This window comes from Tepidamorphus sp. 3E244 (genome assembly GCF_046159835.1).
Taxonomy (GTDB): domain Bacteria; phylum Pseudomonadota; class Alphaproteobacteria; order Rhizobiales; family Tepidamorphaceae; genus JACKJK01.
On sequence record NZ_JBJXCY010000001.1, the window covers coordinates 1,369,607 to 1,425,955 of the forward strand.

The window sequence follows — 56,349 nt, forward strand, 5'->3', positions numbered from 1 at the left end:
GGCGGAATGGCCGCGTTGCGCGGACCGTGGCTGGAGCGCGCACGCGGTGTCGGGCAGGCAATTCGTGTCCGGCTCGACCAAGAAACTCTGGATGGAGAGTTCCGCGACCTCGACAGCGACGGGCGGCTGGTTCTAGCGTTGCCCAACGGGGAAACGCGTGCCATCGCGGCGGGCGACGTCTTTTTTGCCAACATGGAGCACGCAACCGCACATGAGTGATGAACTGGTTTTCGTGCCTCTCGGGGGGCTTGGCGAGATCGGCATGAACCTCGCGCTCTACGGCTATGGCCCGGCGCGCAAGCGCCGCTGGATCATGGTCGATTGCGGTATGGGCTTTGCCGATCCGGTCCGCATGCCGGGTATCGACCTGATGGTCGCCGATACGTCCTTCATCGAGGAGGAGCGCGGATCGCTCGAGGCCATCGTGCTGACTCACGCGCATGAAGACCATTTCGGCGCGCTGCCGGACCTGTGGCCGCGCTTCAAGGTGCCGGTTTACGCGACACCATTCACCGCAGCCCTGCTGGAAGCCAAGACCGCTGGCGACAGGGGCCTGCGCGATGTTCCGGTTGAGACCATCCCGCTCGGCGGTTCGTTCGAGGCCGGGCCGTTCAAGGTCGAGTTCGTCACGGTTGCGCACTCGATTCCCGAACCCAATGCGCTCGCCATCACCACGCCGCTCGGCACCATCGTCCATTCCGGCGACTGGAAGATCGACCCCGATCCCGTCATCGGTGGGCCGATGGACGAATCCCGCTTCCGTGCACTTGGCGAAAACGGTTGTCGTGCACTGATCTGCGATTCCACCAATGCCATGCGCGACGGCGTTTCCCCGTCAGAAGCAGAAGTCGCCGTCACGCTGAAGGAGCTGATTGGCAAGGCCAGGAACCGTGTCGCCGTCACCTGCTTTGCCTCCAACCTTGCGCGCATCCGCTCCGTGGCACAGGCAGCCAAGGCAGCGGACCGCAACGTGGTCCTGGTCGGGCGCGCCATGCAGCGCGTCGTCTCCGTTGGCCGCGAGCTTGGCATGCTGGACGGCTTGCCGCCGTTTCTCGATGACAGCCAGTTCGGATACCTGCCACGCGACAAGGTCGTGCTGCTGTGCACCGGCAGCCAGGGGGAGCCGCGCGCCGCCATGACGCGCATTGCCTTCGGCAATCACCCGACCATCGATCTCGACAAGAACGACACCGTCATCTACTCGGCGCGCCAGATCCCCGGCAACGAGAAGGCCGTCGGCACGGTGCTCAACGCGCTGGTGCGCGAAGGCATCGAGGTGCTGGACGACAGGGCGGGGCTTGTCCACGTGTCCGGCCACCCGCGCCGTGGCGAACTGGTGCAGCTGTTCGACTGGCTCAAGCCCGAAGTGATGGTACCCGCCCACGGCGAGGCCATGCACATGGCCGCGAATGCCGAACTGGCGCGTGCTTCCGGCATCAAGAAGGTCGTCTCCGGCTTCAACGGCGACATGATCCGCCTCGCGCCGGGGCCGGCGGAAAAGATCGACGAGGTTCGTGCCGGCCGCCGGCTGAAGGACGGCATGGTGATGGTCGAGGACGAGAACGAGGCCCTGCGCGAGCGGCGAAAGCTCGCCTTTGCCGGTCTGGTTTCGATTGCCTTCGGTCTCGATTCATCCGGCTCCATCGGTGACGACATCGAGGTCGAACTGGCCGGCGTGCCGGAATCCGGCGTCGACAATGTCGATATCGCGGAGCTCGTGCTCGACACGGTGGAGGAGACCGTCGGCAACCTGCCGCGTGCGCGCCGCAAGCGCATCTCGGAGGTGCGCGAAAGCGTGCGCCGCGCCGTGCGCCGCCAGGTCGAGATTCACTGGGGCAAGAAGCCGCGTGTACAGGTCTTCGTCATCGAACTATAGGCTGGAGCGCGCGGCCGGCTTGCGCCGCAGGACAAGGATTTCGCCATGATCGGACGTCTCAACCACGTCGCCATCGCCGTGCCGGATATCGACAAGGCCGCCGCCGTCTACCGCGACACGCTTGGCGCAGACATTTCCGACAAGGTCCCGCAGCCCGACCACGGCGTGAACACGGTTTTCATCAACCTGCCAAACACCAAGATCGAGCTGCTGGAACCGCTGGGCGAGGGCTCGCCCATCAACAAGTTCCTGGAGCGCAACGCCGACGGCGGCATCCACCACATTTGCTACGAGGTGGACGACATCATCGCCGCGCGTGACAAGCTGGTGGAAAACGGGGCGCGCATCCTCGGGTCCGGCGAGCCGAAGATCGGCGCGCACGGCAAGCCGGTGCTGTTCCTGCATCCGAAGGACTTCAACGGCGCGCTGGTGGAACTGGAACAGGCCTGACGGCGATGACCCTCACAGCGGCAATCGCGATCTACTTCATCGTCTGGTGGCTGACGCTGTTCGCCGTGCTGCCGTTTGGCGTGCGTACCCAGGCCGAGGACGGCGAGGTGACGCCGGGCAGCGTGGAGAGCGCACCGGCCAGGTTCCGCATGCTGCGGACATTTGCCATCACCACGGTGGTGGCGAGCGTCTTTTTCGGATTCGTCTATTTCCTGCTGACGTCGGGCTGGATCGGCCTCGACGACATCCCGTTCCTGCCGGACCCGAAGCAGTTCTAGGCGGGGGAAAGGGAATCGCAGGCAATAAAAAAGCAAGACCGTGAGGTCTTGCCTGAAAGGGTTTTTTTGTTATGCGTGGCGCATCCGGTCACCGGTCACCCGGGTACCGCGCGCGCGTGGTGCCTAAAGGCGATGAGATGACGTCTCCTCCCGAGACTTGGACCGTTCTCATTCGCGCGACTAGCGTGTTGTTCCGCTGCGCCGTCTTGTTATTGGGCGCCATGATACCCGGAAAGAACCCGGTTTCAAGGAGAACATTCACGCAAGGGTCAGAACTATTGTATTTTTTCGCCGGTTCGGATTGTGTGCCGGCATCCAGCCCAACCTGAACCGGATTACCGATGCGACTTTCCCGTTATTTTCTTCCCACCCTGCGTGAAACACCTGCCGAAGCCGAAATCGTCTCGCACCGGCTGATGCTGCGCGCCGGCATGATCCGGCAGGAAAGCGCCGGCATCTATGCCTGGATGCCGCTGGGCCTGAAGGTTCTGCGCAAGATCGAGCAGGTTGTGCGCGAGGAGCAGAATCGCTCCGGCGCCGTGGAACTGCTGATGCCGACCATCCAGTCCGCCGACCTTTGGCGCGAGAGCGGGCGCTACAACGACTACGGCAAGGAGATGCTGCGCATCCAGGACCGGCACGAACGCGACATGCTGTTCGGGCCGACCAACGAGGAAATGATCACCGAGATCTTCCGCGCGAGCGTTCGCTCCTACCGCGACCTGCCGATGAACCTCTACCATATCCAGTGGAAGTTCCGCGACGAGGTGCGCCCGCGCTTCGGCGTCATGCGCAGCCGCGAATTCCTGATGAAGGATGCCTATTCCTTCGACCTCGACAAGGAAGGCGCGCGCGTCTCCTACAACAAGATGTTCGTCGCCTACCTGCGCACCTTCAAGCGACTGGGGCTGACCGCTATTCCGATGAAGGCCGAGAGCGGCCCCATCGGCGGCGACATGAGCCACGAATTCATCATCCTGGCGGAGACCGGCGAGAGCGAGGTCTTCTGCGACAACAAGCTGCTGGACCTGCCGACGCCTGAGCAGGACGTGGACTTCGATTCCGACCTGTCTCCCATCGTCGACGAGTGGCTCTCCTACTATGCCGCGACTGACGAGATGCACGAGGCCGGCCGCTTCGAAAGCGAAGTCGCCGAGGACCGTCGCGTCAGCGCGCGCGGCATCGAGGTCGGCCACATCTTCTATTTCGGCACCAAGTATTCCGAGCCGATGGGCGCGAAGGTGGCAGGACCTGACGGCAGCGAGAAGCCGGTCCACATGGGCTCCTACGGCATCGGCCCGACGCGGCTGGCAGCCGCGATCATCGAGGCGAGCCACGACGAGAACGGCATCATCTGGCCGGCTTCCGTCGCACCGTTCGATATCGGCCTCATCAACCTGCGCGTTGGCGACGACAAGACCGATTCCACCTGCAAGAGCCTGATGGCGGAGCTGGAAGCCGCCGGCATTGAAGTCCTGCTGGATGACACCGACGACCGGGCCGGGGCCAAGTTCGCCAACATGGACCTGATCGGCCTTCCCATTCAGGTTGTCGTGGGTCCCAAGGGCCTTGCCGAGAACACAATCGAGGTGAAAACCCGCGCTGGCGGCGACCGCCAGTCGATTCCGCTCGACGGTGCCGCATCGGCCATCGCCGACATGGTTCGCAAGGCCAAGGGCGCGCTCGCCGCCTGAGGCGGGCGCGGCGCGAAGGCGAGCAGGGGTTTAGACGGGGCGCATGACCGACCAGGCAATCGACAGACCGGAGCGACGGGCACACAAGGGCTCGGGCGACACGATGCCGTTCGGGCTGTTCGAGCGGATGCTCGCCATGCGCTACCTGCGCGCACGCCGCAAGGAAGGCTTCATCTCGGTCATTGCCGGCTTCTCATTCATCGGCATCGTGCTGGGCGTTGCGACGCTCATCATCGTCATGGCGGTGATGAACGGCTTCCGCTCCGAGCTACTTTCCAAGATCCTCGGCATGAACGGGCATCTCGTCATCCAGCCGATCGACCGGCCGCTGAACGACTACGCCGAGCTTGCCTCGCGACTTGGCGAGATCGAGGGAATCCAGATGGCGATGCCCTTCGTCGATGGGCAGGCGCTTGCCTCCACCGCGACCCAGAACACCGGCGTGGTCGTGCGCGGCTTGAGCGAAGCCAGCGTGAAGGGGCTTTCGGCGGTTGCGACCAACGTGCGCCACGGCACGCTGGACGGGTTCGGCGAGAGCGGCGGCCTTGCCATCGGTTCGCGGCTGGCGCAGTCCCTCGGGCTTTCGCTCGGAGACAAGATGACGCTCGTTTCGCCACGCGGCAACGTCACGCCATTTGGCACAACGCCGCGCGTCAAATCCTATCCGGTCACGGCGATCTTCGAGATCGGCATGTCGGAATACGACATGGCCTTCGTCTTCATGCCGATTGCCGAGGCGCAGCTCTATTTCAACCAGGAAGGGCTTGCGACCGGCATCGAACTCTTCGTCGATGATCCCGACGCCATCGACCGCTACCGGGTGGCGATCTCGGCGGCTGTCGACCGGCAGATCTACGTGTCCGACTGGCGCCAGCGAAACCAGTCGTTCTTCGCGGCGCTGGAAGTCGAGCGCAACGTGATGTTCCTGATCCTGACGCTGATCGTGCTGGTGGCGGCCCTCAACATCGTGTCCGGCCTTATCATGCTGGTGAAGGACAAGGGCCGCGACATCGCGGTGCTGCGCACGATGGGCGCGACGCGCGGCGCGATCATGCGCGTCTTCTTCATGACGGGCGCGTCCATCGGCACAATCGGCACCTTCGCGGGGCTGATCCTCGGCGTCATCGTGTGCCTGAATATCGAATCCATCCGCGGCTTCGTGAGCTGGATCACGGGAACGGAAATCTTCTCGCCCGAACTCTACTACCTCTCGCAGCTTCCTGCCGAGATGGCAGCGTCCGACGTCATCGCCGTGGTGCTCATGGCACTCGTCCTGTCTTTCATCGCCACGCTCTATCCGGCATGGCGCGCTGCCAAGCTCGACCCCGTCGAAGCGCTGAGATACGAGTGAGCGCGATGCAGCCAACCGCACAGGCACGCAAACCCGAGTCCGGCGCGGCGACCATGTCGCTGTCGCTCAAGGGTGTGCAGCACGGCTACCAGACCGGGGCAGGGCGCCTCGACGTCCTGAAGGGCCTCGACTTCGCAATCCCGCCCGGCGAGATCGTCGCGCTTGTCGGCCCCTCGGGTGCCGGCAAGTCGACGCTGCTGCACATTGCGGGCCTGTTGGAAAAGCCCGATGCCGGGTCGGTTCGCGTCGGGGGCGTGGAATGCGCCGCGCTCAACGATGACCAGCGCACGGCGGTCCGCCGCCGGCATCTCGGTTTCGTCTACCAGTTCCACAACCTGCTGCCGGAATTCTCCGCCGTGGAGAACGTGCTCATGCCGCAGCTCATCGCCGGGCACGCGCGCGCAGGTGCACGCAAGCGCGCGGTCGACGTGCTGTCCTATCTCGGGCTTGCCGAGCGCCTCGACCATCGCCCGTCCGAATTGTCCGGCGGCGAGCAGCAGCGCGTCGCCATTGCGCGCGCGGTTGCCAATGCGCCGCGCCTGTTGCTGGCCGATGAGCCGACCGGCAACCTCGATCCCAACACGGCGGAGAAGGTTTTCGAGATGCTGCTGCGGTTGGTCCGCGCGTCGGGCCTCTCGGCGCTGATCGCCACGCACAACCTGGAGCTCGCCGGCCGAATGGACCGGCGCGTCACGCTGGAAGACGGCAAGCTCGTCGAGTTCTGATTTCCGCGCTCGGCTGTGCGGGAAGCGATGGTGCCGGTATGGGAAAGCTACGGGACTGGGCTGCTCGTCTGCGGCGTGATGCGACCGCGCTCTATCTGGCCGCGCGTGATCCGCGCACACCCTGGTGCGCACGGGCACTCGGCATCGCGGTTGCCGCCTATGCGCTGTCGCCCATCGACCTGATCCCCGACTTCATACCCGTGATCGGGCTGCTCGACGACTTGATCATTGTGCCGCTCGGCATCTGGCTGGCGGTGCGCATGATCCCGCCACACGTTCTGGAAGAACATCGCCGCGCGGCGGACGCGGCCTTGAGCAGGCCGCTCGGCTACGTGGTGACGGCCGTCATCGTGCTGCTCTGGATCGCGGCGGTTATCGTCACCGGGCTGCTGGCTGTCCGCGTCTGGAGAATTCTCGGAAAGATTTGAAATCCTTGGCGATTTTGCGCTTCGTCAGCGCATTTGACAAAGAGAACAAAACATGAACATACTGTCATCAGTTGTTGAGTTCAGTGACGGAGTATTTCCCATGCGACATGCGGTTCGCGGCATCACGGTCGAGGATTTCGTGGCTTTTGCGGCCTTCTGCGCCTTCGCGGCGACGACGCTTCTGTGGGGCACGCACTGGTCTCTGGTCTGAACCGCGCTCAGGCGTAGATCGGCCTTTGCACAGGGTCATCCACAGTGGACCACTTTCGGCCTTGCGCGTTCCATCGGGTGAGCCGAATCCGCTAGGGTTCTCCCGCGTGCGGTTTGAGGGACGAGTGGTCTCTTCCCGCGCAAGGGGGAGAGCAACCGCGCCATGGCACCGCCATTCATTCATCTCAGGGGGCGTTCGGCCTATTCGTTGCTGGAAGGCGCGATCAAGCTGCCGAAGCTGCTGGACCTTGCGATTGCCGACAAGATGCCGGCGCTGGGTCTCACCGACCGCCACAACCTGTGCGGCGCGCTGGAATTTTCCGAACGTTCTGCCGCTGCCGGCCTGCAGCCGATCATCGGGCTGACGCTGGGCGTCGCCTTCGATGGCTCGGGCGGCGGGCGCGGCGAGCCGCACATCCAGTCGCCCATCCGCCCCGTCGCGCTGCTGGCCAAGGACGAAGCCGGCTATCTCAACCTCATGGAACTCTCCTCGCGCGCCTACCTTGATACCGACGCGAGCGAGACGCCGCACGTCTCCGAGCAGGTTCTGTTCGACAATGCCGCGGGGCTCATCTGCCTCACCGGTGGAGCGACCGGTCCGCTTGGCGGCATGCTCGATCTCGACAACCGGGCAGGGGCGCGCGCTGTCGCCGAACGGATGGCGTCTGCCTTTGGCGACCGGCTCTATGTCGAGCTTCAGCGCCACGGGCTAGAGGTCGAGGAGCGTATCGAAGGGCCAATGGCCGAACTCTCCTATGCGCTCGGCCTGCCCATCGTTGCCAGCAACGATGCCTATTTCGCCAAGCGCGATGACTTCGTCGCCCATGATGCGCTGATGTGCATCGCACAGGGACGGCTGATGGCGGAAACCAACCGGCCCAAGCTGACGCCCGAGTTCCATTTCAAGTCCATGGCGGAGATGGCGGAGCTGTTCGCCGACCTGCCGGAAGCGCTCCAGAACACCGTCGAGATCGCGCAGCGCTGCGCCTTCCGCCCCCAAACGCACAAGCCGATCCTGCCCGGATACACGGTGGAGGATGAGAGTGCCGGCGAGGATGTCGTCGTCGACGAGGCCGCCGAACTGCGCCGCGTCGCCCATGAAGGGCTCGTAGCGCGGCTCGATGCGCACGGTCTGGCGGACGGCTATTCCCGCGAGGACTATTTCAAGCGGCTCGACTACGAGCTCGACGTCATCGCCGGTATGCAGTTTCCCGGTTACTTCCTCATCGTTGCCGACTTCATCCGCTGGGCCAAGGAGCACGACATTCCGGTCGGGCCAGGGCGCGGCTCGGGTGCCGGCTCGGTCGTCGCCTGGGCGCTAACGATCACCGATCTCGATCCGCTGCGCTTCGACCTGCTGTTCGAACGCTTCCTCAACCCCGAGCGCGTGTCGATGCCGGACTTCGACATCGACTTCTGCCCGACCGGGCGCGACGACGTGATCGCCTATGTGCGCGACCGATACGGCGCGGACCAGGTGGCGCAGATCATCACCTTCGGGACGCTGCAGGCGCGCGCCGTGGTGCGCGACGTCGCCCGCGTTCTTGGCGTCCCATACGGGCAGGCCGACCGGCTGTCGAAGCTCATCCCGGCGAACCCGGCCAACCCCGTCACACTCGCGCAGGCCATCGAGAGCGAGGAGAAGCTGCGCGAGGCGCGCGACGAGGATCCGACCATCTCGCGGCTGCTGGAAATCGCGCTGAAGCTCGAAGGGCTGTACCGCCACGCCTCGACCCACGCGGCGGGCATCGTCATCGGCGACCGGTCACTGAGCAAGCTGGTGCCGCTCTACAAGGACCCTCGCTCGCCCATGCCGGCGACCCAATTCAACATGAAGTGGGTGGAGCAGGCGGGGCTGGTGAAGTTCGACTTCCTTGGCCTGAAGACGCTGACGGTGCTGAACGGCGCGGTGACGCTGCTGCGCGAGCAGGGGACGCAGGTCGACCTGGAAAGCCTGCCGCTGGACGATGCGGCGACCTACAAGATGCTGTCAGGCGGCGAGACGGTCGGCGTGTTCCAGCTGGAATCGGGCGGCATGCGCTCGGCCATCATGGGCATGAAGCCGGACCGCTTTACAGACATCATCGCGCTGGTGGCGCTGTATCGCCCCGGCCCGATGGACAACATTCCGACCTACAACGACCGCAAGCACGAGCGAGAGGAACCGGACTATATTCACCCGCTCATCAAGCCGTTCCTGGAGGAGACCTTCGGCGTCATCGTCTACCAGGAGCAGGTGATGCAGATCGCGCAGGAGCTTGCCGGCTACAGCCTCGGCGAAGCCGACCTGCTGCGCCGCGCCATGGGCAAGAAGATCGCCTCGGAAATGGCCAAGCAGCGCCCGCGGTTCGTCGATGGCGCGATCGAGCGCGGCGTCGACAAGGCCAAGGCCCAGCAGATATTCGACCTGCTGGCAAAGTTCGCCGACTACGGCTTCAACAAGTCGCACGCAGCAGCCTATGCGCTCGTCGCCTACCAGACGGCCTACCTGAAGGCGAACCACCCGGTTGCGTTCCTCGCCGCCTCGATGACGGTCGATGTCGGCAACACCGCCAAGCTGAATGATTTCCGCCGCGAAGCGAAGCGGATCGGGGTCACGGTGCTGCCGCCGTCGATCAACACGTCAAGCGCGGATTTCACCATCGATGGCGAAAACCGCATCCACTATGCGCTGACGGCCATCCGCAACGTGGGCCGTGCGGCCATCGAGCACATCGTTGAAGTGCGTGGCGACACGCCGTTCGCCAATCTGGCCGACTTCGCGCAGCGCATCTCGCCGCGCTACGTCAACAAGCGCGCGCTCGAAAGCCTGGCCTGCGCCGGGGCGTTCGATTGCGTCGAGCCGAACCGGGCGCGCGTCTTTGCCTGTGCGGAAGCCATCATGGCGATTGCCTCGCGCTCGGAAGACGGGCGCGTCGGCGGCCAGAACGACCTCTTCGGCGAGGCCAAGCAGGACGACATGCCCCACGCCGGCCTTGAGGACTGGCTGCCTGCGGAACGTCTCAGCCGCGAATACGAGGCCATCGGCTCATTTCTGACCGGACACCCGATCGATTCCTACAAGCCGATCCTGAAGAAGCACGCGATCACGTCGGTCCGCGAATTCGAGGCCGGTGCCCAGTCGGGCACGGCTGCGGCGCGCATCGCCGGTATTGTCGTCGCCAAGCAGATCCGCCGCACCCGCACCGGCGGGCGGCTGGCCGTAATCGGTTTGTCGGACCCTTCGGGCCAGGTGGAATGCGTGGCCTTCTCCGAGGCCGTGCAGGCCTGGGGGCATCTGCTGGAAATCGGGACCCCGGTGATCGCCAACGTGGTTGTCGACCGGGCCGGCGACATGCCGCGTTTTAGGATCCACGATCTCAAGAGCCTGGAAGACGTCGCCGCCCGCATGACCCACACCCTGCACATCCACGTGACGGATCAGGCAGCGGTGCCCAGCATCCAGAACCGGCTGGGGGAGCGTGGGGACGGGGAGGTGAGCCTCTTCCTGCACGATGCGCAGAACGACCGCGAAATCCACATGCGGTTGCCCCAGCGCTACGCCGTGACGCCGCAACTGGCTGCCGCGATCAAGGCCATCCCCGGCGTGGACGACGCTCGCTACCACTAGCGCGCTGACAAACCGGCGCCGAAAACCCGCACGGGCATGGCTTGCCTTTGCGGCGCACCATCCGTATAAGGCGCGCATTCCGCATGCGGGGTTTTGGTCAATGCCGTGCGTTTTCGCACGGTCAATCGTCCTTCCGGTGCCACTGGCCTTAGAGGCCAGCTGGTTCTCCCCGCAGTGGCTCAACCGGACAAGGAGACATAGGAGCCATGGCTCTGCCAGATTTTTCGATGCGCCAGCTGCTGGAAGCAGGCGCACACTTCGGCCATCAGACCCACCGCTGGAACCCGCGCATGGCGCCGTATATCTACGGCGAACGCAACGGCATCCACATCATTGACCTTTCGCAGTCGGTTCCGCTTCTGCACCAGGCGCTGAAGCAGATCAGCGATACGGTTGCCGGTGGCGGCCGCGTGCTGTTCGTCGGCACCAAGCGCCAGGCCGCCGACTCGGTTGCCGAGTCTGCCCGCCAGTCCGCGCAGTACTTCATGAACGCCCGCTGGCTTGGCGGCACGCTGACGAACTGGAAGACCATTTCCAATTCGATCCAGCGTCTTCGCAAGCTCGAGGAGCTGCTTTCGGGTGAAGCGCAGGGCCTGACGAAGAAGGAACTGCTGAAGATGACGCGCGAGAAGGAAAATCTCGATCGCGCGCTGGGCGGCATCAAGGACATGGGCGGCGTGCCCGACCTTCTCTTCGTGATCGACACCAACAAGGAAGCGATCGCGATCAAGGAAGCCAAGCGCCTGAACATCCCGGTCGTTGCGGTTCTCGATTCCAACTGCAACCCGGAAGGCATCGACTATCCGATCCCGGGAAACGACGACGCCGGACGCGCCATTGCGCTGTACTGCGACCTCGTTGCACGTGCCGCGCTTGACGGCATCTCCCGTGGCCAGTCGGCCTCTGGTGTCGATATCGGCGCTGCCGCCGAGCCGGAGCCGGAAGCAGTGGTTGCCGCACCGGTCGAGGAAGAAGCCCCGACGCAGATTTCCACCGAGGAAGAAGGCACGATCGAGGCTCCCGAGATGGTGTTCGAGCGTCTCGAAGCACCGCGCGGTGCGCCTGACGAACTGACCAAGATCACGGGTCTTGGACCGACGCTGGAAACCAAGCTCAACGAAGCCGGTATCTTCCATTTCTGGCAGATTTCCGCCATGGATGACGAGCAGGGTGGCAAGATCGAGGAAGAAGTCGGCGCCAAGGGCCGCATCAAGCTCGATGCCTGGCGCGACGAAGCGCGCAAGCTCATGGAAGCTGGCGCTTAAGGCTTCAACGAATAACCGGAGGGCGGCCAGTCATCGCGCTGTGCCCTTCGGGTGATCTGTTAAGTGATTGATCCGGCGGCGGGATCGCGTCCAATCGCGGCCCGCCCGCCTGCACACGAGACTTCGGAGACAAGAGACATGGCCAATATCAGCGCTTCGATGGTGAAGGAACTTCGCGAGAAGACCGGCGCCGGCATGATGGACTGCAAGGCCGCGCTGACGGAAAACAACGGTGACGTTGAAGCCGCCGTCGACTGGCTGCGCGCCAAGGGCCTCGCCAAGGCCGCCAAGAAGGCAGGCCGCGTGGCCGCCGAAGGTCTGGTCGGCGTTGCCGAGGCGGACAACAGCGCCGCGGTGGTGGAAGTCAATTCCGAGACCGACTTCGTCGCCCGCAACGAGATCTTCCAGAATATGGTGCGCACCGTCGCACAGGTCGCGCTGGAGAATGGCGGCGACCACGAGAAAACATCCAACGCCCAGTTCCCGGGCGCGGGCAAGAGCGTTGCCGAGCACCTGACCGAGATGGTCGGCCAGATCGGCGAGAACATGACGTTCCGTCGCTCTGCGGGCCTCAGCGTCGAGAACGGCGTCGTGTCCAGCTACGTCCACTCCGCCACGGCCCCCGGCCTTGGCCGCATTGGCGTGCTGGTTGCGCTGGAATCGACCGGCGACAAGGAAGCGCTTCGTGCGTTCGGCAAGCAGGTCGCGATGCACATTGCCGCCTCCACGCCGCTTTCCGTCACGCCGGACGAACTCGACCCGCAGGTTGTCGAGCGTGAGCGCCAGGTGCTGATCGAGCAGGCCCGCGAATCCGGCAAGCCCGACAACATCATCGAGAAGATGGTCGAAGGTCGAATCCGCAAGTTCTACGAGGAAGTTGCACTGGTTTCGCAGCCCTTCGTCATCAACCCGGACCTGACCGTCGAGAAGGCGGCCAAGGAAGCCGAGGGCACCGTTGGCGCGCCGATCAAGATCAAGGCGTTCGAGCGCTTCGTCATCGGCGAAGGCATCGAGAAGGAAGAAAGCGACTTCGCAGCCGAAGTCGCCGCGGCGGTCGGTTCCTGATTGCCGCGCGCGGAGGGCTCGATCATGCCGTCTGCAAACGACAAGGGGACGCGCGCCAGGCGCGTCCTCGTCAAGCTTTCCGGTGAAGCTCTCATGGCCGATGCCGGCCATGGCATCGACCCCACGACCGTCCAGCGTTTCGCGCGCGACATCGCACAGGTTCGCGAAAGCGGCGTCGAAGTGGCCGTGGTCGTTGGCGGCGGCAACATCTTTCGCGGCATGGCCGCAGCGGTCGAGGGTCTCGACCGAACCACCGCAGATTCCATGGGCATGCTGGCGACCGTGATGAACGGGCTGGCGCTGGCCGGCGCGCTCTCCGCGCAGGGCTGCGAGGCAGCCGTCCTCTCCGCGATCCCGATGGACACCGTCTGCGAGCCCTATGCTCGCCGCCGCGCCGTGACGTATCTCGGCCAGGGCAAGGTCGTCATCTTCGTGGCCGGGACCGGCAATCCGTTCTTCACCACCGATACCGCCGCCGTTCTGCGCGCCGTCGAATCCGATTGCGACACGGTCTACAAGGCGACGCAGGTCGACGGTATCTATTCCGCCGATCCGAAGACCCACAGCGACGCCACCCGTTACGACATGCTGACCTATGACGAGGTGCTCGCGCGCGATCTCAAGGTCATGGACGGTGCTGCCGTCGCGATTGCGCGCGACAACAAGCTTCCGGTGGTCGTGTTTTCACTGGCGGGCGAGGGTGCCATCGCACGCGCCGTCTCCGGCGAAGGGCGTTCGACGACCGTCAGTGCCTGAATTGTCGCGGCAACCTTGTGGAACAGGGTCGCGGCAGAGTACATCATTGCAGCTTTCCGGCGCGTACCCGCGAATCCTCAACTGGGCGCCCGGGCGAGGGAGGGATGACATGAGCCAATCGTCCGACATGGCGGACCTGAAGCGCCGCATGGATGGCGCCATCAGCAACCTGAAATCCGAGCTTGGCGGTCTGCGCACCGGGCGCGCTTCCGCAAGCCTGCTCGACCCGATCCAGGTGCAGGCTTACGGAAGCACGATGCCGCTGAACCAGGTTGGCAACGTGTCGGTCCCCGAGCCGCGCATGATCAACGTGCAGGTCTGGGACAACGGCCTCGTCAGTGCCGTGGACAGGGCAATTCGTGATTCAAATCTCGGCCTGAATCCCGTTGTCGAGGGTACGCTGCTGCGCATTCCGATCCCGGAGTTGAACGCCGAGCGTCGCCAGGACCTCGTGAAGGTCGCGCACAAATACGCCGAGCATGCACGCGTGTCCGTACGCCACGTGCGGCGCGACGGCATCGATGCGCTGAAGAAGGCCGAGAAGGATAAGACCATCGGCGAAGACGAGGCCCGCAGCGGCTCCGAGGAAGTCCAGAAGCTGACCGACAAGTCGATCTCGGAAATCGATGACATCGTGGCGGCCAAGGAAAAAGAGATCACGCAGGTCTAAGGGGCCGCGTCAGGCGAACCAGCGGAGGCGGCATATGCGCGAGGGTGCGAATACGCCGGCGCCCGACGGCGCCGGACAGCAGCGTCCGCGCCATGTCGCCATCATCATGGACGGCAACGGGCGCTGGGCCTCCGAGCGCGGCATGTCCCGCACCAAGGGGCATCAGGCCGGCGTCGAGGCGGTTCGGCGCTGCGTGAAGGCCGCTGCCGACCGCGACATCGAATACGTCACGCTGTTCTCGTTCAGCTCGGAAAACTGGGTTCGCCCGCAATCGGAAATCGCCGACCTTTTCTCGCTGTTGCGCCGGTTCATCCGCAAGGATCTGGCGGAACTGCACAAGGAAGGCATTCGCATCCGCATCATCGGCCGCCGCGACAAGGTGCCGGACGATATCGTGCGGATGCTGGACGAGGCGGAGGCGCTGACGCGCGACAATACCCGGTTCAACCTCGTCATTGCCTTCAACTATGGTGCGCGCGCGGAAATTGCTGATGCGGCAAAGCGCGCCGCAGAAGCGGTGCTGAAGGGGGCCATCCGTCCCCAGGACATCGACGAGAACAGCTTCGAGCGGTTCCTCGATACCGACGGCATTCCCGATCCCGACCTGCTGATCCGCACCAGTGGCGAGCACCGCATCTCCAACTTCCTGCTGTGGCAGTGCGCCTATGCCGAGTTCGTGTTTCTTCCCGGATATTGGCCCGATTTCGATGCGGCCATGCTGGACGAGGCGCTGGGCGAATACGCCAATCGCAAGCGCCGCTTCGGTGGCATAGCGGCGCGGGCCGAAGGCTAGGCGGCGCGGCAAGTGATGAACATCAGCACGCAGCAGCCCGAACCCGCTGAGCCGCCCCCGCTCAGCCGCGCGCACGACCTGCGCATCCGCATGATTTCCGCCGCCATCATGATTCCCGTCGCGCTGCTCTGCCTGTGGCTGGGGCAGGTGCCGTTCGCCGTGCTTGTCACGGCTGGTGCCATCCTGCTGCTGCGCGAGTGGGTGCGCATGGTCAACGAAGTCCAGTCGGTTCCCGCCGTCGTGCTCGGCTCCATTGCCATCGTCATCGCGGCCATTGCCGGCATCTTCGAGCACACCGGCGTTGCCTTTGCCGTCCTGTGCTGCGGTGCGCTGTGCATTGCAGCGCTCGCCCGTCATCACCGCATCTGGGCAGCGGCCGGTGTCTTCTATGGCGGGTTGCCCGCCATCGCGCTGGTGCACCTGCGCGGGCTGGAAAGCGGGGTGCTTGCGGTCGTTTTCCTTATGGTCGTGATCTGGATGACCGACATGACGGCCTATGCCGGCGGTCGTGCCATCGGCGGGCCGAAGCTCTGGGCATCTGTGTCACCGAAGAAGACCTGGGCCGGGTTCATCTCCGGTCTTGCGGGCGCCGGGTCGGCCGGCATCATCCTGCGCTATATCTCCGGCCCCGAAAGCGCCCATGGGGCAACTATGCTGTTTGCGTTCCTGCTCGCCATGGTCATCTCGGTTGCGGGCCAGATGGGCGACTTGTTTGAATCCTACGTGAAGCGCCGCAACGGCGTGAAGGATTCCGGCACGCTGATTCCAGGCCACGGCGGCGCAATGGACCGGCTCGACAGCCTCGTCACCGCATCCGTCGTCGCAGCCCTCATCGCCATCGCCTTCGGGCTCGTTCGCACTTTCGAGCCGTTCGTCTGGTCGGTCGCGCAATGACCCGCAGACGCCTGACGATTCTCGGCGCCACCGGCTCCGTGGGGACGAGCACGCTCGATCTCGTCTCCGCCGAATCGGATCGCTTCGAGATCGACACGCTGACGGCCAACCGGGACGTTGAAGGCCTCGCAAGACTGGCCATCACCCACAAGGCGCTCCACGCGGTCGTTGCCGACGAAGCCTGTTACGACGCACTCAAGGTCGCACTGTCAGGGCACGACATCACGGTCGCGGCGGGCAGGGCGGCGCTCTGCGAGGCGGCGACACGCCCGGTCGACATGGTCGTCGCGGCAATCGTCGGTGTCGCAGGTCTGGCGCCTGCGCTCGCGGCCGCCCGTACCCAGCCCATGGTGGCGCTTGCCAACAAGGAGAGCCTCGTGTGCGCCGGCAGCCTGTTCATGCGCGATGTCGGCGAAAACGCGACAGTGCTGGTGCCGGTCGATTCCGAGCACAGCGCGCTCCTGCAGGCACTGGGCGGTCCGGCCATCGGCGGCGCGCCGGACCTGACGCATGTCTCCAAGCTCGTCATCACCGCCTCGGGCGGGCCGTTTCGCACGTTGTCAGCCGGCGAATTGGCGCGCGTCACGCCGCAGCAGGCTCTGGCGCATCCGGTCTGGTCGATGGGGTCCAAGATTTCCATCGACTCGGCCAGCCTGATGAACAAGGCGCTGGAACTGATTGAGGCGAAATATCTTTTCGGAATCGACTCCGCTCGCCTGGACGTGCTGGTCCATCCCCAGTCCATCATCCACGGACTGGTGCATTACCGCGACGGGTCCGTGGTGGCACAGATGGCCAATCCCGACATGAAGGTGCCGATTGCGCTGGCGCTTGCCTGGCCGCAGCGCATGGACGCGCAGGTTGATCCGCTCGATCTCGCCGCCCTCGGGAGCCTGACCTTCGAGCAGCCCGATAGGCGGCGTTTCCCCGCACTGGGGCTCGCACGCCAGCTTCTGGAAGCAGACGGGGGCTGCTCTGCCGTCGTGAACGGTGCCAACGAACTCGCCGTGGACCGTTTCCTCGCCGGCGCCATCGGCTTCACGGACATCGTGGCGATCTGCGAGGCAACGCTGGACTCCATGGCCGGTGGCCCGCTGGGTGACCCGCAAAGCCTCGACGATGCCATGGCGCTTGATGCCGAGGCGCGCCGCAAGGCAGGTGAACTGGCAGCCCGTCCCGCCCGTAGCATGTTCGCAGGCTAGGTGGCCGGCACCTCGCGGTAACCATCCCGGTAATCGAGAGCTGATGGAAACCGATAAAATGCGGGCTTTTCCATCGACTTACGATATGCTTGAACAGGTCCGGGCGGCGTGTGCGGACGATCGTGTTCACCTGCCTGAAAAAAGCCATCACGGCCTCTAGAGTAGAGCTTGGCGCCACGGGCATTCCGGCCCGCCGGCCTGCCAGGCACAGCAATCGGGATCCCAAGCGTGTTCGATTTTCTTTCAGGATTTGGCGGGGGTGCTCTCGGTTACATCCTGCCCTTCCTTTTCGTCCTCACCGTCGTCGTCTTTTTCCACGAACTCGGCCACTTCCTCGTCGCCCGCTGGTGCGGCGTGAAGGTTGATGCCTTCTCCGTCGGTTTCGGCCCGGAGCTGTTCGGCTGGAACGACAGGCACGGGACGCGCTGGCGCGTCGCGGCGATCCCGCTTGGCGGCTACGTCCGTTTCCACGGTGACGACAATGCGGCCAGCGCGCCCGACCAGGAGAAGATCGCGCAGATGTCCGCCGGGGAGCGGGCAGTCAGTTTCCACGCCAAGCCGCTCTGGCAGCGTGCTGCGGTCGTCGCGGCCGGGCCGGTTGCAAATTTCATCCTCGCCATCGTCATCTTCGCAGGCATCTTCGCGATTGCCGGCGAGTATGTCCGCCCCGCGACGGTCGACACCGTCCAGGAAGACAGCGCGGCTTCCCGCGCGGGCATCCAGCCCGGTGACGTGATCCGGACCATCAACGGCAAGACGATCGATTCCTTCTCCGACATTCAGCGCATTGTCTCGGCAAGCGCGGGTGACACGCTTGAAATCGTTCTCGACCGGGGCGGGGAAACCATCACTGTCAGCGCGGTTCCGGATCTGCGCGAGATCGAGGACCGCTTCGGCAACAAGCACAATATCGGCCTGCTCGGCGTGTCCAGCGACGCGGATGCCGACAACGTGCAGCACGTCAGCTACTCGGTGCCCGCGGCCGTGGCCAAGGGCATGCGGGAGACGTGGTTCGTGGTCGAGCGGACGATTTCGTTCATCGGCGGCATCGTCACCGGCAAGGACGATGCGTCGCAGCTTGGCGGACCGATCCGCATCGCGCAGATTTCCGGCGACGTGGCCCAGCAGGCCGGTTTCGCCGCGCTCGTCAGCCTGACGGCGATTCTTTCGGTCAGCATCGGGCTGCTGAACCTGTTTCCGGTGCCCATGCTCGATGGCGGGCACCTGCTGTTTTATGGGATCGAGGCGCTGCGCGGACGCCCGCTGAGCGCGCGTGCCGAGGACATCAGCTACCGCATCGGACTGGCACTCGTGCTCATGCTGATGCTGTTTGCGACGTGGAATGACATCACGAATCTCAACCTGTTGGGATAACTTGTGAAATGTCCAGCCGTTGCCTCTTTGCAACGGGTCTGGCCCAACAGTCGAGAAGTGACGCGATGGTGGTTTGCGTAGCGATGTTTTCAAGCTACAAACCATCGCTGAGTAGGTAGGTGACTCGTTTCGGGTCGGGACATGTCACCTGGTTAGTGTGAGCCGCAGCGTTCTTGCGGCATCGGGGTTTGGCTAAAGGGGATTGCCGGGACGGGGTGTACGCGTAGGCAGCGCGACCAACGGATGTGATGCCGGATGGTTGCTTTTTGTTCGTCGCGAACCGTTTCAACGACAATTCTCTTTTGGCAAAATGCGCCGGGCGCGCCGCTTTCTGCATAACGTTGCAGAAGTCGATGCCTGGCGTACAACGATGCGGTCCGGGGGTCCTTTCACGGAACCGCGCGTCAAAGAGAAGGTCAGATGATCGAACAGATCGACAACCCGCACTCGAAGTTCGCCGGCACCGCCGGTGGGGTCCTGCCAGGTTTTGCCGGGAAGGTTCGCGCAGCCGCGATCCGCTTCCTGGCCTTGTCGCTTCTCGTGACCGCAAGTGTCGCGGGTGCGCTGACTGTCGCGCCGTCGGTCGCGTCCGCGCAGACGATCTCTGCCATCGTGGTCGAGGGCAACCGCCGCGTCGACGACGACACGGTTCGCTCCTACGTCACCATGTCGCCGGGCCAGCGCTACAGCGATTACGCCGCCAGCGAATCCGTGAAGCTCCTGTTCCAGACCGGCCTTTTCGAGGACGTGTCCATCGGCATGAGCAGCACGCGCCTTGTCGTGACCGTGGTGGAAGCGCCGCTCATCAACCGCGTCGTGTTCGAGGGCAACAAGCGCCTCGACGACGTCGTTCTGAATTCCGAAGTGGAGTCGCAGCCGCGTGGCATGCTGACCCGCGCCAAGGTCCAGCGCGACACCCGCCGCATTCTCCAGCTCTATCGCCGTATTGGCCGTTTCGGCGCGACGGTTGACCCGAAGATCATCGATCTGCCGGACAACCGCGTGAACCTCGTGTTCGAAATCGACGAATCCGAGAAGACGTCCATTCAGCGCATCAATTTCGTGGGCAACGAGGCATTCTCCGACCCGCAGCTTCGCGAAGTCGTGACCTCGCGCCAGGCGAACTGGCTCAGCTGGCTGCGCACGTCGGACATCTATGATCCGCAGCGCCTCGAGGCTGACCAGGAACTCCTGCGCCGCCACTACCTGAAGATGGGCTATGCCGACTTCCGCGTGCTGTCGGCTGTCGCTGAACTCGACCGTGAGCGCAACGTCTTCTACGTGACGTTCACCGTCGAGGAAGGCCCGCAGTACCGCTTTGGCATGATCGACGTTGAATCCAACGTGCCCGACATCGATCCCAACGCGCTTCTGGGCGGCGTGAAGACGCGCGAAGGCCGTGTCTACAACGCCGAACAAGTCGAGGAGACCTCGGAAGAGCTGACGATCGAGCTCGCCAAGTCAGGTTATGCGTTCGCCACCGTGCGTCCGCGCGGCGACCGTGATTCCGGCGCGCTCACCATCGGCATCACCTATGTGGTGGACGAAGGCCAGCGGGCCTATGTCGAGCGCATCAACATCCGCGGCAACACCCGCACGCTCGACAGCGTCATCCGCCGCGAGTTCGACTTCGCCGAGGGCGATCCCTACAATCGCGTCCTGGTCGACCGTGCACGTCGCCGGCTGATCGCGCTGGGCTATTTCGAGCAGGTCAACATCACCAACGAGCCCGGTTCGACGCCGGACCGTGTGATCGTGAATGTCGACGTGACCGAACAGCCGACCGGTGAATTCACAGTTGGCGCGGGCTATTCGTCCGCATCGGGCTTCCTGGCCAACATGTCGATTGGCGAGCGCAACTTCCTTGGCCGTGGCCAGAAGGTTCGCGCCAGCGTCGGCTACGGCGAAGACAGCCAGACCTTCGAGTTCAGCTTCACCGAGCCCTATTTCATGGGTCGCCGCGTGGCTGCCGGCTTCGATGTGTTCGCACGTGAGTACAACCGCTCCGACAGTTCCGAGTTCGATCGTTCCGACGTTGGTGGAACGGTGCGTATGGGGCTGCCGCTCAACGAAGACCTCCGTCTGAACATCGCCTATTCGCTGTTCAATCGTGAGATCAGCAATACGGACAACGCATCGGCGGCGATTCAGGCCTCTGAGGGCGACTTCATCTACTCGGTCGCGTCCTACGAGTTCATCTACTCGACGCTTGATGATCCACGCCGTCCGCGCAATGGCGTGATCGCCAAGTTCGGGCAGGACATTGCCGGCATCGGTGGCGACGTGAATTTCGTGAAGACGGAAGCCTCGATCACGCACTTCCACGAAGTGCGCCCGCGCCTTGTGACCATGTTCCAGCTCAAGGGCGGCCATATCGCTGGCTGGAGCGGGGACAGTGTCCGCCCGGTCGATGCCTTCCGCCCGTCGATCCGCGGCTTTGAGTCATTCGGTCCGCGAGATTCTGATCCGGCTAGCCCGGACGCTCTCGGCGGCAACATCTATGTGACGGCAACGGCCGAGCTTCAGTTCCCGCTTCCGGTCATTCCTGCGGATCTGGGCTTCTCCGGCGCGATCTTCGCGGATGCGGCGATCCTGACGAACACGGACGCGACCGACTTCGCTCCAGGTCTGGGTGTGAACGACGACAACTCCATCCGGTCGTCGGCGGGTCTCAGCATCCTGTGGGATTCGCCCTTCGGCCTGCTGCGTGGCGACGTGGGTATTCCGCTCACCAAGGAAGACTACGACGAAACGCAGATCTTCAAGTTCGGTGGCGGCACGCGCTTCTGACGCCTGCGCCAGTCTGACGACACGACGGCCCGCCAATGGCGGGCCGTTTCGTTTGAAACAGCTGCCCCGCTCGGCATTGTCGGGCCATGCTTTTCAGAGCTTTCAAAGCAGGCTAGAAAAGCGACCAGTTAACGAACGAATGCCGGACCCGGCAGCGCCCGTGGTTCGCTGATTGTCTCCAAGCGACTTGTGAGTTCTCGTCCCGATGCCGTTCTACAAGCCCACTGGACCGCACACACTGGCCAAGCTGGCCGAGACAATTGATGCGGAACGCGTCCGGGGTGATGCCGGGCTTGAGCTGAGCGACGTGGCCAGCCTCGACAATGCCGGTGCGGGCGACATCAGCTTTTTCGCCAACACGGCCTATCTCGAAGACCTGAAAGCAAGCTCTGCGGGCGCTGTCATCACCAAGCAGCGTTTTGCCGATCAGGTTCCTGACGGCATAGCCGTGCTGGTCAGCGCCAATCCGGCCGAGTCGTTCGAAGCGCTGGTTCGCCTGTTCTACCCGCAGGCTTCAAAGCCGCTGGCCGTGTGGGACGACGCCGGAATCTCCGAGCGGTCCCATGTTCACCCGACAGCCGAGCTGGAAGACGGTGTCATCGTCGAACCGGGCGCTGTCATCGGCCCGCGTGCGCAGGTCGGCAGCGGCACGCGGGTCATGGCAAGCGCGGTGATCGGAGCGGATGTGCGGGTCGGGCGCGACGGCAGCATTGGCCCCAACTCCAACGTGACGCATGCATTCCTGGGCGACAGGGTGATCCTGCATCCCGGCGTCTGCATCGGGCAGGATGGTTTTGGCTACTCGCCGGGACCGAGCGGCATTGAAAAGGCGCACCAGGTGGGCCGGGTCATCATCCAGAACGATGTCGAGATCGGGGCTGGAACCTGCATCGATCGTGGCGCTGTCCGCGACACGATGATCGGCGAGGGGACCAAGATCGACAACCTCGTCCAGATTGCCCACAACTGCGTCGTCGGGCGGTTCTGCATCATCGTCAGCAAGGTCGCGCTCGCCGGCAGCGTGACGCTGGGCGACGGCGTGATGATCGGCGGAGACTCATCGGTCAACAATCACGTCACCATCTGCAGCGGTGCTCGCATCACGGCACTCAGCGCAGTCCAGAACGACATCACCGAACCCGGCGACTATGGCGGCGTACCCGTGCTGCCTGTCCGGCAGTGGTTCCGCGAACTTTTCACACTTCAGCGCATGGTGCGCGAACGTATCGAAGCCGAGAAGCGTGGCGTTTCGAGCGCCACCAAGGAGACAGATCGATGACCACGGCTGAAAAGCCGCCGAAGAAGATGGAAGCGGCGGATATCCTCAAGATCATGGAGATGCTGCCGCATCGGTATCCTTTTCTCCTGGTTGACCGGATGCTGGAAATCAACGAGGACATGTCCGGCATCGGGCTGAAGAACGTCACCGCGAACGAGCCGCATTTTCAGGGTCACTTTCCAGACCAGCCGATCATGCCCGGCGTGCTGATCGTCGAGGGCCTGGCGCAGACCGCCGGGACCGTCGCTCTGGTGCTTGAAAATTCCGATGTGCCGAAGCGGGTCTACTTCATGGCCATCAACGAGGCGAAGTTCCGCAGGCCGGTGGTGCCTGGTGACGCGCTGCATTATCACGTGCGCCTGCTGCAACGCCGCCGAAACGTCTGGCGTTTTGCCGGCGAAGCGTTGGTCGATGGCGAGAAGGTCGCCGAGGCCGAAATGACTGCCATGATTACCGAGGCGATCTGACTTCGCCGCCGAACGGAATGACCATGACAACAATACACGCGTCAGCACATGTTGATCCCAGCGCCGAGATTGGGGAGGGCGTCGAGATCGGTCCCTTCTGTGTCATCGGGCCCGAGGTGACGGTCGGCGATGGTGCCGTGCTGCGTTCGCACGTGTCTCTGGAAGGTTCGATGAGCCTGGGTGCGGGCTGTATCGTCCATCCGTTCGCCGCGCTTGGCGGACCGCCCCAGCACACCGGCGACAAGGGTGTGGGGACCCGGCTTGAGGTTGGCGACAACACCACCATCCGCGAGAGCGTCACGATGAACCGTGGCATGTCGACCGGCAGCGGTCTGACGCGCGTTGGCTCCAATTGCTACTTCATGGCCTATTCCCACGTCGCGCACGACTGCTCGGTGGGCAGCAATGTCGTTTTCGCCAACAGCGCGACGATTGGCGGCCACTGCCATGTCGGTGACGGGGTCATCATCTCCGGGCTCGCCGCGGTGCACCAGCATTGCCGCATTGGTACCGGCGCATTCGTCGGTGGCGTGTCCGGCGTGACCAAGGACGTCATCCCCTTCGGCTCCGTTGTTGGCGACCGCGCCGAACTTGGCGGGTTGAACATCGTGGGGCTCAAACGTCGCGGCTATGACCGCAAGACGATCCACGAGTTGCGGAATGCCTACAAGCAGGTTTTCTCCGGTTCCGGCACGCTTCAGGACCGCGCGCAGGCGGTCGAGAAGCAGTACGAGGACAATCCGCTTGTCCGCATGATCGTGGATTTCCTGAAGACCGGTTCCGGACGCGCATTCTGCACCCCGCGTGACGCTTCGCGCGTGTGACGCCTCATGCCCTGTGGCGGTCAACCATGAGCGGTCAGGGCACAGGCGGCGGACGCATCGCGTTGTATTCAGGGGAGGGCGAATTGCCGTCCTACCTAGCCGAAGAGGGCCGCGCCACGGGCGTCGACCTCGTCGTCTACGGAATTGACGGCCTGTACGCGCAGAACCTCAAGCCGGACGCTGTTTTCGGTCTTGGCGAAGTCGGCCGCATGAAGCGCCAGATGAAGGCCGACAAGGTCGAGCGCGTCGTCTTTTCCGGCCGCTTCTATCGCCCGGACTACGCGGCCGTCGCCTGGGATGCCGGCGGCGTCGCCATGCTTCCCAAGATCCTCAAGACCCGTATCGGCGGCGACGACAGCACGTCGCGCGCAATCAGCTCCATCGTCGATTCCTGGGGGCTGTCGCTCGCCGGGCCGCTCGATATCGCGCCATCCTTTGCCGCAACCAGCGGGGCCTTGTCGCGCAAGAAGCCGACGCGCGTGCAATCGGAAGATATCGCGTTCGGATTCGATGTTGTTGCCGGGCTTGGCGCGTTCGACATCGGGCAGGCGATCATTGTGCACGACCGGCGCATTCTCGCCGTCGAGGCGGCGGAAGGCACGGACCTGATGATCGAACGCATCTCCACGTTGCGCGCCAATGGAAGGCTGCGGGTGAAAGTACCCAGCGGCATCCTCGTGAAGACGGCAAAGCCCGGTCAGGAAATGCGCATGGACATGCCCGTCATCGGCAGCGACACGGTGCGCAAGGCGGCCGAGAGCGGGCTGGCCGGCATTGCGATTGCCGCCGGAGAAGTCCTCCTGGCGACGCCGAACGCCGTCCGCGAGGAAGCCGAGCGCGCCGGCATCTTCGTTGCCGGCATCGCGCGGGATGCTGTGTGATGGGCGCGTCAGCGCTCAAGGTTTTCGTCATCGCGGGCGAGGAATCCGGCGACAGGCTCGCCGCGACGCTCATAGCCGAACTCAAGAAACGGTTCGATACCGTCGAGATCGCCGGCATTGGCGGCGATGCGCTGTCCGAGCATGGCCTTGCCTCGCTGTTTCCCATGGACGAACTGTCCATCATGGGCGTCAGCGCCGTGCTCAGGCAGCTGCCCTCGCTGCTGCGTCGGATCGAGCAGGCAAGCAAGGCTGCAGCATCATTTCAGCCCGACGTCGCGATCCTGGTCGACGCACCGGACTTCAACCTCCGTGTTGCCCGCAAGCTGCGCGCGCGCGCACCGAAAATCCCCATCGTGAAATGGGTTTCGCCGTCCGTCTGGGCATGGCGTTCCGGCCGGGCCAAGGCGATGGTGCCCTATATCGACCATCTGCTGGCGCTGCTGCCGTTCGAGCCGGATGCACACCGTGATCTGGGCGGGCCTCCCTGCACCTATACCGGCCATCCGCTGCTGTCGCGCCTGCATGACCTGCGCCCGTCACGCGGCGAGCGCGCCCCGCTGGCTGAAGCAAATCCACCGAACCTGCTGGTGATGCCCGGCAGCCGCCGCAGCGAGTTGCGCGGGCATGGTGCCCTGTTCGGTGAGGCGCTGAGCTTTGCCAGGCAACACGGCGCGTCGTTCACGGTCACCGTGCCGACGCTGCCGCGCATTGCCGAAGACGTACGCGAACTGGTCCGTGACTGGCCGGTGGATGTGGCGGTCGTTTCCGGCAAGGACGAGCGGGACCAGGCCTTCCGCTCGGCCCATGCCGCGCTCGTTGCGTCCGGTACCTCGACGCTCGAACTGGCCATCGCCGGCGTCCCGATGGTGGTCGCCTACAAGGTCGAGACGATGATGCTGCCGGTCATGCCGTTTATACGCATATGGACCGCCGTCTTGCCGAACCTCATCATCGGCCGCCCGGCAATCCGCGAGTATCTCGGAAACATGCTGCGCCCCGAAACGCTGGGTGCGGCCGTTGCCATGTTGCTCGCCGATACGCCGGAACGACGTGCCATGACTGAGAGCCTTCGCGAACTCGATGCGAAGATGTCGACAGGCGAGCGCAGCCCCGCCGAGATCGCTGCCGACACCGTACTTGCGACGATGGCGGCGAAACGCGGCGACAAGCTTCTGGGCAAGTGAGCGATAGAACGAAAAAGGGCCACCCCATCGGGGCAGCCCTCGTTCACATTCGAATGCCGCGGAAAGACTACTTGCGCGAGGTCATCGGCACATAGTCGCGACGCGTCGAGCCCGTGTAGAGCTGGCGCGGACGGCCGATCTTCTGCTTCGGGTCCTCGATCATTTCCTTCCACTGGGCGATCCAGCCGACGGTGCGCGCAAGCGCGAACAGCACGGTGAACATGGTGGTCGGGAAGCCGAGCGCCTTCAGCGTGATGCCGGAATAGAAGTCGATGTTGGGATAGAGCTTCTTCTCGACGAAGTACTCGTCGTGAAGCGCGATCTTCTCCAGCTCCATTGCCACGTCCAGCAGGGGATCGTCCTTGATGCCCACTTCGGCCAGAACCTCGTGGCAGGTGCGCTGCATCACGCGGGCGCGCGGATCGTAGTTCTTGTAGACGCGGTGACCGAAGCCCATCAGGCGGAACGGGTCGTTCTTGTCCTTGGCGCGGTCGATGAACTCGGGAATGCGGTCCACCGAACCGATTTCCTGCAGCATTTCGAGGGCCGCTTCGTTTGCGCCGCCGTGGGCCGGACCCCAGAGGCAGGCAATGCCGGCAGCGATGCAGGCGAACGGGTTGGCGCCCGAGGAGCCCGCGAGGCGAACGGTGGAGGTCGACGCGTTCTGCTCGTGGTCGGCGTGCAGGATGAAGATGCGGTCCATGGCACGCGAAAGGATCGGATTCACCTTGTATTCCTGGCACGGCACCGCGAAGCACATGTGCAGGAAGTTGGAAGCGAAATCGAGTTCGTTGCGCGGATAGATGAAGGGTTGGCCGACGGAGTACTTGTAGGCCATCGCCGCAATCGTCGGCATTTTCGCGATCATGCGCACCGAGGCGACCATGCGCTGGTATGGGTCCGCGATGTCGGTGGAGTCGTGGTAGAACGCCGACATGGCGCCGACGACGCCGCACATGATGGCCATCGGGTGCGCGTCTCGGCGGAAGCCGGAATAGAAGCGCGCCATCTGCTCGTGCAGCATCGTGTGGTTGGTCACGCGATGGTCGAAATCAGCCTTCTGCTGCGGCGTCGGCAGTTCGCCGTAGAGCAGCAGGTAGCAGGTTTCCAGGAAGTCGCCATGCTCGGCAAGCTGCTCGATCGGGTAGCCGCGATAGAGCAGGATCCCTTCGTCACCGTCGATATAGGTAATCTTGGATTCGCAACTGGCGGTCGAGGTGAAGCCCGGATCGTAGGTGAACATGCCCGTCTGGGCATAGAGCTTGGAAATGTCCGCGACGTCCGGTCCGATCGATCCGCTCATGATCGGCAGGTCAATCTGCTCCGAACCAACATCCAGTTTGGCGGAATTATCAGCCATCATCCGTCTCCCGAGTTGCGCCGCGGTCGGCCTCCGATTGCGAAATTCTTCCAATCGCGCCCACTGGCGTCAGCAATGCATTGCGCTTGCTGGCACCTTCCGTCAGTTGCCATAGACGGCGGGGAGGTCCGGTCCGAAGTCAAGAAATTACGGGCTACTGGGTAGCCGATTTACCCCCAAATCGCAAGTTGGCGAGCGGTGCAGTCGGGTTTTTGCCTATGATCCGTTCGTCTTAGCCTGATCGGCGATGCGGCCTAGACTTTCCTCGCGGCCAAGCACCAGCAAAACATCGAAAATGCCCGGCGAGGTTGTTGTGCCCGTCAACGCGGCGCGCAGCGGCTGGGCGACCTTTCCGAGTTTCAGCTCCTTGCGCTCTGCAAAGTCGCGAACGACGGATTCCAGCGGCTCCATGGCCCAGTCTCCCAGTGCCTCGAACTCCGCGTTGAGTTCGCCCAGTATCGCGCGGGCCTCGTCGGTCAGCAGCTTTTCGGCCTTCTCGTCGACGGTGAGCGGTCGCTGCGCCACCAGAAACTGCGCACCGGAGACAAGCTCGACCAGCGTCTTGGCGCGGTCCTTCAGGCCGGGCAGGGCAATGCGGAATGCTTCGCGGCTTTCCGGTGTCAGCGCGGCCGCGAAGTCCTTGCCGCCGGGCAAGTACGGCAGGCTGGTGAAGAATTCCTCCAGCAGCACCGCGTCGTCGAGCGAGCGCATGTAGTGGCCGTTGAGGTTTTCCAGCTTCGCGAAGTCGAAGCGGGCCGCCGACTTGCCGATGCCCGACAGTTCGAACCACGAGATCATCTGCTCGGTGGAGAACACCTCGTCGTCGCCGTGGCTCCATCCGAGCCGCGCGAGGTAATTGCGCATCGCCTGCGGCAGGTAGCCCATCTCGCGGTAGGCCTCGACGCCGAGCGCCCCGTGGCGCTTGGACAGCTTGGCGCCGTCCGGACCGTGGATCAGCGGAATGTGCGCCATGACCGGCACGTCCCAGCCGAGCGCCTTGTAGATCTGCGTCTGGCGGGCGGCATTCGTCAGGTGGTCGACGCCGCGCACGATATGGGTCACGCCCATGTCGTGGTCGTCCACCACCACGGAGAGGTTGTAGGTCGGCGTGCCGTCGGAGCGCAGGATGATGAGGTCGTCGAGCTCCTTGTTGGCGAAGGTGACGGTGCCCTGCACCTGGTCCTCGATGACCGTCTCGCCTTCCTCAGGCGACCGGAATCGCACGACCGGGGCGACGCCTTCCGGCGCATCATCCTCGGAGCGGTCGCGCCAGGTCCCGTCGTAGCGCGGCGGGCGGCCTTCTGCCGTGGCCTTCTCGCGCATCGCGTCGAGTTCCTCGCGCGAGCAGTAGCACTTGTAGGCATTGCCGCTGGCGAGCAGCGCGTCGACCGCCTTCTTGTGTTCGTCCAGCCGCGAGAACTGCGAGACGGGTTCGCCGTCCCAGTCGAGGCCAAGCCACTTCATGCCTTCCAGGATCGCGGTCACGGCCTCGTCGGTCGAGCGCTGGCGGTCGGTGTCCTCGATGCGCAGCAGCATCTTGCCGCCCATGTGCCGGGCATAGAGCCAGTTGAACAGAGCCGTGCGAGCGCCGCCGATGTGCAGGTAGCCGGTCGGCGAGGGGGCAAAGCGCGTGACGACGGGCGTTCCGCTCATGGATGTGAACTCCGGATTGTGCTGAGGCATATCTTCAGAAGCGCAGTGAAGACCACGGATTGCGCGCAAGTTCAACACTTGCACGCCTGCGCGCCCGGTGACGCTCAGGCAGTTTGTGCTTAGGGTTGCCCCATGCGCCCGCAGGACAAGCCGACATCGACACGTCCCGCGCGCCGGTTTGTGCCGTCCCGCCCGGCGCGCCGGCGCGTCAACCTGCTGTCGCTGCGCATCGCGCTTGGCCGCGTGTACGACCGCTGGCGGGAGAACCCGCTGGCACAGCTTCTGGACGAGCATGACCGCTGGTTCATCTGGCTGCCGGTCGCCATGGCGCTCGGCGTTTCGCTCTACTTCGCACTCCCGCGCGAGCCGTTCTTGCCGGTCCTGACGGGCATTGCCGCAGTCCTGATCGTTGCTGCAGGAATGGCGCGGTCGCGCCCGCTTGTGCTGGCAGTGCTTGCGATGCTCGCCGCGGTTGCGCTCGGTGCCGCGCTGGCGGGCATCGAGGCGCATCGCGCCCAGGCACCTACGCTTCAAGGGCGCAGTGGCCCGGTGACGGTCGAAGGCCGTGTGCTTGAGGTCGAAAAACGGGATGGCGGCGCGTGGCGCTACACGCTCAAGGTCGAGCGCGTCTCCGGCTATCCCGCGCACGCGGCACCCGACATCGTGACGGTCACACGGCGCGGCGACGATGTGGCAAGGCGGGTGGGCGAGAACGTTTCGGTGCGTTCGATCCTGATGCCGCCGCCGGAGCCGGCCGCACCCGGCGGGTTCGACTTCGCGCGCCGTGCCTATCTGGAACGGATCGGGGCGGTCGGTTTCGCAATCGGGTCCGTCGAGATGGCCGGTAATGGCACGCAGGCGACAGGGTTTTCCGCACAGGTCGAACGGTTGCGGGATGCCACAGCACAGCGCATCCGCACGACATTGCCGGGGCAGAGCGGGGAGATCGCCAGCGCGCTCATCGTGGGAAAACGAGGCGGCATCGGCGATGAACCGCAGGACGCGCTGCGCGCAGCGGGCCTGCAGCACATTCTCGCGATTTCGGGCCTGCACATGGCGCTGGTCGCTGGGTCGATCTTCATGGCGCTGCGAACGGTGCTGGCGGGCGTCGGCGGGCTGGCGCTCAACCACCCGACGCGCAAATACGCCGCACTCGCGGCGATTGCGGTCGCGGCATCCTATCTGGCGTTGTCCGGCGCGCCGGTTTCGGCGCAGCGCGCCTTCATCATGACAGCCGTGATGTTCACAGCCGTATTGCTCGACAGACCCGCGCTGACCTTGCGCAACGTCGCCATCGCGGCAATCGCGATCATCGTCTTCAAGCCGTCCGCAGTGCTGGAGGCTGGTTTCCAGATGTCGTTCGCGGCAACCGCGGCACTGGTCAGCATCTACGAGACGACGCGCAGGCGACGGCTGCAAAAGGACGAAGAGGTCTTCGCCACGCGGCGGTTCGCGGGGCTGCGCTTCTTCCTGACCGCACTCGTCATCACCGCGCTTGTCGGTGGCCTGTCAACCGCGCCGTTCGCCGCCTACCACTTCAACCGGTTCGCGCCTTATGGCCTTCTCGGCAACGTGCTCGCCATGCCGATCGTAAGCTTCTGGGTCATGCCGTCCGCGGTGATTTCAGGCCTCGCCATGCCGCTGGGGCTGGAAGTTTTGCCGCTGAAGTTGATGGGGGCGGGCGTCGATGCCGTCGTCGCGGTCGCAAGCTGGGTTGCAAGCCTGTCCCATGCCGAGATGCCGGTTGCTGCTTTCCCTGCGCTGTCGCTCTGGCTGACAGCGCTCGCCCTTATGTGGCTCGTCATCTGGCGCGGGGCATGGCGCTATGCCGGGGCCGCGGTCGGCATGGTGCTGGCGATCGGGGCGGCGCAAGCCTCGCGCCCGCCGGACATTCTCATCGACCGGGACGGAGACCTTGCCGCCATCCAGACCGGCAACGGAGAACTGGTTTTCGCGGCGAAACGCAAGGCGGGGTTCGTCATCGAGACATGGCTGCGGCGCAGCGGCGATCCGAGACCGTTGGAGGAGGGGCTGGCGGCTGTTGCGCGTTGCGACGCAACCGCGTGCCGCGTGACCGCGGCAACAGCGCGGGGACAGCCGGTCACCGTGTCGCTGCAAGCGAAGGAGCAGACCGCTCTCGATGCCTGCGATGGGGCGGATATCGTCGTCCTGTCAGCTTACACGCAGAGGCCGGCAAGTTGCGCGGCACGTCTTGCGGTCACCACCGACATGCTGGAGGACCGCGGCGCGCTCGGCATCCGCGTCGATTCTGCCAGCAACGCAAGCGCTCTGGCTTTCGAAGTGACGGGCGCGAACGACGCGCGCCGTCACCGGATCTGGCATCGTGCGCAACCCGGGCCAGACAGTCCGGACGCAGAGCAGGGCGCTCAGTAGCGGCGGAACAGGCCCGCCAGCCGGCCCTGGATTCGCACCCGGTCCGGACCGAAGATGCGCGTCTCGTAGTTCGGGTTGGCGGCTTCCAGCGCGATGGACGCACCCTTGCGCCGCAGGCGCTTGAGGGTCGCTTCCTCGTCATCGACCAGCGCAACGACGATCTCGCCCGTATCGGCGGTATCGGACTTGCGGATCAGGACCGTATCGCCATCGAGAATGCCGGCCTCGATCATGGAGTCGCCACGCACTTCCAGCGCGAAATGTTCGCCGGTGGTGAGCATGTCTGCCGGGACCGAGATGGTGTGCGAGTGGGTCTGGATCGCCTCGATGGGCGTACCGGCCGCGATGCGCCCCATCACCGGGATCGCAACGGAATCACTGCCGCTGTCACTGTGGGAATCCTCACGCGGCGGCTGCCGCTTGCCAAGCCCGCCTTCCACCACATTTGGCGAGAATCCACGACCGCGCGAAGCGGGCATGGCAGGGGACATGGCATCCGGCAGCTTGACGATTTCCAGCGCACGGGCGCGGTGCGGCAGGCGGCGAATGAAGCCGCGCTCTTCCAGCGCCGTGATCAGCCGGTGGATGCCGGACTTGGACCGCAGGTCCAGCGCTTCCTTCATCTCGTCGAACGAAGGCGGAACGCCGGATTCTTTCAACCGCTCGTGAATGAACAAAAGGAGTTCACGTTGCTTGCGTGTCAGCATGGCCAGGTCCGCTCGCTGTCTGTCCGGGTCATTCGCGTGACTGCCTGTAGGCGCCAATGCGAAGAATCGGCATGTACAAATCAGGAACATTGTCTACATGTTCCGAACTTGTTCTACAACCGTAAATGTTCGGTAAATGTTCGGGGTGGGGTTCCGCCGCGTCAGCCGCGTCAATCGATGGACGGAAGCAGCGAGACGTAGCGGCACGGCTCACCCGCGTCCGCTTTCGGGGCATGGGGCGGCCGCACGACCAGCACGTCCGTGCGCCCCAGTGTCGCCAGCATGGAGCTGTCCTGCCGCGAGAAGGGATGCGCCACGTGGAGGCCGTTCTCTATGGCAAGCCGCGCCCGGACATAGTCCTGCCGGTGGTCGTTCTCCGGCATCTCGCGGCCCAGTACGGCATGGTCGGGTTCTTCGGCCTGCTGCACCCCGAGCAGCGCACGCGCCAGCGGCACGAGAAACAGTCGCGCGCAGACGATGGCCGACACCGGGTTGCCTGGGAGGCCGATGAAGGACTGCTCGCCGCGTCGCCCGAACATCAGCGGCTTGCCGGGGCGCATGGCGATCTTCCAGAAGCCCATCTCGACGCCGAGATCGGCCAGCACATCCTGCATGTGGTCGTGGTCGCCAACGGATGCGCCACCCGTGGTGACCACGGCATCCGCTCCGGCTTCGACAGCCTGCGCAAGCTTTGCGGCGATGATCTTGCGATCATCCGGCGCGACGCCGAGGTCGGTGGCCTCGGCCCCTGCCATGCGTAGCATTGCGGCGACGCCGAAATTGTTGGAGGCGACGATCTGGTCCGGGCCGACATTCTCGCCGGGCAGCACGAGTTCATCGCCGGTCGAGAGAATCGCGAAGCGCGGCTTGCGGCGAACGGGAACGGTGGCATGACCCATGGCAGCGGCAAGCGCGACGCGGGCAGGCGTCAGGACCCTGCCGGCGTCGAGAAGTGCATCGCCCTCGCTGAAATCCATGCCGCGCGGGCGCACGAAGCGGCCCGCCTCGGTTGCAGGCACGCGGATCGTGTCGCCGTCGCGCGCGACGTTTTCCTGGATGACGATGGTGTCCGCCCCGTCCGGCAGTGGCGCTCCGGTAAAGATGCGCACGGCCTCGCCAGCGTTCAGGGTGCCGTCGAAGCGCGCGCCTGCCGCAGCCGACCCGATGACGCGCAGTGACGTGTCGCTTTCAACGTCGCTCGCGCGCACGGCGTAGCCATCCATGGCGGAGGTTGCCCAAGGCGGCTGGGTGCGTGTCGCGGCCATTGGTTCAGCGAGAACGCGCAGGTCTGCCACGGCAATGCCGACCTGCTCGGTTCCCGTCGGCTTTGCGCCCGACAGAAGCCGCGCCAAAGCCTCGTCGACGGGCAGCAGGCTCATGCGGGCTCGGCGGAATAGTCGCCGGATTTGCCGCCGGACTTGTTCAGCAGCCGGATGCCGGAAATCGTCATGCCGCGATCAACCGCCTTCACCATGTCGTAGACCGTGAGGCAGGCGACGGAGCAGGCGATCAGCGCCTCCATCTCGACGCCGGTCTGGCCGGTCAGGCGGGCCTCTGCGGTGACGCGCACGCGGCTGTTTTCCGGCTCGGGAACCAGCTCGACCGAGACCTTCGACAGCATCAGCGGATGGCAGAGTGGAATGAGTTCGTGCGTCTTCTTGGCGGCCATGATGCCGGCGATGCGGGCCACGGCGAGAACGTCGCCCTTCTTGGTCTCGCCGGAGACGATCAGGTCCAGCGTTTCCGGCAGCATGGAAATGATGCCCTCGGCGCGGGCCACGCGAACGGTGCTGGCCTTGTCGCCGACATCGACCATCTGCGCCTTGCCTGAGGCATCGACGTGGGTGAGCTTGCCTTTGCTCATGGCCGCGTCAACCCGCGGCCCGGGCGGCGCTCGCATCCGCCGGTTTCAGCAGTGCGCGGGTCGCGGCGGCCACATCGTCCTGCCGCATCAGGCTTTCGCCGACCAGCAGCGTGTGAATGCCGATATCGGCCAGACGCGAGACATCCTGCGGCGTGAAGATACCGCTCTCGCCGACCAGCAGCTTGCCCTCGGGCACGCGCGCGGCCAGCCGTTCGCTGGTTTGCAGCGTCACGTTGAAGGTGCGCAGGTTGCGGTTGTTGATGCCGAGCAGCGGCGAGGTGAGCTTCAGTGCGCGGTCGAGCTCGTCCTCCTCGTGAACCTCGACCAGAACCGACATGCCCCACTCGAAGGCCTCGCGCTCCAGCGCGGCTGCGGTCTCGTCGTCGACGGAGGCCATGATGATGAGGATGCAATCGGCACCCATCGCGCGCGCTTCCACCACCTGGTACGGCTCGTAGAGGAAGTCCTTGCGCAGTGCGGGCAGGGCGCAGGCATCGCGCGCAGCCTGAAGGAATTCCGGCGCACCCTGGAACGACGGCGTATCCGTCAGCACGGAGAGGCAGGCCGCGCCACCGTCCTCGTAGGCCTTCGCCAGCGACGGCGGATCGAAGTCGGCGCGGATCAGGCCCTTGGAGGGGCTGGCCTTCTTGATCTCGGCAATCAGCGCGGTGTGGCCTGCGTCGATCTTCGACTGCAGCGCGCCGTGAAAATCGCGGACCGGTGAGGCGGCACGCGCAGCTTCCTTGACGGCGTCCAGCGGGCGGGCCTTCTTGGCCTCGGCGATTTCGACGCGCTTGTACTCTTCGATTTTGCGCAGGATGTCAGCCATTGGTGACCCTCACGACCTCTGCCAGGCGCTGCTGGGCATCACCGCAATCGATGACCTCGGCGGCGAGATTGACGCCAGCCGCCAAATCCTTGGCCTTGCCGGCGACGACGAGCGCGGCGCCCGCATTCATCAGCACGATATCGCGGTATGGCCCGCGATCACCGTTCAGCACCGAGCGCAGCGCAGCCGCGTTGTGGTCGCCGTCGCCGCCCTTCAGATAGGACGGGTCGGCGATGGAAATATCGACGCTCTGCGGGTCGATGTCGAAGGTCGAGACCTTGCCGCCTTCCAGCGAGGCAACGCGCGTCGGGCCGGTGGTGGTGATCTCGTCCAGCCCGTCGGAGCCGTGCACCACCCAGGCGCGCTCCATGCCGAGCTGGTTCAGCACATGGGCGACAGGCTCGACCCACTCAAGCGAGAACACGCCGACCAGCGCACGCTTGACGCTGGCCGGATTGGACAGTGGCCCCAGCAGGTTGAACACCGTGCGCGTGCCAAGTTCGACGCGCGTCGGGCCGACATGCTTCATCGCGGAATGGTGCATCGGCGCGAACATGAAGCCGAGGCCGGCTTCGCGGATCGACTGGCCGATCTTGTCCGGGTCGATGTCGATATCGACACCAAGTGACGCGAGAACGTCGGCCGCGCCGGACCTGGACGACAGCGCGCGGTTGCCGTGCTTGGCGACGGGTACGCCCGCACCGGCCACCACGAAGGCGGTGGCGGTTGAAATGTTGTATGTGCCGCTGCCGTCGCCGCCGGTGCCGACAACGTCCATGGCATCATCGGGGGCTTCGACCGGCACCATCTTGGAGCGCATGATCTGCGCCGCGCCGGTGATCTCGTCCACGGTCTCGCCGCGCACCCGCAGCGCCATCAGGAAGCCGCCGATCTGGCTCGGGGTGGCTTCGCCGCTCATGATGATCTCGAAGGCGGCGCGCGCATCCTCGACCGACAGGCTTTCACCCGTCGCGACCTTGCCGATCATGTCCTTCATGGAAGCCATAGGCTCGATTACCCCTTCGCGCCCCGCATTGCCAGCGATCAGGCCGGAACTTTCGCGTGGTTCTTCACGATTTCAAGAAAATTGCGGAGCAGGGCGTGACCATGCTCCGAGGCAATGCTTTCGGGATGGAACTGCACGCCGTGAACCGGGTGTTCGGCATGGCGCAGGCCCATGATCGTGCCGTCGGAGGTCTTCGCGTTGACGCTCAGCGTGTTCGGCAGGCTCGCCGGGTCGACGGTCAGCGAGTGGTAGCGCGTGGCGGTGAAGGCTTCAGGCAGGCCGGCGAACAGGCCGGTTCCGTCATTGTGCATGGTGCTTGTCTTGCCGTGGAACAGCGCATCGGCGCGCACCACGTCGCCACCATAGACCTGGCCGATGGCCTGGTGGCCGAGGCAGACGCCGAATAGAGGCGTGGTTTCACCGGCACGGCGGATCAGGTCCATGCAGATACCTGCCTCGTTGGGCGTGCAGGGGCCGGGCGATAGCACGATGCCGTCGGGCTTGGCGTCCATCACCTCGTCGACGCTGATGCGGTCGTTGCGATGGACTTCGACCTCGGCACCGAGTTCACCGAGATAGTGGACGAGGTTCCAGGTGAAGCTGTCGTAATTGTCGATGAGAATGATCATGGCAGTCGCGGTTCTGGCCGCTCCGGAGTCTCAAGGTGCTTTCGTCTGCACCATAGGGTGACACCGATCAAGCCCGCAACGGACAGAGGCACAGTGAAAGCGCCCGTCAGCATGGTGGAAGCAAAGGCGAGATAGATCGTACCCGCTCCAAACGGCCCGCTGCCGACGCTGGTGACGAGACTGTCGGGATCCGAGACGTGGCTGAGGATGCCTGAAAACGCGAAGAAGAATGCCCACATGGCAAGATTGGCAGCCGGAATGGCAAGCACACCGGCAACCAGCGCCTGCAACGGGGCAAACCGGCTGGCCACGCGCACGATCGTCGCGAACATCACACCGCCTGTCAGCGCACCGGCGCCCCCCGCGCTGACGACCAGTATCGCCGCGAGCATGGTTTCCGACGTGGTGGCGACAAGCCCACTCCACGACATGAAAAGGACTGCAAAGACGATCGCCAGCACACCGGATACGAGCGCTGCCAGAAGAACGCCTTGCCGCTTTGGCGATATGTCGTCCGCGTCGCTGCCGCTCACTGGCCGCGGCCGGCACTGGCTGCAAAGCGGACGGCTTCCTCGGCTGCGCGGAACAGGGCCTTGGCCTTGTTGACGCATTCGGCCTGTTCCGATTCAGGCACCGAATCCGCGACAATGCCGGCACCGGCCTGAACGTACATCTTGCCATCGCGCACGATGGACGTGCGCAGCACGATGCAGGTGTCCATCTCGCCGTCCGCGGAAAAGTAGCCGATGGCACCGGCATAGATACCGCGCTTTTCCTTCTCCAGCTCGTCGATGATCTCCATGGCGCGCACCTTTGGCGCACCCGACACGGTACCCGCCGGGAAGCCCGCAACGAGGCCGTCGATCGCGTCCTTGCCGTCGGCAAGCTTGCCCTCGACGTTGGAGACGATGTGCATGACCTGGCTATAATATTCGAGAAAGAAGCGGTCGGTGACTTCCACCGTGCCGATCTTCGAGACGCGGCCAACGTCGTTGCGCCCGAGATCCAGCAGCATCAGGTGCTCGGCGCATTCCTTCGGGTCGGCGAGCAGCTCTTCGGAAAGCGCGCGGTCCTCTGCAGGCGTCGCACCGCGCGGGCGGGTGCCGGCGATGGGGCGGATCGTGACCTTGCCTTCGCGCACGCGAACAAGGATTTCCGGGCTGGAGCCGACAACGGCGAAGTCGTCGAAATCGAGGAAGTAGAGGAACGGCGCTGGGTTCACGCGGCGCAGCGCGCGGTAGAGCGCGAAGGGCGGCAGCGAGAACGGCGCCTCGAAGCGCTGGCTCAGCACCACTTGGAAGATGTCGCCAGCCGCAATGTACTCCTTCGCACGCGCCACCATCTGCTTGTATTCGTCCGGCGTCGTGTTGGAGACGGGGGTGCCGGTCGCAGCCTCGATGTCGTCCTCGGTGATGGCCGACTTGTCGAGCGGCGTATCGAGTCCGTCGACGACGCCATTCAGCCGGTCGATGGCGCGGGAATAGGCGGCGTTGGCGTTCAGGCCGTCCTTCTTGCGAACCGGCGTGACGACCGTGATCTCGTCGCGCACGGCATCGAAGATGACGACGACCGTCGGACGCACCAGGATTGCGTCCGGCGTCCCGAGCACATCCGGATTCGGCTCCGGCAGCTCTTCCATCAGCCGCACCGTGTCGTATCCGAGGTAGCCGAAGATGCCGGCAGACATCGGCGGCAGGCTCTCCGGCAATTCGATGCGGTTTTCCGCGATCAGCTTGCGCAGCGCTTCCAGCGTAGAGTCGGGCAGGGCCGTGAACGCATCGGGATCGTTCAGCGCGTCAGTGTTCACCTCCGCCTTCTCGCCCTGCGCGCGGAAGATCAGGTCGGGGCTGAGCCCGATGATCGAGTAGCGCCCGCGAACCGCACCGCCCTCGACCGATTCCAGCAGGAAGCACTTGGAACGTCCCGCCGACAGCTTGAGCATGGCCGAGACCGGGGTTTCCAGGTCGGCCACAAGCCGGGTCCAGACAACCTGCGGCTTGCCGGCGGCATAGGTCGTTTCAAAGTCACCAAAAGCGGGTTCGACGTTCATCGCTTCCAGGGCCGGTCAGTTGGTCGCCGGTTCGCCGAGAAGCTGGCGCAGCAGTTCGCCATTCACGACGACATCGAACTCGTCTTCCAGCGAGCCGACATACTGGAACAGCAAGTCGTTGCTGCGGGCGATGGCGATGCGGTCGACGACTTCCTTGTCGTCTTCGGCGTTCGGGTCGCGCTCGGGCAGCATGGAGCGTTCCATGGTGAAGACGATACGGTTCCCGCCCTCGGCGGTCGGTGCCTGCGCGGCGCGGCCCTGCGGCAGCAGGAAAAGGCGTTCCACCGCGCTCGAGCCTGCGGGTGCGCTGGTCTCGTTGCGCTTCACGGGACGCGCGGAAGTGACCGACTTGCCGTACTGACCGGCAACGGCGGTGATCTTCTCGCCGTTGTTGATCGCCTCAACGGCGGACTGGGCCGCGGTGCTCAGCGCGTTGGCCTCCTGCTCTGCGCGCCATGCTTCGGCAACGCGGTCGCGAACCTCGTCCAGCGTGCGGTCGCGGCCCGGCTCGATATCGGTCACGTCGAACCACACGAAGCTGGTGCCGCGCTGCTGGATCGGGTCGTTCTCAAGGCCGACATCGGTGGCAAACGCCTCGCGCAGCAGTTCCTGGCCGGCGGGCAGGTTTTCGATCTGGTTGCCGTCCGGGCCGTTGCCGGCAGCGTCCACCTTCTCGATGGTGACGAGCTCAAGGCCGTTGGCCTCGGCGATCTCGGCCAGCGTCTGGCCACCGGCGCGCGCATCCTCGACCTTGTCGAACATGTCGAGCACGGCGGTCTCGGCGCGGGCAAGCTTGAGAGATTGCTCCAGTTCGGCACGGGCATCCTCGAATGAGCGCTCGCTGCCTTCCTGGATGGCATCGACCGTGGCGATGACGAAGCCGAACTGCCCCTCGATCACGTCGCTCACTTCGCCCTGATTGAGCGCAAATGCGGCATCGGCAACTGTGGGGTCGACGATATCGCCCTTGGCAACGAGGCCGAGCTCGGTCTCGGTGCGGGCAAGGCCGCGCTCCGTGGCGACGTCCTCGAAGGACTTGCCGTCAGCGATGGCGCCGGCGGCGGCCTCAGCTTCCTCGCGCTCTGCGAACACGATTTGGCGCACTTCGCGGCGTTCCGGCGTCGAGTAGTCCGCCTTGCGGATGTCGTACTCGGTCTGCAATTCGTCCTCGGTCACCTCGATGGTGGAGGTCAGCGCCTCGGGATCGACCGCAATGATGTTGATCGAACGGTATTCCGGCGCAGCAAAGCGCTGTGTGTTGGCGTCGAAATAGGTCTGCAGCTCTTCCGGCGTCGGTTCGGCGATCTCGTCGGTGTCCGCCTTGGTCAGCACGAAATAGTCGAAGCTGCGGGCCTCGTTCGAATAGGCGTGGATCAAATCGCGCAGTGTTTCGGACACCGGCGTGCCTGCCGTCAGCCCGTTGCCGATGGCCTGGCGCAGCATCTCGCGGCGCTTCTCCGCGACGTAGCCGGCTTCCGAGCGGCCGGACGCGCGCAGCACCTGCTGGAAGTAGCTCTGGTCGAACTGCCCACCCGGTGTCTGGAACTGCGGATCGTTGCGGATCGCCTCGGCAATCGCGTCGTCCGACATGTTGAGGCCCATGGAACGGGCCTTTTCATCCAGAGAGGCCTGCGTGATGAGACGGCCCAGCACCTGCCGGTCGATGCCGAAGACGCGCGCTTCCTGCAGCGTGATCGGGCGACCGAGGCGGCGGCCGAAGTTCTGCATCTCGTTCTGCAGCTCGTAGCGATACTGCTCGCCGGGGATCTTCGTCTCGCCGATGGTGATGAGCGTCGCCTCGTCGGTGCGGTTGAGCACGTCGGCCACGCCCCACAGGGCGAAACTTCCCGCCAGGATGATCAGCAGAAATTTCGCAACCCAGGATTTCGCGCCTCGGCGCAACGCGTCCATCATCTGCAACTGTTCCTTCTGTCGGCAGGATTTGGCGGTCGAATGACACGCCAAGGCGGGCAATTCAATGGCCCCGGCACAAAGGGCGGCGCATATTATGGGCGCCTTGATGGCGCGACAAGGGACGCGAGAGCCATTCGCTGCCACGTTGCGAACGCAATGCGATGAAGGTTAAAGGGCGTCATTGATGTTCATTCAGGAGAGTCTTCGATGGTCAAACCGCTTGTGGCCGGCAACTGGAAAATGAACGGCACCGCGGAGAATCTCGGCGAGATCGCGGCGATTGCCGAGGCAGCCGACGGGCATGCCGATGTTGTCGACATGATGATCTGTCCGCCGGCGACCCTGCTGCGCAACGCATCCTATTCCGCCTCCGGCACCGCGCTGAAGATGGGCGGGCAGGATTGCCATCCGGAAGTTTCCGGCGCGCATACCGGTGATGTATCCGCCAAGATGCTGGCCGATGCCGGGGCCAGCGCGGTCATTGTCGGCCATTCGGAACGCCGCGCCGACCACGGCGAGGGTGACGAACTCGTGCGCGCCAAGGCGAAAGCGGTGATTGCGGCGAACCTTCTCGCCATCGTGTGCGTCGGTGAAACGCTGGAAGAGCGTGAATCCGGCCAGGCGGTCGAGCGCGTGACGTCCCAGCTGAAGGGCTCGCTTCCCGAAGGCGCGACGGCATCCAATCTCGTCGTCGCCTATGAGCCGGTCTGGGCGATCGGCACGGGCAAGACGCCGACCGCGGACGATGTCGCGGCGATGCATCTGGCAATCCGCGAGCATCTTTCCAGCGCGTTTCCCGGCGAAGGGTCGCAGATGCGCATCCTCTACGGTGGCTCCGTGAAGCCCTCCAACGCTGCGGAATTGATGGCTGTCGACAACGTAAACGGGGCACTCGTCGGCGGCGCGAGCCTCACTTCCGCCGATTTTCTCGGGATTGTTGCAGCCTACGAGTAACGCTGCATGGCAGGGCGCGGGCCAGGCGATCTTCGGGGATCAGGCGTCCGCAGCCAGAGGCCGCCCAGGATCAGGGCGCCATAGGGGAGGGCGGCAACGGCCCGGCCGGCCGTCAAATCCCGGAGGGACCGGTCCGTGCTGCCGCCCCGCGGATCAATTCTGCGACTCGAGTGCGGGTTCGCCATCTTCGCCTGCATCGGAGTGCAGCGGGTTGGGATCGGTGGCATGCACGTCGGTGGTGCCGTCCGCCGAGGATGCACCCGGCGTCTCGTCCGGCGCTTTGCAGAAGCCGATGGCCTTCCAGTAGCCGGCCACGGTGCATTCCTGATACCAGCCGGCCGCGCAGACCGTGCTGCCGACGCCGTAGGAATAACCCTGGTAATCGCAGCTTGCGGCGGCGGGGCTGGCGCCGAGAAGGGCGAAGGCGGTGATGACTTTCAGCGATTTCATGACTATCTCCCGATCGGATGAGTTAATGGCTTGTTTTAAGAGTTTGCAAGGATTTCCCTGACACCGGTCATTTAGGAAATTCCCAGGCGTCGCACTTGACGGATGCCCGCACGGCGGTCCATTCAACGCGCAAATCTTCGCCCGGCGGGCCTGAGCCGGGCTTCACGAACGATCGGTCTCGACATGGAAACTGTGATTATTGTCGTTCACCTGATGGTGGTTATCGCCCTGATCGGCGTGATCCTCCTGCAGAAGTCGGAAGGCGGCGCGCTCGGCATGGGCGGCGGCGGTGGCGGGAACTTCCTGTCCGGTCGCGGTTCGGCCAACGTCCTGACGCGCGCCACGACCTACTTGGCGGCAGCGTTCTTCGCGACGTCCTTCATCCTGACGATGCTGCATGGCGGGTCCACGCCGGGGTCGATCTTCGACAATGGCACCGCACCGGTCAGCGCTCCGGCCAATCCGGGTGCCGCAACCACCGACGAGCTGAACAACCAGCTGCCCGGCTCCGGCGGCCAGCAGGACAATTCCGGCGAGCCGCAGGTTCCGATCTCACAGTAATCGTCGCCGCCGGAACGCGCACGTTTCGGCAGCTTTTCAAAAAACCTGGGCGTGACGGGATTTTTGAGTCCCGAATCGCTTTTCTGCGCGGTATTCAAGAGGTCCATGACGCGGTACATTTTCATAACCGGCGGCGTGGTTTCCTCTCTCGGAAAGGGTCTTGCGTCCGCTGCGCTCGGCGCGGTGCTTCAGGCGCGTGGCTACAAGGTCCGTCTGAAGAAGCTCGATCCGTATCTCAATGTCGATCCCGGCACGATGAGTCCTTACCAGCACGGCGAGGTCTTCGTGACCGACGACGGCGCGGAGACGGACCTCGACCTGGGGCACTACGAGCGCTTCACCGGCGTTCCCTGCGCCCAGTCCGACAACATCACCACCGGTCGCATCTACCAGGACATCATCGCGCGTGAACGCCGCGGCGATTACCTCGGCGCGACGATCCAGGTCATTCCCCACGTCACCGACGAGATCAAGAAGTTCATCGTCTCCGACAACGGGGATGCGGATTTTGTGCTGGCCGAGATCGGCGGCACCGTGGGCGATATCGAGGGCCTGCCGTTCTTCGAGGCGATCCGTCAGTTGGGGCAGGAACTGCCGCGCGGCGATGCCATCTTCATCCACCTGACCCTGCTGCCGTACATCCCGAGCGCTGGCGAGGTGAAGACCAAGCCGACCCAGCACTCGGTAAAGGAACTGCGATCCATCGGCATCCAGCCCGATATCCTGCTGTGCCGTTGCGACAGGCCGATCCCCAAGGACGAACGCCGCAAGCTGGCGCTGTTCTGCAACGTGCGCGAAAGCGCGGTGATCGAAGCGCTCGACGCCGACACCATCTACGCCGTGCCGATCGCCTATCACGAAGCTGGGCTGGACTACGAAGTGCTCAAGGCCTTCGGTATTCCGGACGTGCAGTCGCCGGACCTGTCCCAGTGGGTCGAGATCGCCGACCGCATCCGCAACCCGGAAGGCGAAGTGACGATTGCCATTGTCGGCAAGTACACCGGCCTGAAGGACGCCTACAAATCCCTCTATGAAGCGCTGATGCACGGTGGCATCGCCAACCGCGTGCGCGTCAACATCGAGTGGATTGAGTCGGAAGTCTTCGAGGCCGAGGACCCGACGCCGTTCCTGGAAGGCGTGCACGGCATTATGGTGCCCGGCGGCTTCGGCCAGCGCGGCGCGGAAGGCAAGATCGAGGCGGCGTCCTTCGCCCGCAAGCGAAACGTGCCGTATTTCGGCATCTGCTTCGGCATGCAGATGGCCGTCATCGAGGCGGCGCGCAATCTCGCCGGCATCGAGCAGGCCAATTCCACCGAGTTCGGCGAGACGCCGGAACCTGTCGTCGGCCTGATGACGGAGTGGGTGCGCGGCAACATGCGCGTGGCGCGCGGCGAGGACGACGACCTCGGCGGCACCATGCGGCTTGGTGCCTACCAGGCGAGCCTTGGTGCCGGCACGCAGGTTGCGGACATCTACGGTTCGACCAGCATTTCCGAGCGCCACCGCCACCGCTACGAGGTCAACGCCAACTACATCGAGCGACTGGAAGGCAAGGGCCTGAAGTTCTCGGGCATGTCGCCGGACGGGTTGCTGCCGGAAATTGTGGAGAACGAGAACCACCCGTGGTTCATCGGCGTGCAGTTCCATCCTGAACTGAAGAGCCGCCCGTTCGACCCGCATCCGCTGTTTGACAGCTTCATCAAGGCGGCCGTCACCCAGAGCCGGCTGGTTTGATCGCGATGCCGCGCGGGATCGATCACCTCGTCCTGCCGGTCAACGATCTCGTTGCCGCGCGCGCTGGCTACGAGCGGCTCGGTTTCACCTGCACGCCCGACGCCTTTCACCCCTTCGGCACCAAGAATTTCCTGGTCCAGATCGGCCACTTCTTCCTGGAAGTGCTCGCCGTCCACGACCGTGCGCTCTACCCCGACCGCGTCGAGAACGATTTCAGCTTCCCGCGCTTCAATGACGCCTTTCTCGACCGCAACGGCGAGGGCATCTCGATGCTGGTGCTGGATTCGACCGACCCGGACGCGGATAGGACGCAGTTCACGGAAGCGGGATTGCATGTGCACGCGCCGTTTTCCTTCGGGCGTGACGCCGTGCTGCCTGACGGCACGAGCGCGCGCGTGGGCTTCGACCTGACCTTTGTCTCCGATCCGGAAATGCTGGACTGCGGCTTCTTCACCTGCCGCCAGCAGCACCCTCCGGAACTATTCTGGAAGCCCCAGTACCAAAGCCATCCCAACACGGCGCGCGCTATCAGCCGCGTCGTGTTCAACGGTGACGACTGGCGCAACCATGTCGCGTTCTTCGAGGGCTTTACGGGAGCAGCGGCGGACATTGGCGACGACAGCGCACGCTTTGCCACGTCGCGTGGCGATGTGGTAATTGCCTCGCCAAAGGCTGCGGGCGAGATGCTGCACGCTCGCACGCGGCGCAGCGACACCCTGCGCATTGCCGGATACGAGGTTGCTGTCGACGATCTCGACACGTTGCGTGAGTGCCTCGACGAGGGTGACGCGGGCTATGTCGTCGAGCCGGACACCGGGCGCATCGCGCTTGAGCGGCCACTGCATGGCGCGACGATTGTCTTTGCCGCGTGATCGTGTCACCACGGCTCGACGCTTCAACTGACTGATCGGATTTCGACCTTGCCGGACGCCCCGAAGACCGTCGCCGTTGGCGGTGTGAGTTTCGCCAATGACAAGCCCTTCGCGCTGATCGCAGGCCCCTGCGTGCTGGAAAGTCGCGACCATGCCCTCGACGTGGCCTCATCGCTGAAGGAGCTGACCGAGGAACTCGGCATTGGCTTCATCTTCAAGGCGTCGTTCGACAAGGCAAACCGAACGAGCCTCGGGTCCGAGCGCGGCATGGGGATGGATGCCTCGCTCAATGTCTTCGCCGAGGTGAAATCACGGCTCGACGTGCCGATCACCACCGACGTGCACCTCCCGGACCAGTGCGCGGATGTCGCGGAAGTCGCTGACCTGCTGCAGATTCCGGCCTTCCTCTGCCGCCAGACGGACCTGCTGGTTGCCGCCGCCAATACGGGACGCCCGGTCAATGTGAAGAAGGGCCAGTTCCTCGCGCCGTGGGACATGGCGAACGTGGTCGCCAAGATCACCGAGACCGGAAACCCGGACGTGATGGTGACCGATCGCGGCACCAGTTTCGGCTACAACACGCTGGTCACCGATTTTCGCGGGCTGCCGACCATGGCGGCCGGTGGAACGCCGGTCATTTTCGACGCGACTCATTCCGTGCAGCAGCCCGGCGGGCTTGGCGGCAAGTCGGGTGGCCAGCGCGAGTTCGTACCCGTGCTGGCGCGCGCGGCCGTCGCAGTTGGCGTCGCGGGGCTGTTCATCGAGACGCACGAGAACCCCGACAGCGCGCCGAGCGACGGGCCGAACATGGTGCCGCTTGCCGAGATGCGCGGGCTGCTTGAGCGCCTCATGGCATTCGACGCGGTGGCCAAGGCGCGCTGAGCGCGCCAGATAGGTTCAGGGGCGGCAGAACATGCGCCCGATATTGGTCTGACGGTTTTTCAAGGATTAGGCCCGGTGCGGCTCAATCTCATCCTCACGCTTTCGCTGGCCGGCCTCGGCAGCAATATCGCGCTTCGCCTCGTCGATCCGCTCGTTCCCACAATTGCCGCGGATTTCGGCGTGTCTGTCACCACGGTCGCCACGCTGACGACGGCCTATGCGCTGCCCTATGCCATGTCGCAGCCGGTCCTGGGGCCGGTGGGCGATGCCATCGGCAAGGCGCTGCTAATCCGCACCGGCCTCGTCGTTCTGTCCGGTGCCCTGCTGCTGTGCGCGATTGCGCCGTCCTTTCCACTGTTGATGGCCGCGCGCATCCTGTGCGGGATCGCGGCTGGCGCGATTATTCCGGCAGCCTTCGCCATCATCGGAGACCGGGTGCCGCTGGAAGACCGGCAGGTGGCGATCAGCCGGCTCCTGTTGCTGGTCTTCGTGGCGCAGATCGTTGGCGCTGGCGGGGCAGGGGCGCTCTCCACCCAGTTCGGCTGGCGCGGCATCCTGCTCTGCGCCGCAGCTGTCACCGCCACCGTGGCGCTGGTGACCTTTCCCAATCTTGCGCCGCGTGCGGGCGCTGTGCGCAAGAAACTGTCCGTGTCCGGTGCGCTGGAAGGCTACCGCGAGGTGCTGTCCAATCCGCGCGCCAAGCCGCTCTACCTTCTCGTCATGCTAGAAGGCGCAGGCATCTTCGCCACGCACCCCTATGTCGCCTCCATCCTGTCGACGCGCGAGGATGCCTCCGCTTTCGAGGCCGGCATGGTCATCGGCGCGTTCGGCGTCGGCGCACTGGTCTACACGCTGCTGGTACGGCGGATATTGAACCTGCTCGGGCCTCGCCGAATGGCAATCGCAGGCTCGCTCGGCGCGGCAGTGGCGCTCGCCGCCTTCGCCTTTGGCAGCGACTGGCGCATCGACGCTGTGATGTTCTTCATTTTCGGCTTCTCGTTCCTGATGCTGCACAATCCGCTTCAGGCGGTTGCAACGGATCTGTCAGCTTCCGCACGCGGGTCGGCGGTGGCGCTGTTCGCGCTCTCGGTCTTCCTTGGGCAGGCGGTCGGCCCGCCGATCTTCGGCATGGCGTCTGCTTGGGCTGGCACGCTGCCGATGATCCTCGTCGAAGCCGCCATCATCGCAAGCCTCGGCGTGCTGGCGGCGCGCTTCGTCTTTCGCGGCGAGACGGTCGAGATTCCCAAGGGCTAAACGCTCCCGGGTCCGCGCAGGGTCTGTCCGGCCTCGTTCCAGCGCCACGTTTCGCGGCCCGTCGCGTGGTAGCCGCCGAACCACTGGTCGATGCCGTTTTCCGCGATGAAGTCCGCATCCCCCGCAAGCAGCGCGCGTCCGAAATCCGTCAGGGCGAGGTCCGATTGCGCATAGGCCCGGTAGGCTGCTTCGTCCCGGCAGGCCTCCTGCAGCGTTGATTGAACCCCGGTAATGGCCGGAACCGGTGCGGCTGCGAGCGTGTCGAGAACGCGCAGGTAGCTCAGGTCACCCATGAACATCGCGTCCTCGCGCGCGCTGATCGCGCCGAAGAGCTTTCCGGCGGGCTGCGGGCCTTGCGCCAGTTCCTCAAGCGACCACCGCTGCGTGCGCGACAGCCCGCTCGCGGTATCGGGGAACTCCGCAAGGAAGCGGATCAGCGCCTTGCCCATCCACGGCAGACTGGTGAGATCGGGCGTCAGTCCGTGGGCGAAATTCTCCAGCGCCTTGCAGTCGCCTTGTGTGAAGAAACCCCAGGCCTGCGCTGCCTCATGCCGCATCTGGAGACTGACTGGCTGGATACTGTCTTCAAAGCGCAGCATCTCGTCGGGCGCCTGCGTGCCGAGATAGTCGTCCGCCTGCACGATGTAGACGCCCGTCTCGCGTCCAGCTGCTTCCAGCGCATCGAGAATGTCCAGCAGTTGAAGCTGGTCGTAGAGATCGTGCTCCAACCAGATTTCCACGCGCGCGTGGTCGGGGAGGCTCGCCAGAACGCGTTCGCGCTCGGCGAACCCTTCGGCAATCTCGTCATCCGTGTTGAAAAACAACCGGGCGAGCTCGGCGGTGCGCACGCGGTGAAACTCGAACCGGTCGGTCACGTCCGGCACGCGGCCTTCATGCAGCACGTCGCGCCAAGGCAGGATCGCGTCTTCGACGCCGCCCGCGCGGAACTGCTGAAGGGCATTATCGCCATTGGTGATGATGAGACGCGTCATGGACTGCCTTCCTGTTCGCCGCGCATTGCACTGTGATGGCCAGATAAAGAGTGTTTCGTCTTGAACAAGACGTATCGCTGCTCCGGAAACGTTTGTCCTGCCGCGAAAATGAAATACAAGCGGCCTAATACACCGACATTCAGCCAATCTGGAGTAGGTCATGACCGAGATCGTCGACATCCACGCACGTGAAATCCTCGATAGCCGCGGCAATCCCACCGTGGAAGTGGACGTCACGCTGGAGGAGGGCTCCTTTGGCCGTGCGGCCGTGCCGTCCGGCGCGTCGACCGGTGCCTACGAGGCGGTCGAACTGCGCGACGGTGGCGAGCGCTTTCTCGGCAAGGGCGTGCTGAAGGCGGTGGAAGCGGTCAACGGCGAGATCGCCGAATCGCTGATCGGCTTTGACGCGGAAGACCAGATCGCCATCGACCAGACGATGATCGCGCTTGATGACACCGACAACAAGTCGCGGCTTGGCGCCAATGCCATCCTCGGCGTTTCGCTCGCTGTGGCCCGCGCCGCCGCCGAAGCATCCGGCCTGCCGCTCTACGCCTATGTGGGCGGTGTGAGCGCGCGCCAGCTTCCCGTGCCGATGATGAACATCGTCAATGGCGGCGCACATGCCGACAACCCGATCGACTTCCAGGAATTCATGGTGATGCCGGTTGGCGCGCCGTCTCTCTCGGAAGCCGTACGGATGGGTGCGGAAATCTTCCACACGCTTCGCAAGGAGCTGATGAACGCCGGGCACAACACCAATGTCGGCGACGAGGGCGGCTTCGCACCGAACCTGTCCTCCACCACCGAAGCGCTCGAATTCATCATGAAGGCGGTCGAAAAGGCCGGCTACAAGCCGGGCGAGGACATCATGCTCGCCCTCGACACGGCCTCCACCGAGTTCTTCGAGAACGGCAAGTACAACCTCGCCGGCGAAGGCCGCATCCTCGGCTCCGAGGAGATGGTGCGCGTCTACGAGGACCTCGTCTCCAGGTTCCCGATCATTTCCATCGAGGACGGCATGGCCGAGGACGACTGGGATGGCTGGACCGCCCTGACGCAGGCCATCGGCGACAAGGTGCAGCTTGTGGGTGACGATCTCTTCGTCACCAACACCAAGCGCCTCAAGGACGGTATCGCCATCGGTGCTGCCAACGCGATCCTCGTGAAGGTCAACCAGATCGGCACACTGACGGAGACGCTGGAAGCGGTCGAGACCGCACACAAGGCTGGCTACCGGGCCGTCATGTCGCACCGCTCCGGCGAGACGGAAGATTCCACCATCGCCGACCTCGCGGTCGCCACCAATTGCGGACAGATCAAGACCGGCTCGCTGGCGCGTTCCGACCGGCTCGCCAAGTACAACCAGCTCATTCGCATCGAAGGCGAGCTGGCTGAGCAGGGTCACTATCCGGGCATGGAAGCCTTCGGTCGGCTCACGCGCTGACCACGGCAATTCACGCCACGTCACGTCCTAGAGAGCTCACGCGTTCTTGGGTTGTTTGTGATCGGGGCGGATCGTCAAGTTTCTCTCGTGAGGCACACGACGCCTCGCCGGACAACCGGGTTCACCGGTGCCGACACACCGAGAGGAGAACGATCCGATGACGACCCCCGTCAAGACAACCGCCTTCGCCGCAGCCATCACCGCGGCGCTCGCCATGACCGCCGCCAACGCGCCGGCACAGGCCGCTGACGACATGGAGAAGTGCTACGGCGTGGCCAAGGCCGGCCAGAACGACTGCAAGGCCGGCGCCGGCACCTCGTGCGCTGGTACCTCCAAGGTCGATTACCAGGGCAATGCCTGGAAGGCCGTCCCTAAAGGGTCCTGCACCGCGATGATGGTGGAAGGCGACCGCAAGGGCTCGCTGGAGCCGCTCGAGCGCGACATGCCGGCCTGACCGGATGACCCGGCTCAACGACAAATCCTCACCGATCCCGGCGAAAGCCGGGGTCGGGTTCAAGCCCGAACATGCCAAGGCGATCTTCGCTGAAGAGAGCCCGGCCGCCGGGTGGTTCGAGGTGCACGCGGAAAACTACATGGGCGCGGGCGGACGCCCCCACGCGACGCTGACGGCGCTGCGCGAGCGCTTTCCCCTGTCGGTGCATGGCGTCGGTCTCAGCATCGGTGCCGAGACCGGCCTCAATGCCGATCACGTTGCGCGGCTTGCGCAAGTCGTGGAGCGCTACCAGCCGGGCCTCGTGTCCGAACACCTGGCGTGGTCCACTCACGACACCCACTATTTCAACGACCTGCTGCCGGTGCCCTACACCCGCGAAACGCTCGACCGCGTCGTCGCTCACGTCAGCCAGGTCCAGGACGCGCTGAAGCGCCAGATCCTGCTGGAAAACCCCTCGACATACGTGCGCTTTGAAAGCTCGACCATGAGCGAGCTGGATTTCCTCATCGAGATCGCGCGCCGCTCCGGCTGCGGGCTGCTGCTCGACGTCAACAACGTCTTCGTCTCCGCGACCAACCACGGCTATTCGCCGGAAGCCTATATCGATGCGTTCCCGCTGGCCCATGTCGGCGAAGTGCATCTTGGCGGCCACGCAGAGGACGAGGACGACATGGGCGTGCAGCTTCTCATCGACACGCATGATCGTGAGGTGATCGACCCGGTCTGGGCGCTCTACGCACGCCTCATCGGCAAGACCGGCGCGCTGCCGACACTCGTAGAATGGGACAGCGAACTTCCCGAATGGCCGGTGCTGGCGGCAGAAGCACGCCGCGCGAGCGAGGTGCTGGAACGCGCCGCAGGGCAGGGTGGCGATGTCCGCGCAGCCTGAGCCGGGCAATGGCGGCTTCATCGCCGCGCTGTTCGATCCGCAGGCGCTGCCGCCCGTGGACGTTGCCCGGTACGCCGACGGCAGTCCGGCCACCAAGCGGTTCTCGGTCTATCGCAACAATGTCATCGTCAGCCTGACGGACTATCTGGCCGAGACGTTTCCGGCGGTGCGGCGGCTCGTGGGCGATGAATTCTTTGCTGCTATGGCTGGCGTCTTCGTGCGCCGGTCGCCACCGGAAAGCCCGGTGCTGATCGAGTACGGCGCAGGGTTCGCGCCGTTCATCGAGACGTTTGATCCGGCGCAGTCGGTCCCGTACCTGGCCGACGTGGCGCGGCTGGAGGATGCGCAGCGCGTCTGCGGCCATGCTGCTGACGCGGTCCCGGCCTCGGTGGAGAGCCTAGCCGTGCTGGCTGACGCCGATCCGTCCCGCGCGTTTCTCGATCTCCATCCCTCCGCTCACATCGTCCGCTCGCAATGGCCGATTTTCTCCATCTGGCAGGCAAGTGGCGGCAAGGGTGCCGGGCCGCTTCCCAAGGGCGGCGAGAGCGTGCTGATCGTGCGCCCCGGGCTCGATGTCGAACTCTACCGCCTGCCGAAGGCGGGGGCTGCGTTCCTCCAGGCGATCGCCGCAGGAAACCCGCTCGATACGGCAATCGCCGCCGCACAAGCCGAGGAAGATGCGTTCGACCTCGCTGGCTTCCTCACGTTCCTGTTCCGCGCCGGGGCTGTTGCCGGCGTCCGGACCACCTGACCAGACATTGGAAAATCACATCGGGAGTCTCGCCATGTTCCACGCCCTGACCGCTCCAATCTCACCGGTCGCCCGCCTGATGCACAGCCTTGGAGCCGCGGGCCCGTGGGTCCTCGCTGTCGTCGCGCTGTTCCTGCGGGTCATGGCGGCGACGCCGTTCTGGAAATCCGGGCTGACAAAGTGGCAGGGCGACACCGTCATGGAGAAGCTGTTCTCCTTCGAGCTGTCGCCGTCTGTCTCCTACCTGTTTTCAAGCGAGTACAAGATCCGCCAGTTTGGCGGCGAAATCTCGCTGCCGTTCCCCGATCTTCTTGGGCTGCTGGCCTCGCTGGGCGAGGTCTGGCTGGCCGTCCTGGTGTTCCTTGGGCTGTTGACGCGGCTCGGCGCGCTGGGGCTATTCGGCATGACCATCGTCATCCAGCTGGTCTATCCCGAAGGCTTCTTCTGGCTGCACGCGCAATGGTTCGTGCTGCTTATCCTGGTGCTGGCTATCGGCCCGGGGCGCTTCTCCCTGGACTGGTTGCTGTCGCGTATGGCCGGGCAGCCAGAAGTACGCACCGCGTGAGGCGCCATTAAGCCGGGATTCACCTTGTGGTGGGCATGTTGATCCTGCACTCGCCGGCAGGCGGGGCCGTCGCCGAACCACGCCTGGTCAGGAGTTCCCGTGCCACACAGAAACGCAGTGAAGAAGCGCCGTCTGCGCATCATCTTCCCCGTCGCGGGCGTGATCGTCACGGCGTATTTCGGCTGGCACGCCTATCACGGCGCGCACGGGCTGATCGCGCGTGAAAGCCTGAAGCGCGAGGAACTGCGGCTCACCGTGCAGCTCAAGGGCCTGAAAGCACATCGCCAGTCCATCGAGTCGCACATCGCGTTGCTCGATCCCAAACAGCTCGACCCGGATTTTCTGGAAGAGCGGGCCGTCGACCTGCTGCACTTTGTTGATCCGCGCCTGCGCGAAGTGCGCGAGTAGCGCCCGCTCTCAAGCGTTCAGGAAGCCTTCCAGCACGTTCACCGCGTTGATCCCCACCGCCTCGATGGCGTAGCCGCCTTCCATCACGAACATGGCCGGAATGCCGAGACCTGCGATCCGGCGCCCGCAATCGGTGAAGTCATCCGATTCCAGCTTGAAGAAGCTGATCGGATCGTTCTTGAACGCATCAGTGCCGAGAGACACGACAAGCGCCTCCGTGCCGTGGTTGCGAATCGCATCGAGCGCGCGATCGAGCGCCTGCGACCACACGTCATAGGCGGTGCCCGGCGGCATCGGGAAGTTCGCGTTCGCGCCTTCGCCCGCGCCCTGTCCGGTTTCATCGGCGTAGCCGAGGAAATGCGGGAACGCGTCTTCCGGCTGGCCGTGAAGCGAAGCAAAGAAGACGTCCCCACGCTCGTAGAAGATGTCCTGCGTGCCGTTGCCGTGGTGGAAATCGATATCGAGGACGGCAGCCCGCTCCGCGCCTGCGTCGATGAACATCTGGGCTGCGACGGCGGCGTTGTTGAGGAAGCAGTAGCCGCCGAACATGTCGATGGCCGCGTGGTGGCCGGGCGGGCGGCACAGGGCGAAGGCCGCGTCATCGCCCTTCACGATAGCGCGCTGCGCTGCCTGCGCGCAGGCGCACGAGGAAAGCGCCGCGCGCCAAGTGCCGCGCGTGATCGCGGTTTCGCTGGCCATGGCGTAATACCCGGCCTTGCCGTCGATGTCGTTGGGGCGGCGCTGCTGCATGCGCCTTGCGGGAAACATGGTGGGAATCAGTTCGCCGCGATGGCCCGCCGCGATCCAGTCGGCCCAGGCCGTCTTCAGGAAGTCGAGATAGCCCTTGTCATGAACCTTCTCCAGCACGCCGGTGTGGCAGGGGCCAGGGTCGAGCGGCGTCGAGAAATCGCGGCCCCGAAGCCGCTCGAGTACGTATTCGACTCGGGCAGGGCGCTCGAAAGGGGTGACGAATTGGCCGCTGCTGAGTTCCGCTTGCGGGAAATGGCGCCGGTGGTCTTCGCTGAAAAAGGTTTTCATGCCGGGGAGTTTTCGATGCACTTACGTTACGGCGCAAGCCCAAGCTTGCAATTCATCGTGCCGCTGAATTAGAAAGCCTGCGCTGCAAGGCCACACCACGGCCTCATGACGCGGCAATGACCTTCGAACTTTCTTCCGTGAGAGTTGGGCCACGTGGCGGAGTGGTGACGCAGCGGACTGCAAATCCGTATACCCCGGTTCGATTCCGGGCGTGGCCTCCACGGAGGGATGTTCATCCATCCCAACAGGGAAATAGTCATTCTCGCGTGTTGCGCGGTTGAGGCGCGCGCGCTTGCACATTAAGAGAATGATCAGGGCCCGGGCTGGAAGCGTCGGGCGCAGGTCGCACGCGGGGGTGCCAAGATGAACTTTACCCAACAACGCGAACGCATGGTCGATACGCAGCTTCGACCGAACGCGGTGACGGACAACCGTATCCTAGGCGCGATGCTGAATGTCCCGCGCGAGGAATACGTGGCGTCGTCCGTGCGCGAGATGGCCTATCTCGACGAAGACCTCCCGGCAGGCGACCAGACCGGTTCCGGCCGCTACCTGATGCAGGCGATGACCTTCGCCCGTCTTCTCCAACTTGCCGACATCAGCCAAGACGATCTCGTTCTCGATGTGGGTGCGACCGGCGGCTACACGAGCGCGGTGATCGCGCGTCTTTGCAGCGCTGTCGTCGGGCTGGAAGCCAGCGAAGAGGCTGCGAACTGGGCAATCTCCAACCTGGCCGACCAGAGCGTCGACAATGTCGCCATGTTCGTCGGCCCGCTGGAGCAGGGCTACGCGGACCAGGGCCCGTATGACGTGATCGTTCTGGAAGGTGCTGTCCATGAGGTGCCGCAGGCACTCTTCGACCAGCTTCGCGAAGGCGGACGTCTTGTTGCAGTTGTGCAGGAAGGCCCGGTTGGCCGTGCGACACGCTTTGAGAAATCCGGCGGCGAGATCAGCAGCGCGGTCGCTTTCGATGCCAATATCGAGGCGCTTCAGGGCTTTGCGAAACAGCCGGAATTCGTTTTCTAGCCAATTTATAGTTAACAGAAATTAAATTCCGCTGTGGCGAAACTGCGCCACTGGCATGTGAAATGTCGTCTATGCGTTGGTGGCGGGTTGCAATTGACCAGTCACCGGCTACCTTGCCCGGATGCAGACGGGGTGGGTCTGCGCACGCGAGATTTCCATGGCTTAAGGATGGGAACCGCGCACAGGGCGGCGAGGCAGATTTTTCGCCAGCGAAAGTGTCTGCAGATCGCCGCGTTGCGGCGGGACGGGAGCAGTACGGGGTGCGTCTCTTGCAGTTTTCGAACAGGATTCGAGTGAATTTTGTGGCAGGCGCCATGGCTGCGTTCGCAGTCGTGCCGGCGCATGCCGAAACCATGTTGTCGGCGATGGCCTACGCCTATTCGGCCAACCCGACACTGAACGCTGCGCGCGCCGAAGCGCGCGCGGTTGACGAGCAGGTTGCGCAGGCGCTTTCCAACTGGCGGCCTTCCGTGACCGGCGAAGCAACCTACGGCCAGCGCTACAGCGATTCATCCGGCTCAACGGGAGGGTTCGGCGGCGGCGGCAGCTCGACAACGACGCCGGGCACCGTCGGCGTGACGATCAATCAGCCGCTCTATCGCGGCAACCGCACGGTCAATTCCACCAAGCAGGCAGAAGCCGCCGTCCGCGCCGCGCACCAGTCCCTCTACAACACCGAGCAGAACATCCTGCTGCAGGCCGCGCAGGCCTACGCGGACGTCGTTCGCGATTCGGCGATCGTGGAACTGCGCCGCAACAACCTCTCTGTTCTCGGCGAGCAACTCAACGCTTCGCAGGACCGCTTCGACGTGGGCGAAGTGACCCGCACGGACGTCGCCCAGTCGAGGGCGCGCGTCAGCTCTGCGGAATCGGCGCTCAATGCCGCGCAGGCACAGCTTCTCACCAGCCGCGCAACCTATATCCAGATCATTGGCCGCGAGCCACAGAACCTGAAGGCACCGCAGCCGTTCACGCGCCAGATCCCGCCGTCGCTCGAACAGGCGATCGCGCAGAGCCGCACGGATCACCCGGCCATCAAGGCGGCGCGCTTCTCCGAAGAATCGGCAGCCTTCGCCATCATGGTGGCTGAAGGCGCTCTGCTGCCGTCGCTCTCGCTGCAGGGAAGCATGCAGTACAACACCGAGCCATCGGCCAACGTGAACAACTCGTTCAACGCGCAGATCCTCGGCGTTCTGTCGGTGCCGATCTACCAGAACGGCTCGGAATACTCGAACGTGCGCCAGGCCAAGCAGACGCGCAGCCAACGCATGCTGCAAGTCGATGTGGCACGCGCGCAGGTGCAGGCAGCGGTCCTGTCGGCCTGGGGCGGGTTGCAGTCAGCCAATGCCTCGATTCTGTCGGCGCAGGCGCAGATCGACGCGGCGGGAATCGCGCTCGACGGCGTGCGCGAAGAAGCCCGAGTCGGCCAGCGCACGACGCTGGATGTGCTTGATGCCCAGCAGGAACTGCTCGACGCGCGCGTCTCTCGCGTCATCGCCGAGCGCGACCAGGTCGTTGCCTCGGTTTCGCTCTACGCGGCGATCGGGCGGCTTCTGGCAACGCGGATCGGCTTGCAGGTGCGCGAATACCAGCCGGAAGTGAA

General features: G+C 64.5%; 52 protein-coding genes and 1 tRNA gene (2 of these 53 only partly in view). 39 read left to right on the top strand and 14 right to left on the bottom strand.

Annotated features, from left to right (window positions below):
* From ACKTEK_RS06460 to lpxB, 23 genes are all read left to right on the top strand, one after another.
* Positions 1 to 219, top strand: the end of a protein-coding gene (locus ACKTEK_RS06460) for a biotin--[acetyl-CoA-carboxylase] ligase (RefSeq protein ID WP_409164412.1). It extends 501 nt beyond the left edge of the window; 219 of the gene's 720 nt are visible here — the last part of the coding sequence; the start codon falls outside the window, past its left edge; it ends in the stop codon at positions 217 to 219.
* A complete protein-coding gene (locus ACKTEK_RS06465; protein WP_409164413.1) occupies positions 212 to 1,876 on the top strand; it encodes a ribonuclease J in 1,665 nt (554 codons plus the stop codon). The genes ACKTEK_RS06460 and ACKTEK_RS06465 overlap by 8 nt, the downstream gene beginning before the upstream one ends.
* A 45-nt stretch (positions 1,877 to 1,921) precedes the next feature.
* A complete protein-coding gene (gene mce, locus ACKTEK_RS06470) occupies positions 1,922 to 2,326 on the top strand; it encodes a methylmalonyl-CoA epimerase (protein ID WP_409164414.1) in 405 nt (134 codons plus the stop codon).
* Between the two features lie 5 nt (positions 2,327 to 2,331).
* On the top strand, positions 2,332 to 2,604 hold the full coding sequence (locus ACKTEK_RS06475) for a DUF1467 family protein (RefSeq protein ID WP_409164415.1): 273 nt from the start codon (positions 2,332 to 2,334) through the stop codon (positions 2,602 to 2,604).
* 341 nt (positions 2,605 to 2,945) lie between these two features.
* Positions 2,946 to 4,298: a proline--tRNA ligase gene (gene proS, locus ACKTEK_RS06480; RefSeq protein ID WP_409164416.1), complete on the top strand. Its 1,353-nt coding sequence runs from the start codon at positions 2,946 to 2,948 to the stop codon at positions 4,296 to 4,298.
* A 103-nt stretch (positions 4,299 to 4,401) separates the two neighbouring features.
* Positions 4,402 to 5,649 carry a lipoprotein-releasing ABC transporter permease subunit gene (locus ACKTEK_RS06485; protein WP_409164901.1) on the top strand — a complete coding sequence of 416 codons (1,248 nt, stop codon included), beginning with the start codon at positions 4,402 to 4,404 and terminating at the stop codon, positions 5,647 to 5,649.
* Between the two features lie 5 nt (positions 5,650 to 5,654).
* On the top strand, positions 5,655 to 6,374 hold the full coding sequence (locus tag ACKTEK_RS06490; RefSeq protein WP_409164417.1) for an ABC transporter ATP-binding protein: 720 nt from the start codon (positions 5,655 to 5,657) through the stop codon (positions 6,372 to 6,374).
* Positions 6,375 to 6,412: 38 nt separating this feature from the next.
* On the top strand, positions 6,413 to 6,802 hold the full coding sequence (locus ACKTEK_RS06495) for a YkvA family protein (RefSeq protein WP_409164418.1): 390 nt from the start codon (positions 6,413 to 6,415) through the stop codon (positions 6,800 to 6,802).
* Positions 6,803 to 7,175: 373 nt separating this feature from the next.
* The gene (gene dnaE / locus ACKTEK_RS06500; RefSeq protein ID WP_409164419.1) at positions 7,176 to 10,622 is read left to right on the top strand and encodes a DNA polymerase III subunit alpha; all 3,447 of its coding nucleotides are present in this window, start codon (positions 7,176 to 7,178) and stop codon (positions 10,620 to 10,622) included.
* Between the two features lie 206 nt (positions 10,623 to 10,828).
* On the top strand, positions 10,829 to 11,887 hold the full coding sequence (locus tag ACKTEK_RS06505; RefSeq protein ID WP_409164420.1) for a 30S ribosomal protein S2: 1,059 nt from the start codon (positions 10,829 to 10,831) through the stop codon (positions 11,885 to 11,887).
* A gap of 138 nt (positions 11,888 to 12,025) precedes the next feature.
* Positions 12,026 to 12,952: a translation elongation factor Ts gene (tsf, locus tag ACKTEK_RS06510; RefSeq protein WP_409164421.1), complete on the top strand. Its 927-nt coding sequence runs from the start codon at positions 12,026 to 12,028 to the stop codon at positions 12,950 to 12,952.
* Positions 12,953 to 12,976: 24 nt separating this feature from the next.
* The gene (gene pyrH, locus ACKTEK_RS06515) at positions 12,977 to 13,708 is read left to right on the top strand and encodes a UMP kinase (protein ID WP_409164422.1); all 732 of its coding nucleotides are present in this window, start codon (positions 12,977 to 12,979) and stop codon (positions 13,706 to 13,708) included.
* Between the two features lie 109 nt (positions 13,709 to 13,817).
* Entirely contained in the window at positions 13,818 to 14,378 is a 561-nt protein-coding gene (frr, locus tag ACKTEK_RS06520; protein ID WP_409164423.1) for a ribosome recycling factor, read from the top strand.
* A gap of 34 nt (positions 14,379 to 14,412) precedes the next feature.
* A complete protein-coding gene (locus tag ACKTEK_RS06525; RefSeq protein WP_409164424.1) occupies positions 14,413 to 15,171 on the top strand; it encodes an isoprenyl transferase in 759 nt (252 codons plus the stop codon).
* A gap of 15 nt (positions 15,172 to 15,186) precedes the next feature.
* Positions 15,187 to 16,065 (top strand): phosphatidate cytidylyltransferase, encoded by an 879-nt coding sequence (locus ACKTEK_RS06530; RefSeq protein ID WP_409164425.1) that lies wholly within the window; start codon positions 15,187 to 15,189, stop codon positions 16,063 to 16,065.
* Entirely contained in the window at positions 16,062 to 17,267 is a 1,206-nt protein-coding gene (gene dxr, locus ACKTEK_RS06535) for a 1-deoxy-D-xylulose-5-phosphate reductoisomerase (protein ID WP_409164426.1), read from the top strand. The genes ACKTEK_RS06530 and dxr overlap by 4 nt, the downstream gene beginning before the upstream one ends.
* A gap of 228 nt (positions 17,268 to 17,495) precedes the next feature.
* A complete protein-coding gene (rseP, locus tag ACKTEK_RS06540; protein ID WP_409164427.1) occupies positions 17,496 to 18,641 on the top strand; it encodes an RIP metalloprotease RseP in 1,146 nt (381 codons plus the stop codon).
* A 420-nt stretch (positions 18,642 to 19,061) separates the two neighbouring features.
* Complete coding sequence (bamA, locus tag ACKTEK_RS06545; RefSeq protein WP_409164428.1) at positions 19,062 to 21,431, top strand: outer membrane protein assembly factor BamA; 2,370 nt, start codon at positions 19,062 to 19,064, stop codon at positions 21,429 to 21,431.
* A 205-nt stretch (positions 21,432 to 21,636) separates the two neighbouring features.
* Positions 21,637 to 22,710 (top strand): UDP-3-O-(3-hydroxymyristoyl)glucosamine N-acyltransferase, encoded by a 1,074-nt coding sequence (lpxD, locus tag ACKTEK_RS06550; RefSeq protein ID WP_409164429.1) that lies wholly within the window; start codon positions 21,637 to 21,639, stop codon positions 22,708 to 22,710.
* Positions 22,707 to 23,177, top strand: coding sequence for a 3-hydroxyacyl-ACP dehydratase FabZ (gene fabZ / locus ACKTEK_RS06555; RefSeq protein WP_409164430.1), 471 nt, complete (start codon positions 22,707 to 22,709; stop codon positions 23,175 to 23,177). Before lpxD ends, fabZ begins: the two co-directional genes overlap by 4 nt.
* Before the next feature lie 23 nt (positions 23,178 to 23,200).
* Positions 23,201 to 24,001 carry an acyl-ACP--UDP-N-acetylglucosamine O-acyltransferase gene (gene lpxA, locus ACKTEK_RS06560; RefSeq protein ID WP_409164431.1) on the top strand — a complete coding sequence of 267 codons (801 nt, stop codon included), beginning with the start codon at positions 23,201 to 23,203 and terminating at the stop codon, positions 23,999 to 24,001.
* Positions 24,002 to 24,027: 26 nt separating this feature from the next.
* Positions 24,028 to 24,882: an LpxI family protein gene (locus ACKTEK_RS06565; RefSeq protein ID WP_409164432.1), complete on the top strand. Its 855-nt coding sequence runs from the start codon at positions 24,028 to 24,030 to the stop codon at positions 24,880 to 24,882.
* Positions 24,882 to 26,066 (top strand): lipid-A-disaccharide synthase, encoded by a 1,185-nt coding sequence (gene lpxB, locus ACKTEK_RS06570; protein WP_409164433.1) that lies wholly within the window; start codon positions 24,882 to 24,884, stop codon positions 26,064 to 26,066. Before ACKTEK_RS06565 ends, lpxB begins: the two co-directional genes overlap by 1 nt.
* 67 nt (positions 26,067 to 26,133) lie before the next feature.
* Here the strand turns inward: lpxB and gltA are convergent, their stop codons facing one another.
* The gene (gene gltA / locus ACKTEK_RS06575; protein ID WP_409164434.1) at positions 26,134 to 27,426 is read right to left on the bottom strand and encodes a citrate synthase; all 1,293 of its coding nucleotides are present in this window, start codon (positions 27,424 to 27,426) and stop codon (positions 26,134 to 26,136) included.
* Positions 27,427 to 27,642: 216 nt separating this feature from the next.
* Positions 27,643 to 29,079, bottom strand: a complete 1,437-nt coding sequence (gene gltX, locus ACKTEK_RS06580; protein ID WP_409164435.1) for a glutamate--tRNA ligase — start codon at positions 29,077 to 29,079, stop codon at positions 27,643 to 27,645.
* Between the two features lie 132 nt (positions 29,080 to 29,211).
* Between gltX and ACKTEK_RS06585 the strand changes: the two genes are divergently transcribed.
* Entirely contained in the window at positions 29,212 to 31,473 is a 2,262-nt protein-coding gene (locus ACKTEK_RS06585; protein ID WP_409164436.1) for a ComEC/Rec2 family competence protein, read from the top strand.
* On the opposite strand, the gene lexA is transcribed toward ACKTEK_RS06585, so the two are convergent.
* The 9 genes from lexA to ACKTEK_RS06630 form a co-directional block, all read right to left on the bottom strand.
* Entirely contained in the window at positions 31,467 to 32,180 is a 714-nt protein-coding gene (gene lexA, locus ACKTEK_RS06590; protein WP_409164437.1) for a transcriptional repressor LexA, read from the bottom strand. The genes ACKTEK_RS06585 and lexA overlap by 7 nt on opposite strands.
* A 170-nt stretch (positions 32,181 to 32,350) precedes the next feature.
* Complete coding sequence (gene glp / locus ACKTEK_RS06595) at positions 32,351 to 33,559, bottom strand: gephyrin-like molybdotransferase Glp (protein ID WP_409164438.1); 1,209 nt, start codon at positions 33,557 to 33,559, stop codon at positions 32,351 to 32,353.
* On the bottom strand, positions 33,556 to 34,044 hold the full coding sequence (gene moaC, locus ACKTEK_RS06600) for a cyclic pyranopterin monophosphate synthase MoaC (protein WP_409164439.1): 489 nt from the start codon (positions 34,042 to 34,044) through the stop codon (positions 33,556 to 33,558). Before moaC ends, glp begins: the two co-directional genes overlap by 4 nt.
* 7 nt (positions 34,045 to 34,051) lie before the next feature.
* A complete protein-coding gene (trpC, locus tag ACKTEK_RS06605) occupies positions 34,052 to 34,873 on the bottom strand; it encodes an indole-3-glycerol phosphate synthase TrpC (RefSeq protein WP_409164440.1) in 822 nt (273 codons plus the stop codon).
* Positions 34,866 to 35,879, bottom strand: a complete 1,014-nt coding sequence (trpD, locus tag ACKTEK_RS06610; protein ID WP_409164441.1) for an anthranilate phosphoribosyltransferase — start codon at positions 35,877 to 35,879, stop codon at positions 34,866 to 34,868. The genes trpC and trpD overlap by 8 nt, the downstream gene beginning before the upstream one ends.
* Before the next feature lie 38 nt (positions 35,880 to 35,917).
* A complete protein-coding gene (locus tag ACKTEK_RS06615; protein WP_409164442.1) occupies positions 35,918 to 36,508 on the bottom strand; it encodes an anthranilate synthase component II in 591 nt (196 codons plus the stop codon).
* Positions 36,505 to 37,041, bottom strand: coding sequence for a hypothetical protein (locus ACKTEK_RS06620; protein WP_409164443.1), 537 nt, complete (start codon positions 37,039 to 37,041; stop codon positions 36,505 to 36,507). Before ACKTEK_RS06620 ends, ACKTEK_RS06615 begins: the two co-directional genes overlap by 4 nt.
* Positions 37,038 to 38,558, bottom strand: coding sequence for an anthranilate synthase component I (gene trpE, locus ACKTEK_RS06625; protein WP_409164444.1), 1,521 nt, complete (start codon positions 38,556 to 38,558; stop codon positions 37,038 to 37,040). The genes ACKTEK_RS06620 and trpE overlap by 4 nt, the downstream gene beginning before the upstream one ends.
* Positions 38,559 to 38,573: 15 nt before the next feature.
* Positions 38,574 to 40,472 (bottom strand): SurA N-terminal domain-containing protein, encoded by a 1,899-nt coding sequence (locus ACKTEK_RS06630; RefSeq protein ID WP_409164902.1) that lies wholly within the window; start codon positions 40,470 to 40,472, stop codon positions 38,574 to 38,576.
* 207 nt (positions 40,473 to 40,679) lie between these two features.
* On the opposite strand from ACKTEK_RS06630, the gene tpiA reads away from it, so the two are divergent.
* Positions 40,680 to 41,426, top strand: coding sequence for a triose-phosphate isomerase (tpiA, locus tag ACKTEK_RS06635; RefSeq protein WP_409164445.1), 747 nt, complete (start codon positions 40,680 to 40,682; stop codon positions 41,424 to 41,426).
* Between the two features lie 153 nt (positions 41,427 to 41,579).
* On the opposite strand, the gene ACKTEK_RS06640 is transcribed toward tpiA, so the two are convergent.
* Positions 41,580 to 41,876 (bottom strand): hypothetical protein, encoded by a 297-nt coding sequence (locus ACKTEK_RS06640; protein WP_409164446.1) that lies wholly within the window; start codon positions 41,874 to 41,876, stop codon positions 41,580 to 41,582.
* A gap of 183 nt (positions 41,877 to 42,059) precedes the next feature.
* Here ACKTEK_RS06640 and secG point away from each other — a divergent pair, with 183 nt between their 5' ends.
* The 5 genes from secG (at position 42,060) to ACKTEK_RS06665 (ending at position 47,179) form a co-directional block, all read left to right on the top strand.
* Positions 42,060 to 42,437 carry a preprotein translocase subunit SecG gene (secG, locus tag ACKTEK_RS06645; RefSeq protein ID WP_409164447.1) on the top strand — a complete coding sequence of 126 codons (378 nt, stop codon included), beginning with the start codon at positions 42,060 to 42,062 and terminating at the stop codon, positions 42,435 to 42,437.
* 105 nt (positions 42,438 to 42,542) lie between these two features.
* A complete protein-coding gene (locus tag ACKTEK_RS06650; RefSeq protein ID WP_409164448.1) occupies positions 42,543 to 44,171 on the top strand; it encodes a CTP synthase in 1,629 nt (542 codons plus the stop codon).
* A gap of 5 nt (positions 44,172 to 44,176) precedes the next feature.
* Entirely contained in the window at positions 44,177 to 45,043 is an 867-nt protein-coding gene (locus ACKTEK_RS06655; RefSeq protein WP_409164449.1) for a VOC family protein, read from the top strand.
* A 48-nt stretch (positions 45,044 to 45,091) separates the two neighbouring features.
* Positions 45,092 to 45,925 (top strand): 3-deoxy-8-phosphooctulonate synthase, encoded by an 834-nt coding sequence (kdsA, locus tag ACKTEK_RS06660; RefSeq protein WP_409164450.1) that lies wholly within the window; start codon positions 45,092 to 45,094, stop codon positions 45,923 to 45,925.
* A gap of 75 nt (positions 45,926 to 46,000) precedes the next feature.
* Complete coding sequence (locus ACKTEK_RS06665) at positions 46,001 to 47,179, top strand: MFS transporter (protein ID WP_409164451.1); 1,179 nt, start codon at positions 46,001 to 46,003, stop codon at positions 47,177 to 47,179.
* On the opposite strand, the gene ACKTEK_RS06670 is transcribed toward ACKTEK_RS06665, so the two are convergent.
* Positions 47,176 to 48,171, bottom strand: a complete 996-nt coding sequence (locus ACKTEK_RS06670; RefSeq protein WP_409164452.1) for a DUF1835 domain-containing protein — start codon at positions 48,169 to 48,171, stop codon at positions 47,176 to 47,178. The two genes, ACKTEK_RS06665 and ACKTEK_RS06670, sit on opposite strands and share 4 nt — an antisense overlap.
* A 160-nt stretch (positions 48,172 to 48,331) precedes the next feature.
* On the opposite strand from ACKTEK_RS06670, the gene eno reads away from it, so the two are divergent.
* The 6 genes from eno to ACKTEK_RS06700 all read left to right on the top strand — a co-directional run bounded on the left by eno (position 48,332) and on the right by ACKTEK_RS06700 (position 52,682).
* The gene (gene eno / locus ACKTEK_RS06675) at positions 48,332 to 49,615 is read left to right on the top strand and encodes a phosphopyruvate hydratase (protein ID WP_409164453.1); all 1,284 of its coding nucleotides are present in this window, start codon (positions 48,332 to 48,334) and stop codon (positions 49,613 to 49,615) included.
* A 157-nt stretch (positions 49,616 to 49,772) separates the two neighbouring features.
* On the top strand, positions 49,773 to 50,069 hold the full coding sequence (locus ACKTEK_RS06680) for a DUF2282 domain-containing protein (protein WP_409164454.1): 297 nt from the start codon (positions 49,773 to 49,775) through the stop codon (positions 50,067 to 50,069).
* A gap of 4 nt (positions 50,070 to 50,073) precedes the next feature.
* A complete protein-coding gene (locus ACKTEK_RS06685; protein ID WP_409164455.1) occupies positions 50,074 to 50,958 on the top strand; it encodes a DUF692 domain-containing protein in 885 nt (294 codons plus the stop codon).
* On the top strand, positions 50,942 to 51,709 hold the full coding sequence (locus ACKTEK_RS06690) for a DUF2063 domain-containing protein (protein ID WP_409164456.1): 768 nt from the start codon (positions 50,942 to 50,944) through the stop codon (positions 51,707 to 51,709). The genes ACKTEK_RS06685 and ACKTEK_RS06690 overlap by 17 nt, the downstream gene beginning before the upstream one ends.
* A gap of 34 nt (positions 51,710 to 51,743) precedes the next feature.
* Entirely contained in the window at positions 51,744 to 52,274 is a 531-nt protein-coding gene (locus ACKTEK_RS06695) for a DoxX family protein (RefSeq protein ID WP_409164457.1), read from the top strand.
* A gap of 99 nt (positions 52,275 to 52,373) precedes the next feature.
* Positions 52,374 to 52,682: an FtsB family cell division protein gene (locus tag ACKTEK_RS06700; protein WP_409164458.1), complete on the top strand. Its 309-nt coding sequence runs from the start codon at positions 52,374 to 52,376 to the stop codon at positions 52,680 to 52,682.
* A gap of 9 nt (positions 52,683 to 52,691) precedes the next feature.
* On the opposite strand, the gene ACKTEK_RS06705 is transcribed toward ACKTEK_RS06700, so the two are convergent.
* On the bottom strand, positions 52,692 to 53,720 hold the full coding sequence (locus ACKTEK_RS06705; protein WP_409164459.1) for a histone deacetylase family protein: 1,029 nt from the start codon (positions 53,718 to 53,720) through the stop codon (positions 52,692 to 52,694).
* A gap of 147 nt (positions 53,721 to 53,867) precedes the next feature.
* On the opposite strand from ACKTEK_RS06705, the gene ACKTEK_RS06710 reads away from it, so the two are divergent.
* From ACKTEK_RS06710 to ACKTEK_RS06720, 3 genes are all read left to right on the top strand, one after another.
* Positions 53,868 to 53,941, top strand: a tRNA-Cys gene (locus tag ACKTEK_RS06710).
* A 142-nt stretch (positions 53,942 to 54,083) separates the two neighbouring features.
* On the top strand, positions 54,084 to 54,746 hold the full coding sequence (locus ACKTEK_RS06715) for a protein-L-isoaspartate O-methyltransferase family protein (RefSeq protein WP_409164460.1): 663 nt from the start codon (positions 54,084 to 54,086) through the stop codon (positions 54,744 to 54,746).
* A gap of 314 nt (positions 54,747 to 55,060) precedes the next feature.
* Positions 55,061 to 56,349, top strand: the 5' portion of a protein-coding gene (locus ACKTEK_RS06720) for a TolC family outer membrane protein (protein WP_409164461.1). Its footprint extends 55 nt past the window's final position; only the first 1,289 of its 1,344 coding nucleotides appear in the window; it begins with the start codon at positions 55,061 to 55,063; its stop codon lies beyond the right edge, outside the window.

What these genes read in the sequence shown, in the direction of transcription:
- ACKTEK_RS06465 (WP_409164413.1), top strand. Translation starts at nt 212, where the DNA reads ATGAGTGATGAACTGGTTTTCGTGCCTCTCGGGGGGCTTGGCGAGATC.
- mce (WP_409164414.1), top strand. Translation starts at nt 1,922, where the DNA reads ATGATCGGACGTCTCAACCACGTCGCCATCGCCGTGCCGGATATCGAC.
- ACKTEK_RS06475 (WP_409164415.1), top strand. Translation starts at nt 2,332, where the DNA reads ATGACCCTCACAGCGGCAATCGCGATCTACTTCATCGTCTGGTGGCTG.
- proS (WP_409164416.1), top strand. Translation starts at nt 2,946, where the DNA reads ATGCGACTTTCCCGTTATTTTCTTCCCACCCTGCGTGAAACACCTGCC.
- ACKTEK_RS06485 (WP_409164901.1), top strand. Translation starts at nt 4,402, where the DNA reads ATGCCGTTCGGGCTGTTCGAGCGGATGCTCGCCATGCGCTACCTGCGC.
- ACKTEK_RS06490 (WP_409164417.1), top strand. Translation starts at nt 5,655, where the DNA reads ATGCAGCCAACCGCACAGGCACGCAAACCCGAGTCCGGCGCGGCGACC.
- ACKTEK_RS06495 (WP_409164418.1), top strand. Translation starts at nt 6,413, where the DNA reads ATGGGAAAGCTACGGGACTGGGCTGCTCGTCTGCGGCGTGATGCGACC.
- dnaE (WP_409164419.1), top strand. Translation starts at nt 7,176, where the DNA reads ATGGCACCGCCATTCATTCATCTCAGGGGGCGTTCGGCCTATTCGTTG.
- ACKTEK_RS06505 (WP_409164420.1), top strand. Translation starts at nt 10,829, where the DNA reads ATGGCTCTGCCAGATTTTTCGATGCGCCAGCTGCTGGAAGCAGGCGCA.
- tsf (WP_409164421.1), top strand. Translation starts at nt 12,026, where the DNA reads ATGGCCAATATCAGCGCTTCGATGGTGAAGGAACTTCGCGAGAAGACC.
- pyrH (WP_409164422.1), top strand. Translation starts at nt 12,977, where the DNA reads ATGCCGTCTGCAAACGACAAGGGGACGCGCGCCAGGCGCGTCCTCGTC.
- frr (WP_409164423.1), top strand. Translation starts at nt 13,818, where the DNA reads ATGAGCCAATCGTCCGACATGGCGGACCTGAAGCGCCGCATGGATGGC.
- ACKTEK_RS06525 (WP_409164424.1), top strand. Translation starts at nt 14,413, where the DNA reads ATGCGCGAGGGTGCGAATACGCCGGCGCCCGACGGCGCCGGACAGCAG.
- ACKTEK_RS06530 (WP_409164425.1), top strand. Translation starts at nt 15,187, where the DNA reads ATGAACATCAGCACGCAGCAGCCCGAACCCGCTGAGCCGCCCCCGCTC.
- dxr (WP_409164426.1), top strand. Translation starts at nt 16,062, where the DNA reads ATGACCCGCAGACGCCTGACGATTCTCGGCGCCACCGGCTCCGTGGGG.
- bamA (WP_409164428.1), top strand. Translation starts at nt 19,062, where the DNA reads ATGATCGAACAGATCGACAACCCGCACTCGAAGTTCGCCGGCACCGCC.
- lpxD (WP_409164429.1), top strand. Translation starts at nt 21,637, where the DNA reads ATGCCGTTCTACAAGCCCACTGGACCGCACACACTGGCCAAGCTGGCC.
- fabZ (WP_409164430.1), top strand. Translation starts at nt 22,707, where the DNA reads ATGACCACGGCTGAAAAGCCGCCGAAGAAGATGGAAGCGGCGGATATC.
- lpxA (WP_409164431.1), top strand. Translation starts at nt 23,201, where the DNA reads ATGACAACAATACACGCGTCAGCACATGTTGATCCCAGCGCCGAGATT.
- ACKTEK_RS06565 (WP_409164432.1), top strand. Translation starts at nt 24,028, where the DNA reads ATGAGCGGTCAGGGCACAGGCGGCGGACGCATCGCGTTGTATTCAGGG.
- lpxB (WP_409164433.1), top strand. Translation starts at nt 24,882, where the DNA reads ATGGGCGCGTCAGCGCTCAAGGTTTTCGTCATCGCGGGCGAGGAATCC.
- gltA (WP_409164434.1), bottom strand. Translation starts at nt 27,426, where the DNA reads ATGGCTGATAATTCCGCCAAACTGGATGTTGGTTCGGAGCAGATTGAC.
- gltX (WP_409164435.1), bottom strand. Translation starts at nt 29,079, where the DNA reads ATGAGCGGAACGCCCGTCGTCACGCGCTTTGCCCCCTCGCCGACCGGC.
- ACKTEK_RS06585 (WP_409164436.1), top strand. Translation starts at nt 29,212, where the DNA reads ATGCGCCCGCAGGACAAGCCGACATCGACACGTCCCGCGCGCCGGTTT.
- lexA (WP_409164437.1), bottom strand. Translation starts at nt 32,180, where the DNA reads ATGCTGACACGCAAGCAACGTGAACTCCTTTTGTTCATTCACGAGCGG.
- glp (WP_409164438.1), bottom strand. Translation starts at nt 33,559, where the DNA reads ATGAGCCTGCTGCCCGTCGACGAGGCTTTGGCGCGGCTTCTGTCGGGC.
- moaC (WP_409164439.1), bottom strand. Translation starts at nt 34,044, where the DNA reads ATGAGCAAAGGCAAGCTCACCCACGTCGATGCCTCAGGCAAGGCGCAG.
- trpC (WP_409164440.1), bottom strand. Translation starts at nt 34,873, where the DNA reads ATGGCTGACATCCTGCGCAAAATCGAAGAGTACAAGCGCGTCGAAATC.
- trpD (WP_409164441.1), bottom strand. Translation starts at nt 35,879, where the DNA reads ATGGCTTCCATGAAGGACATGATCGGCAAGGTCGCGACGGGTGAAAGC.
- ACKTEK_RS06615 (WP_409164442.1), bottom strand. Translation starts at nt 36,508, where the DNA reads ATGATCATTCTCATCGACAATTACGACAGCTTCACCTGGAACCTCGTC.
- trpE (WP_409164444.1), bottom strand. Translation starts at nt 38,558, where the DNA reads ATGAACGTCGAACCCGCTTTTGGTGACTTTGAAACGACCTATGCCGCC.
- ACKTEK_RS06630 (WP_409164902.1), bottom strand. Translation starts at nt 40,472, where the DNA reads ATGATGGACGCGTTGCGCCGAGGCGCGAAATCCTGGGTTGCGAAATTT.
- tpiA (WP_409164445.1), top strand. Translation starts at nt 40,680, where the DNA reads ATGGTCAAACCGCTTGTGGCCGGCAACTGGAAAATGAACGGCACCGCG.
- ACKTEK_RS06640 (WP_409164446.1), bottom strand. Translation starts at nt 41,876, where the DNA reads ATGAAATCGCTGAAAGTCATCACCGCCTTCGCCCTTCTCGGCGCCAGC.
- secG (WP_409164447.1), top strand. Translation starts at nt 42,060, where the DNA reads ATGGAAACTGTGATTATTGTCGTTCACCTGATGGTGGTTATCGCCCTG.
- ACKTEK_RS06650 (WP_409164448.1), top strand. Translation starts at nt 42,543, where the DNA reads ATGACGCGGTACATTTTCATAACCGGCGGCGTGGTTTCCTCTCTCGGA.
- ACKTEK_RS06655 (WP_409164449.1), top strand. Translation starts at nt 44,177, where the DNA reads ATGCCGCGCGGGATCGATCACCTCGTCCTGCCGGTCAACGATCTCGTT.
- ACKTEK_RS06670 (WP_409164452.1), bottom strand. Translation starts at nt 48,171, where the DNA reads ATGACGCGTCTCATCATCACCAATGGCGATAATGCCCTTCAGCAGTTC.
- eno (WP_409164453.1), top strand. Translation starts at nt 48,332, where the DNA reads ATGACCGAGATCGTCGACATCCACGCACGTGAAATCCTCGATAGCCGC.
- ACKTEK_RS06680 (WP_409164454.1), top strand. Translation starts at nt 49,773, where the DNA reads ATGACGACCCCCGTCAAGACAACCGCCTTCGCCGCAGCCATCACCGCG.
- ACKTEK_RS06685 (WP_409164455.1), top strand. Translation starts at nt 50,074, where the DNA reads ATGACCCGGCTCAACGACAAATCCTCACCGATCCCGGCGAAAGCCGGG.
- ACKTEK_RS06690 (WP_409164456.1), top strand. Translation starts at nt 50,942, where the DNA reads ATGTCCGCGCAGCCTGAGCCGGGCAATGGCGGCTTCATCGCCGCGCTG.
- ACKTEK_RS06695 (WP_409164457.1), top strand. Translation starts at nt 51,744, where the DNA reads ATGTTCCACGCCCTGACCGCTCCAATCTCACCGGTCGCCCGCCTGATG.
- ACKTEK_RS06705 (WP_409164459.1), bottom strand. Translation starts at nt 53,720, where the DNA reads ATGAAAACCTTTTTCAGCGAAGACCACCGGCGCCATTTCCCGCAAGCG.
- ACKTEK_RS06715 (WP_409164460.1), top strand. Translation starts at nt 54,084, where the DNA reads ATGAACTTTACCCAACAACGCGAACGCATGGTCGATACGCAGCTTCGA.